The sequence below is a fragment of the Bradyrhizobium sp. 25ACV genome (assembly GCF_054863005.1).
The window spans coordinates 1-56,383 of record NZ_JAVAYO010000025.1 but is presented as its reverse complement, the minus strand read 5'-3'; the positions used below and the strand labels follow the sequence as shown (position 1 = coordinate 56,383).

The following is a 56,383-nucleotide window of genomic DNA, read 5'->3' as shown; positions in this document are numbered from 1 at the left end:
CATCGACGCCGATTTCGACGGCGCCGATCTCGCCTCGGCGAAGCTGATCGCACTGAACGGCCTTGACCGCGCCAAAAATTTCGACAAGGCAAAGAACCGCGAGCGCCTGATCAGGGAATGATGGCCCGCCTTTGGGAGGACTGGCTGATGCGTTGGGTTCTAGCTTTGATCGCGTCGTTGACGCTTACCGGCGATGCCGCCGCGCAGGCCAAGGGCAAGGGCATCCGGCTCTGGAATCTGACGACAGAGACGATCTCCGGCTTCCAGCTCTCGCCGGCCGGCAAGACCGATTGGGGCCAGAACCAGTGTCTCAACGACAAGGACAAGGAGGTCGACCACGACGAGCGGCTGCGCATCACCGGCGTCGAGCCCGGCCGCTACGATGCCAAGGTGAGCTATCCCAATGCGAGGCAATGCGTCGTTCGCGACATCGAGATCAGGGCAGACGCGGTGTTCTCGATCGCCGACAAGGATCTGAAAGACTGCACCAAGTAGCGAGACGCCTTACGCCTTGTCGTTCGGGTGCGGATATTCGCAGCGCCACCGCACCGCCTGCCACTTCGGATGATCGCCGACCCATTGCGCGATATAGGGGGGCGCGGCCATCGCGCATTGCCGCGGCGACCCACCATAGTTGAACATCAGATGCTGTTCCTCGCAGGTCGCAGGCGAGAGCACCGCACACACAGTCACCACCAGGTCAATCGGGTTCATGCCGGGATCCTCTCGCAAGGGGCGGTCAAGATTAGCACGAAAGGTTACGTACCACGGAAGCGGAAGTTTCAAATCCGGGCGAGAAATGGGGCGGGAACTGGCTCGTCCCGTGCTCCCAGGCAAGGCAAAGCCCGGGGCATGACGACGCTCTCTGCTAAAAATTAACGCCGAACACCATCCGGGCCTGGTGGCGCTCGAAATTGACGAGGTCGAGATTGCCGCCCGCTCCGGCCGGCCGGCCCCAGGCCTGCATGCTCCAGCTCAAGGTCAGCCGCGAGCGCTCGGAGAGCTGGAAATAGGCGGTCGGGCCGACGAACAGGGCCTGGCCTGAAAACTCGCCGAGGCCGATGCCTTCGTATTGCCGGAAATAGCGCAGCTCGCCGCCGAGCAGCATGTTGGGCCGCACGCGCACCATGCCGGCGAACGCCGCACCGATCGTCGAACTCTTCTCGGACTGCCCCGCCACCTCGAAGCGCGCCCATTCCGGCTGATAGATCAGGTTGAGGGCGCCGATGGCAAAGTTCGGGATGAGCTCGCGGTCGATGGCGAGGGTGAATTCCGTGCCGTACATCCGCCCCTTCGCGCCGCTGGTCTCGTCGATGCGGTCGCCGTGGAGCTCGGCGGCGATGGTGAGGCCGAACGGCGCGTGCTCGCGGTCGAGCAGGCGGTAACGCAGATCGAGCGAAGCGCCCTGGAAGTTGAGCTGGCGGCGGTCGTCGATGTCGGGGACGCCGGTGATGTCGTGCAAGCTGGCGACGGCGCCGACCTCGATGCGGAAGTTCGGCAGCGGCACGATCTCGATCTCGACCTCTTTCTCAAGAGCGCGATAGGTGCCGCCGCCCTTGCCGAAGCGCCCCGTCGTCTGGCTCTGGAATTCGCGCTCGCCGGGATTGCCGACATCGGTGCCGATCATGAAGCCGAAGATGTGCTCGGTATCGAAGCCCTCTTCGGCGTGCCCATGCGTCGGTGTCAGCGCGACCGCGCAGGCAATCACCATCAGAAATCTGCGAGCTCCGCCGCGCATCCCCGTGCCCCGAAGGCGCGCGCCGCCTTGATGCGGCAGCAGCGCTGACCGGCCATCAGCGTAACACACTGGAGCAAGAGCGTGGTCTAGATTTTGAAGGAAGATAATTGAAGCCTGCGCAGGTGCTTCATCGCGTCGATGGCAAAAGCACGAAGCAAGCGATACCCGGCTCGGGATCCGACACTGCCACGGCTTCGACGGCGTTCACCGTCAAAGCCGCGGCAGGTCGTCAGTCTTACTTGCGCGCAGCGCAGGCGTACATGTTGATTTCCATGCCGACCGGCACTTCCACGATCTTCGGAGCTTTCCAAGCCATTCGGGGTCTCCCCAAGGTATTGAGCGCGACATCGCGCGGCGCAAAACCTAGGGCTGCGTCAGTTGCAGTTCAAGCCTCGATTCGCCTGTCGAGCGCGTCCGTGTCGATTCTTCGCGGCTACATTTCTCTCTCGGACAAAGCCAGTTCCCTCTTGGTCAAACACGACCTGCGAGACACCGTCTTGTGCGACGCACCGCACGTCGAATCGACACGAATGGCACCGTCGCCGTCAGCAGCCCTTGTCGGCCATTGCGGCGTCCGGCTTGGCACCTTCGGCGCGCTGAGCCGCCGTCGGCTGGCTCTGCATCTGCCGCTGCGCATCTTCGGATGAAGCCGGCGTTTCGCCACTTGCACGATTCATCGTGCTGGTCGGCGGATGCTGGCTGGTGTCGCCCGCTGAACTGGACGAGTGCGACTGCGCTGCGCCCACCGTCACGGGACCAGAACCAGCATCCTTGTCAGTGCTGGCGCTGCCCGTGTTGCACGGGCCGGCGACCGCGACGCCGGCGCTCAACGCCAGGATCGCGCAGGCAGCAAGAACGGAACGTTTCGTGTTCATCTGAATCTCCTCTTCTCCCGCGGCGCTGCCCCGGCGCCGAGCAGGACATCGCGAAGAGAACAGGCCGAACAGCCTGATGTTCCGAGTGTTCGGAGCGGAACTGCTCGCAAACGCCATCGTCACGTCTGTTCCGATCGCACCGCTCACCGCAACAATCGCAGCAGCGACCGGCCGGCGCGGGAGTTCAGCTCCTTCGCATCCAGCGTTCCGTCCTTGTCGGGATTGGCCGCGTTGAAGCGCTGCTCGACCACGGAGAGATATTCGTCGAGCGTAAGAGTCCCGTCGCGATCGGGATCGGCCGCGGCGAGCTCTTTCGCCGTCAACCGTCCGCGCAATTCGCGCGCATCGAGCGTGCCGTCATGATCGGGATCGAGCTTTGCGAATAATGCCGCGGCCGCCTTCTTCACCTCGGCAAGATCGAGCGTGCCGTCATTGTCGGTGTCGAACAACTTGACCGCGTTGCCGGAGGCCGACCACGCCGGACCGGACAACAATGCAATGGTGAGCGCAAGCGCAACTGAGCGACGCGAAATCATTAAGACCTCCCAGATGAAGAGCCCCGGTTCGGGCGGGACACAACCACATAAATCCACAAGCGGTCCCAGGTTCAAGTCCGGAATTGCAACTTGCGCGCGCGACAACCCCGGGGACCCCCGCTTGTGCCCCCGAACGACCGACGCCCGGAGCTGCTTCGCGTTGCGCAATTTTTTTCAGCGTCTCCACGCAAGTGGGAGTCTGCGGCCGTCAGGTTTCCGTAAGGTGACCGGCGCCTGTTCAACGATATCGACACGACACTTGCGACTTTCGTATTGACGCGTTTTGGTTTCCGACGGAGTGTTGCTCCCGCGGCGTCAAAAGGCGCGCATATTGGGAGGAACGGATGAAACGCTTTGCGATGGCCGCGAGCCTCGTCATGCTTGCATCGACTTGTGCAAGCGCACAGACCACCGAGCAACTGGTCAAGGGCGCGACTGATACATCGAACGTTCTCAATTACGGGATGGGCTACAATCTGCAGCGCTTCTCGACGCTGAACCAGATCAACAAGGACAGCGTCAAGAACCTCGTCCCAGTCTGGAATTACTCTTTCAACGACGATCGCAGCGAGGAATCGCAGCCGCTGGTGTACCAGGGCGTGATCTACGTGACCTCGCACAACGCGACCATGGCCGTCGACGCCAAGACCGGCAAGCAGATCTGGAAGAGCAAGGTCGAATATCCCGCCGAGACGCCGCGCATCGTCTGCTGCGGTATCATCAATCGCGGCGCCGCAATCCACGAAGGCAAATTGTTTCGTACGACGCTCGATGCCAACGTGATTGCTATTGACGCCAAGAACGGCAAGGAGCTGTGGCGTCAGAAGGCCGCCGACATCAAGGAAGGCTATTCGATGACGGTGGCCCCGCTGGTCGCCGACGGCGTCGTCATCACCGGTATCTCCGGCGCCGAGTTCGGCACGCGCGGCTTCATCGACGGCTGGGATCCGGCGACGGGCAAGCATCTGTGGCGCACCCATTCGATCCCCTCGCCGGACGAGCCCGGCGGCGACACCTGGAAGGGCGACACCTGGAAGCTCGGCGGCGGCTCGACCTGGATCACCGGGTCTTATGACCCCGAGCTGAACACGGTGTACTGGGGCATCGGCAATCCCGGACCGTTCAATTCGGCGGTGCGCCCTGGCGACAATCTCTACACCTGCTCCGTGCTGGCGATGGATCCCAAGACCGGCAAGATCAAGTGGCACTACCAGTTCTCGCCGAACAACCCGTTCGACTACGACGCCGTCGCCGAGATGGTGCTCGCGGATGTGAACGTCGAGGGCAAGCCGACCAAGGCGCTGATGAATGCCAACCGCAACGGCTTCTTCTACGTGCTCGACCGCACCAACGGAAAGTTGCTCGCGGCCAATCCTTACGTGAAGGTCAATTGGGCAACCGGCGTCGACATGAAGTCCGGCAAGCCGATCGAGACCGACGTCGCCAAGGATGCGCGCGAAGGCAAGAAGGTCACGGTCTATCCGTCGATCCTCGGCGGCAAGAACTGGGAGCCGATGTCGTTCAACCCGCAGACCGGCCTTGCCTACGCCAACACGCTGAACTTCGGCGGCAAGTACAAGGCGGAGCCCGTCACTTTCAAGCAGGGTGAATGGTATCTCGGCATGGACCTGACCGATCCCTGGGAGTTCGGGGACGGGCCGCGCGGTCATCTCAAGGCGATCGATCCCATGACCGGCAAGTCGAAGTGGGAAGCGCCGAGCGACATTCCACGCTTCTCGGGCGTGCTGTCGACCGCGGGCGGCGTCGTGTTCTCGGGTGCCCTCACCGGCGAGTTCGAGGCCTTCGATGCCGACACCGGCAAGAAGCTCTGGCAGTTCCAGACCGGGTCCGGCATCGAGGGCCAGCCGGTCACCTGGCAGCAGGATGGCGTGCAGTATGTCGCGGTGACCAGCGGCTATGGCGGCGTCTACTCGCTGTTCTCGGGCGACGAGCGGCTTGCCAAGGTGCCGCCCGGTGGCTCGCTGTGGGTCTTTGCGGTCAAGCAGTAATCCACGGCATGATGCTGAGAAGGCTATCTCACAAGACGGCGGCGATCCTTGCCGCCGTCGCGGGGCTGACGGTCGCGCTTGCGGCGACCGTTCGCGCCGCGGACGACGCAACCGGCAATCCCATGCAGGCACAGATCGACCACGGCAAGTCGACCTATGCTTCGAAATGCTCGCACTGCCATGGCCCCAATCTGATGAACTCCGGCACCATCACGCCGGACCTGCGTGCCTTCCCCGACGACAAGACCCGCTTCATCACCACGGTGAAGAACGGCAAGAACAACAAGATGCCGCCCTGGGGCGATATCCTCAACGACGAGGAGATCGGCTCCCTCTGGGCCTTCGTCTCCAGCCGGAGGAAGCCATGAAGGGCCGGCGTGCTGCATGGAGCGTTGCGGCCTTTCTTTCGACGATGGCGTCGGTCGCTCTTGCGGCCGACGATCCCCTTAAAATTTGTCTCGACGAGGACCGGCCGCCGTTCTCGATACACCACCGCGGCAAGCCGGATGCCGGCTTCGATGTGCTGCTTGCGCAGGCAATGGCGGAGCGGCTCGGACGGAAGCTGACGATCCAGTGGTTCGAAAGCAAGCTGGACGAGGATTCGAGCCCCCAGCTCGAGGCCAACGCGCTGCTCTCGGATGGCCGCTGCTCGCTCGTCGGCGGTTACGCGTTGACGCAGGATTCGCTCGTTGCCCCCGGAATGAAGACGGCGCGCTTGCCTGACTTCGCCGGGGCCACACGCGACGATCGGCGGCGCCGCGTCGCACTCGGCGTGCTCGCGCCGAGCCGGCCTTACGTCTATTCGCCGATGACCGTCGTGCTCGGGCCGAAGGCAAGCGGGCGCGAGATCGGCGACATCGGCGATCTCGCAGGCCTTCGTCTCGTCATCGAAAGCGGCTCGCTCGGCGACGCCATCCTGATGAGCTTCGACAAGGGGCAGCTGATCAACAACATCACCCATCTCGTCCCCGGCCGCGACGATCTGCTGGGCGCGCTCCAGCGCGGCGACTACGACGCGACACTGATCGACCTCGGCCGCTTCGACGCCCATCGCGCCGCGCATCCGGACACGGCGATCACGGCGTCCGGCTACTATTATCCGATCGGCGCCAATCGCGGCTATGTCGGACTGGCCAGCGATGACGCGCTGATCGACGCCGTCAACAAGGCGCTGACGGAGCTCGCGGCCGAAGGCAGGATCGCAGAATTCGGCAAGCAGGCCGGGCTCACCTACCTGCCGTCGCGCGAGCCTGCGATCCTGGGCGATGTCTGGATGAAGATCATTCAGCGGTGATGTGCCTTTTGCGGCGAGCGGCGGCGCGACCACATCACCGCTGTCATGCCCCGGCTTGACCGGGACATCCAGTACGCCGCGGCCTATCCATTGAACCACAGACGTCGCGGCGTACTGGATCGCCTGGTCAAGCCGGGCGATGACACCGAGGGTGTGGCAACGCCGACGTGCCTTACGCGAAAACGCCGACGCCATTTGTGATATGCTCGCATTTTCTTCGCCCTTTGGTGCCCCGTGAATCCCCCCACGATCACCGCCACCAGCCTGCGTGACGTCCTCTCCCACGAGGTCAAGACCCCCGAGCTGCTGCGCGCGCTGATCGTCGTCGGCCCGATGGTGGCCGCCTATTTCATCGCGCGCGAAACGGCGCTGCTCAATCTAGGGCTGGTCGCGGTCTCGTTGCTCATTCCCGCGCTCAGGCAGCACTTTCCGCCGAAAGTCATCGTCTGGCACTACCTTGCCATCCTCGTGACCTTTTCCGCACTCTTCCTGGCAGCCCCGATCAAGCCGCTATTCGCAGTGCTGACGGCGCTTGCCGGATTCCTTGCAGTGGCCGGGACCCGCTATGGCGAGCATTTCCGCACGCTGGGCAATTGGGTGTTCATCCCAGCCGTCTATCTCGCCTGCGAGGTGCGGGAGGGCGTGAGCGCCGCCGAAGCGCTGCGCCATGCCGGCGTGATCATCGCCTCCTCGCCGATCGCGCTGGCGCTGGTCTGCGCCATCCGGATTTACGACCAGCGAGGGCAAGGCGATACCGCGACCTCGTTCGGACCGCCCGCGGCCGAATGGTTCCTGCCCGCGCTGGCAACCGCCATGGCGGTGTTCGCCGCGGCGGCGCTGGTCGAAATCCTGAACCTTGCGCAGGGGCAATGGGTGATGTGGTCGGCCGCCAGCGTCGTGGTCGGCGATCTCTCGGCGTCCACCGACAAGCTGAAGCAGCGTACGATCGGCGCCTTCGTCGGCGTGCCGCTGGGCTTCCTCGCCGGCATCGTATTGCCGCAGAGCCGTGTCGGCTACGCGCTCGCGGTGCTGGCGGCCACCCTCACGCTGATCTCGTTTTCCCGCTACATCCTCGGCTTCGGCCTGCGCTGCTTTTTCATCGCCCTGGCGGCCTCCTTTGCCGGCGGCGCCAGCGGCATCGCCGAGGAGCGCATCGTCAACGTGCTGATCGGCGGGAGCTTTGGCCTGATTGCCGTGGCCCTGACCGAGATCGTCTGGCTGCGCGTCATGCGCAAGGCGCGCTCGCCCGGCTGAGGCGCAAATGGGCACCTCGCCGCTGTGTCGAATGCGCCAATCTGTCTCGCTTGCCGGCCATGGCGGCGCCAGCCTGATGCAGTAGGTTCGGCCAAAATCAGGAGGGAATCATGACCGCCAAATTCGATCGCCGCCACTTCATCGCCGCCGGTACCACCGCACTTGCGATGCCCTTCGTCCTGCGCAGCGCCTCGGCCCAAGCCGCGTGGCCGTCGCGGCAGATTCGCATGATTTGCAGCTATCCCGCCGGCGGGCAGACCGACCTGCTCGCGCGCGCCTACGGTGAGTTCATCTCCAAGCAGGTCGGCAAGACCGTCGTCGTCGAGAACAAGCCCGGCGCCTCCGGCGCGATCGGCACGGCCGAAGTCGCCCGCGCCGAGCCCGACGGCCACACCATGCTGTGCTCGATCTCAACCACCTACATCATGAACCGGGTGGTGATGAAGAATCCCGGCTACGACATGGACAAGGATTTGGCGCTCGTCAGCGTCATTCCGGGCGCCGGCCTGTTGCTGGTCGCGAACCCCAAGACCGGGGTCAAGACGCTGGAGGATTTCGTCGCGTTCGCGCGCAAGAGCGGCAAGGTGAACTTCGGCACCTATAGCGCGGGCTCGGCCCCGCACATGACGATCAACGAGCTCAACAAGCAGTATGGCCTGTCCATCGAGCCGGTCCATTACCGCGGCGAGGCCCCGATGTGGACGGGGATGCTCGAGGGCACGCTGGATGCCGCGATGGGCAGCTACACCGCGGCGCAGTCGGTCCTGCAAAGCGACCGCGGCACCGTGTTCGCGGTGCATTCGAAGAAGGTCGACGCGATCCCTGCTATCAAGACCCTCCCGGAGCAGGGCGCGACCTCGAAATTCTTCACCGTGAGCGGCTTCTCCGGTTGGGCCGTGCCGAAGGCGACGCCGCAAGCGGTCGTCGACCGCCTGGCGGAGCTATGCGTTGCCGCCAACAACGATCCGAAAGTGAAGGAAGTTCTCACGACCTTCGTGCTCGAACCCGCAATCGGCTTCAAGGAGAGCAACGCCTTGTATCAACGCGAACTGCCGATCTGGATCGAGAGCGCGAAGTCACTCGGCCTCGAACCGGCTTGAGGCTCGAGGCGCGGCGCAGCGCGCCCGCCGTCCTTCCCAGCCCGGCTTCCGACCAAAGCCTAGTGTCGGAAACGCAATTTCACGCTATGATTGTGCGCCACCGCCGAGAGCCTTCATCCGGGCGGGCTAGAAAGGCCGATTGCATGACACCGGATGGAGTCGCTGTCGCCGTCATGGTCATCCTGCTCTTTCCGATGGGCTATTTCACGCTGGCATCGCCCGCCTTCCTGCTGGTGAAGCTCGATATCCAGCCCGTCGCCCAGCTGCTGCGCGGAATGTTCAACGCCCATTTTCTGGTGATGCGCGTCGCCGCCGTGATCGGAACGGTGGCCTTCCTCCTCGACGGCCGCCTGGCGGCTGCGATGGGCGTCGGCATGATCGCTGCCCTGGCAATCTGGGGGCGCAGCTGGTTCATGCGGCGGATGGACGACCAACTCAGCGCGAGGGACGCCGGCGATGCCGAAGCCCCGCGTCGATTGCGCAGGCTACATTGGAGCGGAATGCTGGGTAACGCGGTGCTGCTCGTCGCTCTCGTGGTCAGCATTCCCTACATTGCGACGTCGGCGTGAGCGCAATCGCTGGAAGCCCCTTGCGCCCGGCCTAGTGCTCGCCCGAACTCGCGGCGCCCTGCTGCGCCTTGTGGATCGAGGACGGCACCACGCCGAAATATTTCCGGAACACCCGGCTGAAGTGCGATGAGCTGGAGAAGCCCCAGGAGAACGCGACGTCGGTGATGGTCTTGCCGGCGTGGGCCTCGAGTTCCTGGCGGCAGTTCTGCAGGCGCGCCTGCCAGATGTAGTCGCTCACCGTGGTGCCGCGCTCCGAGAACAGCATGTGCAGATAGCGCTTGGAGCAGCCGAGCTCGGTCGAGATCTGGTCGATGCACAGATCCGGATCGCGCAGGTGCTCGCGGATGAAGAACTGCGCGCGCACATACATCGCTTCCGGTCCGACACGGTCGAACATCGTGTCGGCTTCGCGCAGCGGCAGCAGCAACAGGTCGATCAGCGAATCGGCGACGCCGACCGCACTGTTTGCCGACAGCTTTGCCGCCTCGTCGAAGGTCGCATGAACGAAATCGTGGGCGATCCGCCCCGTCCCTGTCTTCGACGACAGCTTGCAGGCGGGCATCCGCTGCGACGGGAATCCGCGGTCGCGCAGCAGCGCCTTTGGCACGATCACGACGTCGTGACGGGTGAAGGCCGGGCTGATGATCGAATGCGGGCAGGAGACGTCATAGGCGATGATGTCGCCCGGGTTGATCTCGATGTGGCGGCCTTCTTGCTCGAAATAGGACACGCCGTAAGTCTGGAAGTGAATCTTGATGTACGGATGCTCGTTGGCCTTGGCGCGCGCCAGCGTGTGGGCAATGCGATGCTGACTCACTTCGATCTGGCAGAGCTTCAGGCGCGAGACGCTGGTGTAGTCGATGCGGCCCTCGAGCGAGGACGCTTCCAGCGGATCAACGTCGAAATGCCCACACAGGCTCGTCAGCCCGTCGATCCAGCTCTGGATCTGGCGCTTCGGCGTCATGCCGGTCGTCGAGAGCGTGTGAATGGTGTCGGACATTAATCCAGCCACTGGTTTGATCCGGAGAGACGCGAATCGCGACCAGCGCTGCCGGAGCCCTCAGCCGTGATTGCGTGACGTTTACCTCGAATTTGAGCGGTCTTTTGGACGAGCGCCATCGTTCCATTGCCACCCTTGAAACTTAATCCTCCGCCTTAGTTGCAGCGCCGTCAAGGGGAACCTGAGCGTTGAAGGCACCGTCAAAGCGATGCGGAAGCCGCTGAATTCGCTACTGCAAAATCAAAATCTTCGCGTCCGTGCGCTATCAAGCAAACCGGCTTCTCTCTTGGGCAAGTTTCCCGATGACGAAGTCGTTAGGAATTGCGGCAGGAACAACAAGAACGGGCCGCTCCTGCACGTGGACCCGTGGCTCTCATCAGGAGGAGGAAACAGCACAGCATCGTTTCTGGTCCCAATCGTGACCGCCCTGCACGAGCAGACGCCGGACGAGAAGCCCGGTGAATCAGTATTGCTTCGGAAACAATAAACGAGACCAACGGAGGAATAACTATGCGCAAGGTGCTACTGGCGACCTTTCTTGGCTCCGCGGCGGCGCTCGCCGTCGGGGGCGCCTCAGCCAATGACGAGCTGGTCAAGATGTCGCAGAACCCGAAAGACTGGGTGATGCCGACCGGCGACTACGCCAATACCCGCTATTCCAAGCTCAACCAGATCAACGCACAGAACGTAGGCAAGCTCCAGGTGGCCTGGACCTTCTCGACCGGCGTGCTGCGCGGCCATGAAGGCGGCCCGCTGATCATCGGCAACATGATGTACGTCCACACGCCGTTCCCGAACAAGGTCTATGCCATTGACCTTTCGCAGGAGAACAAGATTGTCTGGAAGTACGAGCCGAAGCAGGATCCGAACGTCATCCCGGTGATGTGCTGCGACACGGTCAACCGCGGTCTGGCCTTCGGCGACGGCAAGATCTTCCTGCATCAAGCCGACACCACCCTCGTCGCGCTCGATGTCAAGACCGGTCAAGTTGCATGGACCGTCAAGAATGGCGATCCGAGCAAGGGCGAGACCGGCACGTCGGCCCCCATGGTCGTCAAGGACAAGGTGCTGATCGGCATCTCCGGCGGCGAGTTCGGCGTCCAGGCCCATATGTCGGCTTACGATATCAAGACCGGCAAGCTGGCATGGCGCGGATATTCGGAAGGACCGGACAACCAGCTCCTGGTCGACGACAAGACCACCGCGCTCGGCAAGCCGATCGGCAAGGATTCCAGCCTGAAGACCTGGCAAGGCGATCAGTGGAAGATCGGCGGCGGTGCCACCTGGGGCTGGATCTCCTACGACCCCGAACTGAACCTCGTCTACTACGGATCGGGCAACCCCTCGACCTGGAATCCGAAGCAGCGTCCCGGCGACAACAAATGGTCGATGACGATCTGGGCGCGTAACCCGGATACCGGCGTCGCCAAGTGGGTCTATCAGATGACGCCCCACGACGAATGGGACTATGACGGCGTCAACGAGATGATCCTCTCGGACCAGTCGATCAACGGCCAGCCGCGCAAGCTGCTGACGCACTTCGACCGTAACGGCCTCGCCTACACCATGGACCGCACCAACGGCGAACTGCTGGTCGCCGAAAAGTACGATCCGAAGGTGAACTGGACCTCCGGCGTCGACATGGACAAGAACTCGCCGACCTACGGCCGTCCGAAGGTGCTCGACGCAGCTTCGACCGACAAGGCGGGCGAGGACGTCAACGTGAAGGGCATCTGCCCGGCCGCGCTCGGCACCAAGGACGAGCAGCCGGCAGCCTACTCGCCGGACACGCAGTTGTTCTACGTTCCGACCAACCACGTCTGCATGGACTACGAGCCGTTCAAGGTGAGCTACACCGCGGGCCAGCCCTATGTGGGTGCGACGCTCTCGATGTATCCGCCGGCGGGTGAAACCCACATGGGCAATTTCATCGCCTGGGACGGCAAGACCGGCAAGATCGTCTGGTCGAACAAGGAGCAGTTCTCGGTCTGGTCGGGTGCGCTCGCAACCGCCGGCGGCGTGGTGTTCTACGGCACGCTCGAAGGCTACCTGAAGGCGGTCGACGCCAAGTCCGGCAAGGAGCTCTACAAGTTCAAGACTCCCTCCGGCATCATCGGCAACGTCACCACCTATGAGAACGGCGGCAAGCAGTATGTCGCAGTGCTCTCCGGCGTCGGCGGCTGGGCCGGCATCGGTCTGGCGGCAGGCCTGACCGATCCGACCGCAGGTCTCGGCGCGGTCGGTGGCTATGCGGCCCTCAGCAACTACACGGCACTCGGCGGTACGCTGACCGTGTTCGCGCTGCCGAACTAGGCCCAACAGCATCGCTCCGGCGCGTGGAATAAACTCCACGCGCCGGCTCGTCTCCCCCGGGCTCCTTCGAGGATGAATCTCTTGCGTAAAATCTGCTCTGTCATTGCTGCGATGATCTTGGTTGCGTCCGGAGGAATTGCGGTCGCGGACGGTCCGGGCGATCCGACCGCCGTGAAGAAGGAAGACGACGGAAAGTGGCTCGATAAGGAAGGCACTCCGACCTACAAGATTTCCGACGGCACCGTGGACTGGTTCACCTATTCCGGATACCGCCGCTATCACTCCGACTGCCACGTCTGCCATGGGCCTGACGGCATGGGCTCCACCTACGCGCCGGCGCTCAAGGATTCCGTCAAGTCCATGAGCTATGGCGACTTCCTCGGCGTGGTCGCCTCCGGTCGCAAGAACATCTCGACCGCGCAGGAGAACGTCATGCCCGCCTTCGGCGATAATCCGAACGTCGCCTGCTACATGGACGATCTGTACGTCTATCTGCGCGCCCGCTCCACCGAAGCATGGGGCCGGCAGCGTCCCTCCAAGAAGGAGGAGAAAACGGAGGCCTACACCAAGGCGGAAGACGCCTGCATGGGCCATAAATGAACGTTGCTGAGGCTGCCGAGACCACCTCTTGGCATCTTGCGAGAATTTGAGGAGCTACCAATGAAGACACGTGCCGCCGTCGCTTTCGAAGCCAAGAAGCCGCTCGAGATCGTCGAGCTCGATCTGGAAGGACCGAAGGCCGGCGAGGTCCTGGTCGAGATCAAGGCGACGGGCATCTGCCACACCGACGCCTATACGCTCGACGGCTTCGACAGCGAGGGAATTTTCCCGTCGGTCCTGGGGCATGAGGGCGCGGGCATCATCCGCGAGATCGGTCCTGGCGTGACCTCGGTGAAGCCGGGTGATCACGTCATCCCGCTCTACACGCCGGAATGCCGGCAGTGCAAAAGCTGCCTGAGCCAGAAGACCAATCTCTGCACCGCGATCCGCGCGACGCAAGGCAAGGGCGTGATGCCCGACGGCACCAGCCGCTTTTCGTACAAGGGCAAGCCGGTCTATCACTACATGGGCTGCTCGACCTTCTCGAACTTCACCGTGCTGCCGGAGATCGCGGTCGCCAAGATCCGCGAGGACGCCCCCTTCGACAAGAGCTGCTACATCGGCTGCGGCGTCACCACCGGCGTCGGCGCCGTTGTCAACACCGCGAAGGTCACGCCGGGCTCCAACGTGGTCGTGTTCGGCCTCGGCGGCATCGGCCTCAACGTGATCCAGGGCGCCAAGATGGCCGGCGCCGACAAGATCATTGGCGTCGACATCAACGACGCCAAGGAGGATTGGGGCCGCCGGTTCGGCATGACCGAGTTCGTCAACCCCAAGAAGATCACCGGCGACATCGTCCAGCACCTCGTCGGCCTCACCGATGGCGGCGCCGACTACACTTTCGATTGCACCGGCAACACCACGGTGATGCGCCAGGCGCTGGAAGCCTGCCATCGCGGCTGGGGCACCTCGATCATCATCGGCGTTGCCGAATCCGGCAAGGAGATCGCCACCCGCCCGTTCCAGCTCGTCACCGGGCGCAACTGGCGGGGCACGGCCTTCGGCGGCGCCCGCGGCCGCACCGACGTGCCGAAGATCGTCGACTGGTACATGAACGGAAAGATCCAGATCGATCCGATGATCACCCACGTGCTCAAGCTCGAAGAGATCAACAAGGGCTTCGACCTCATGCACGAGGGCAAATCCATCCGTTCAGTCGTCGTCTACTAGCTCGAAAGCGTCACCCCAAGGAGGATCGACCCATGACTGTTGCACTCCATCCATCGATCGACAACGGCCTCAAGCAGGGCAGCGGCAGCTTCGCCGGCGGTACGCTGGCCTGCAAATGCAAGGACCACCAGGTCAAGGTCGGCATCAAGGGCGACGTCGCCCACAATCACGCCTGCGGCTGCACCAAATGCTGGAAGCCGCAGGGCGCGACGTTCTCCGTCGTCGCCGTGGTGCCGCGCCAGAACGTCACCGTGCTCGAGAACGGCGACAAGCTTCAGATCGTCGACCCCTCCGCGGTGATCCAGCGCTACGCCTGCAAGGCGTGCGGTACCCACATGTACGGCCGCATCGAGAACAAGGGCCACCCGTTCTACGGTCTCGACTTCATTCATCCCGAGCTTTTCCAGGAGCAGGGCTCGCAGGCGCCGCAATTCGCCGCCTTCGTCTCCTCGGTGATCGAAGCGGGCGTGAAGCCGGAGCAGATGGCGGGCATCCGTTCGCGGCTGAAGGAAATCGGGCTCGAGCCCTATGATTGCCTGTCACCGGCGCTGATGGACGCGATCGCGACCCACGTCGCCAAAGCCAAGGCCGCCTAACAAGGCCGCCTGAGCAAAGGCCGCCTGAGCAAGGCGGTCGGACGTTCGCCGTGCCCTATCCGCTCGCTGGCCTCGATCAGTGCCAGCGAGCCGGACGGGCCCGGCCCCGGGACAGTCGCGGCGATGCCGCCGCCTCTGCAAGCTACGCGTATGCGAGCGTGATTGTCTCCCTCAGTCCTGGTCTCTGAATGACTGCGCAGCGCCGCCAACTTCCGTCTTGAAGTTCCCGGCCCCTGCGTTTCTCCCTCCCTCGACTGAGGCACCTTGCTTCGTCCGCGCAGTCTTTTCTGGCGGACGAAGCTTTTTTCATCACAACTCCCGTTTGCGAACGCGCGGTCCACGCGGCGCGATGACGCGCCCTGCTTTTGACAAACCATCGATGCAATCTTTTCCCGGTGAGAACACCCGGCTGTGAACGCCGGGCCGGCGCGATCTCTGCTACGATCGCGCCGTCACGATGCCGCACGACGTTCAATCAATTAAGAACAAAAACGGGAGGTATCGAGCACATCCAGACATCGCCATCGGCGTTCCTGCCTCCCTCCGGGATTTGCCCGCGCGGGACGAGGGCGGGATGTGGCGCGACCAGGCACGAACCGTCGCCGACCGGCGTCGGCAAGTTTTGAATTTGGCATGCTTATGAAGAGCGAGGGACGATCATGATCAAGGTGAAGATCAACGGCCAGGAACAGAGCTGGGACGGCGACCCGGATCTCCCGCTACTCTGGTTCCTGCGTGACGAGGCCGGCCTGACCGGCACCAAATATGGCTGCGGCCAGGCCCTGTGCGGTGCCTGCACCGTCATCGTGGACAAGCAGGCCGTGCGCGCCTGCATCACGTCGGTCAATGACGTCGCCGGCCGCGAGGTCACCACGATCGAAGGGCTGCATCCGAACGGCGATCATCCGGTGCAAAAGGCCTGGCGCCAGGTCAACGTGCCGCAATGCGGCTTCTGCCAGGCCGGCCAGATCATGCAGGCTGCGGCCCTGCTGATGGACAACCCGAAACCCTCGCACGACCAGATCCGCGAAGGGATGGCGGGCAACATCTGCCGCTGCGGCTGCTACCAGCGCATCGAGAACGCCGTCCATCTCGCATCGACGGGAGTGTGACATGAATTTCATCGACAATCCCGGCAAGCTCCATGAATTCGAAAAACATGGCTTCGAAAAGAACATCAAGGTCGAGAAGGTCTCACGCCGCAGCATCCTGAAAGGGCTCGGCATCACCGGCGGCTTCGTGCTCGCCGCACCCGTGATGTCGCGCCAGGCATTGGCCTACGAGACCGGTGCCGGCAAGATGCCGCACGGTGTCGTGGTCGATCCGCGCGTGTTCGTTTCGGTGGGCTCGGACGGCATCGTGACCATCGTGGGTCACCGTTCGGAAATGGGCACCGGCGTCCGCACCAGCCTGCCGCTGATCGTGGCCGAGGAGATGGAGGCCGACTGGTCCAGGGTCAAGGTGCAGCAAGCTCATGGCGACGAGGTCAAGTTCGGCAACCAGGACACCGACGGCTCGCGCAGCACGCGGCATTATCTGATCCCGATGCGCCAGATCGGCGCCTCGGCCCGCACCATGCTGGAGCAGGCCGCGGCGAAGCGCTGGGGCGTACCGGCGACCGAGGTCAAGGCCGTCAACCACGAGGTCGTCCACAGCGCCAGCGGCCGCAAGCTCGGCTTCGGCGAGCTCGCCGCTGATGCTGCCAAGGAATCGGTGCCTGCCATCGAAGGCCTCAAGCTGAAGGACCCCCGGGATTTCCGGTATCTCGGCAAGGGTCAGGTCGGCATCGTCGATCTTCACGACATCACCACCGGCAAGGCGCGTTACGGCGCCGATGTGCGGCTGCCGGGGATGAAATATGCCGTGATCGCGCGCCCGCCGGTAACAGGCGGCAAGCTGGTCTCGTTCGATCCCGATGCGGCGCTGAAGGTCCCGGGCGTCGAGAAGGTGCTGAAGGTTCAAGGTTGGCCGTGGCCGTCAAAATTCCAGCCGCTCGGCGGCGTCGCCGTGATCGCGCGCAACACCGGCGCGGCGATCAAGGGCCGGGATGCGTTGAAGCTGGTCTGGGACGATGGTCCCAACGGCAAATACGACTCCGTCGCCTACCGCAAGGAGCTCGAGGAGGCCTCGCGCAAGCCCGGCCTCGTCCTGCGCAAGGAGGGCGATGCGGACGCTGCCCTGAAGGGCGCCGACAAGGTGATCGTCGGCGAGTACTACGTCCCGCATCTTGCTCATGTCAGCATGGAGACGCCGGTGGCGGTCGCCGACGTCAAGGGCGACAAGGCGGAGATCTGGGCGCCGGTGCAGAGCCCCGGCGGCACCCGCGAGGACGTCGCCAAGACGCTCGGCATTCCCGAGGGAAACGTCACCGTCAACGTCACGCTTCTCGGCGGCGGTTTCGGACGCAAGTCGAAATGCGACTTTGCGCTCGAGGCCGCGCTGCTCTCGAAAGAGCTCGGCGCACCGGTGAAGGTGCAGTGGACGCGCGAGGACGACATCCACAACGGCTTCCTGCATACCGTCTCGGTCGAGCGGATCGAGGCTGGCCTCGACAAGAGCGGCAAGGTGGTTGCCTGGCGCCATCGCAGCGTGGCCCCCAGCATCGCCTCGACGTTCGCTGCAGGGACCGTGCACCAGGCCCCGTTCGAGATCGGCATGGGCCTCGTCGACATGCCGTTCGAGATCGCCAACATCTCGTGCGAGAACCCGGAAGCCGCGGCGTTCACCCGCATCGGCTGGTTCCGCTCGGTCTCGAACATCCCGCGCGCCTTCGCGGTGCAATCAATGGTCGGCGAGATCGCGCAAGCGACCGGCCGCGACCAGAAGGAGACGCTGCTCGCGCTGATCGGAAGCCCGCGCATCGTCAAACCGGAGGTGAAAGACCTCTGGAACTACGGCGAGCCGCAGGACAGCTACCCGATCGACACCGCGCGCCTGCGCAAGGTGGTCGAACTGGTTGCCGAGAAGGGTGAGTGGGGACGCAAGGTACCGAAGGGCCACGGTCTTGGCATCGCAGTGCACCGCAGCTTCGTCAGCTACATCGCGACCATCGTCGAGGTCGCCGTCGACGACAAGGGCAAGCTGACGGTGCCACGGGTCGACACGGCGATCAATTGCGGCACCTATGTCAACCCCGAGCGCATCGCCTCGCAGATCGAAGGCGCGGCGATCATGGGGCTGAGCCTCGCCAAATACGGCGAGATCACCTTCAAGGACGGCAAGGTGCAGCAGAAGAACTTTGACGACTTCCAAGTCGTCAGGATGGATGACTCTCCTGTGGTGACCAACGTCTACATCGTGCCGCCCGGACCCGACACGCCGCCGAGCGGCGTCGGCGAGCCCGGTGTTCCGCCGTTCGCACCGGCGCTGATCAATGCGATCTTCGCGGCGACCGGAAAACGCATCCGCTCGCTTCCGATCGGCAAGCAATTGGAGGCGTGAGACGGAACAGAGGCGCGAGACGGAACACAAGCCGTCTCGCGCCGTTTCCATCGATCTGACAGGAGCAGATCGATGACAAATATCTCAAAGGCGCTCGCAGTCTCGTTGCTGTCGGGCGCTTTTCTTTTGACGGCCTCCGGCGCATTCGCCCAGAGCAACACGACGCCGCCGGCTACCGCGACACGCCCCACCGCGCCGGACCAGAACTCGCTGCCCAACGCCAACGCCCCGCCTGCCTCGACCACCCAGACCACCGGACAGCACAATCCGGATCCCAAGGTTCGCGAGATGAACCAGAAGGAAAAGGACAAGGTCGAGCGTCAGGGGAAGTAGCCTTCGCGTCTGCGCATTGATGCGCCCTCTCCCCTTGTGGGAGAGGGCAGCGACGCTGGCTGACACGAGCTCACTTGGGTGAGGGGTTGTCTCGGCGAGTCCACCTCGCGATGAGAGCGCGGATAGAACCCCTCATCCGGCGCTTCGCGCCACCTTCTCCCACAAGGGGAGAAGGGAAGTAAGCCCGTTCGACGCCTTCCATCGCAAAAATGCGGCGGACGTTGCCGTCCGCCGCATTCGCCACCCCCCTGCTGCTCCGCTTCCTTCGATCCGCCGCGGAGCTACTTCTTCAGCGCGAACACCCAGATGACGCCGCCTTGCGGCACATTGGCTTCGATGCCGATGTTGTTGGTCACCAGCGCGTCCTGGATGCGCTGCGCGTCGACACCCCATCCCGATTGGATCGCGATGTATTGGGTGCCGTCGATCTCATAGGACACCGGCATGCCCATGATGCCGGAGTTGGTCTTCTGCTCCCACAGGAGCTCGCCGGTCTTGGCGTTGAAAGCGCGGAAGTTGCGGTCATTGGTGCCACCGACGAAGATGAGATCGCCCGCGGTCGCGGTCACCGAGCCGAACAGCTGCGACTTCGGGAAGTTGTGTTGCCACACCTTCTTGCCCGTGGTGGGATCCCAGGCCTGCAGCTCGCCGAAATGATCCGCGCCCGGCTTCGTCTTCAGGCCGATGTCTTCCGGCTTGGTGCCGAGCCAGAGCTCGCCCGGCTTGAGGGCGACTTTCTCGCCAGTGAACCCGCCGCAGAAGTTCTCGTTGGCGGGCACGTAGACGAGGCCGGTCTTCTGGCTGTAGGCCGCCGACGGCCAGTCCTTGCCGCCCCACAGCGACGGACAGAACTCGACGCGCTTGCCGATCACCGGCTTGTGCGCGGGGTCGACGATCGGCTTGCCGCTCTCGGGCTCGATGCCCTTCCAGACGTCGGTCGAGACGAACGGCCAGCCGGCGACGTAGTTGATCTTGGTCGGCGTGCGCTCGAGCACCCAGAAGATCGCGTCGCGGCCCGGATGGACCAGGCTCTTGATGTTGCGGCCATCGCGTTGCAGGTCGATCAGCATCGGCGCATCGACCTCGTCCCAGTCCCAGGAATCGTTCTGGTGATACTGGTGATAGGTCTTGATCTTGCCCGTGCTCGGATCGAGCGCAAGTACCGAGGAGGTGTAGAGATTGTCGCCGGGATGGGTCTCGCCGGGCCATGGCGCGGCGTTGCCGACGCCCCAATAGATCGTCTTGGTCTCCTTGTCGTAATTGCCGGTCATCCAGGCCGAGCCGCCGCCGTTCTTCCAATCGTCGCCCTGCCAGGTGTCATGGCCCGGCTCGCCTTCGCCTGGAATGGTGAAGGTCCGCCACAGCTCCTTGCCGTCCTTGGCATCATAGGCCGCGATATAGCCGCGCACGCCGAACTCGCCGCCGGAGCCGCCGACAATGACCTTGCCGTCGACGATCAGCGGCATCAGGGTCATGTACTGGCCCTTCTTGTAGTCCTGCACCTTGGTGTCCCACACCACCTTGCCGGTCTTGGCATCGAGCGCGACAACATGGTCGTCCGTGGTGGCGAGGTAGAGCTTGTCCTCCCAGAGGCCGACGCCGCGGCTGGTCGGATGCAGCTGGAACAGATCGTCGGGGAGCTGCCGCTTGTAGCGCCAGTATTCATCGCCGGTCTTGGCGTTGAGCGCGATCACTTGCCCCATCGGGGTCGCCACGAACATCACGCCGTTGTTGACGATCGGCGGCGCCTCGTGGCCTTCGACGACGCCGGTGGCAAAGGTCCAGACCGGCGTGAGGTTCTTCACGTTGGAGGTGTTGATCTGATCGAGCGGGCTATAACCGTGCCCGTCATAGGTGCGCCGATAGAGCATCCAGTTGTTTGGCTCCGGATTCTCCAGCCGCTGCGCTGTGACCGGCGAATAACTCTCGATCGGGCCAGCCACGGCGGCAGTCGAGGCAAGACAAGTGAAGGCGACGAAGCCGGACAGGTACCATTGCTTCCTGGTCATGGACGTTCCCCTTTTCATCCGTTTGAATTCTTGTGTTGAATTCTTGTCGTTCGTCCCGTCGTCCGCCCGTCGGCGGATACGGCCTCTCGTGACGCGGGCACGGGCCCGCACCTCCATCATCCTGGCTGCGCGCCACCTACCTTTCCGATGAAATTGCCGGCGACGCTGAGAGAGCCGTCAGCGAGCGCCACCGGTAGCGCCGCGAGCCGTCGCGGCGCCGGGCCGAACACGACCTGTGCGCCCGCACGAGGATCGTATTCGGAGTTGTGACACATGCACTTGAACACCTCCTTGTCGCCGACATCGCTCTTCACCCAGGCGGTGACGGGACAGCCGGCATGCGAGCAGATCGCCGAATAGGCGATGATGCCGTCGACGGCGCGCGCGGCCGTCTTCTCGTCGAGCTCGGCGGGATCGAGCTTGATGATCAGGATCTCGTTGAGCCGGGAGGCGCTGCGCACCACCGATGTCTTGGGATCCTTCGGCCAGGCATGCACCGGCGGTCCGCCGGCCGGCAGGTCGGCTGCGGTGATGAGCTTTCCCTCCTTGTCGCCTTCGGAGAAGACGAGCACATCGCCTTTCTGCGGCCGTTCGTCGGACCCGGGCGGATCCTCGCCCGCGCGCGCAGACGCGGAGCAACCGAGGCAGGCGGTGGTGGCGAGCGCGCCAAGCAGGATCGTTCGCCGCGTCTGCTCGGCACAGGCGTCGGCTTCGGATTCCCCAGGACTCTCGGACGGTGATGAATTGGTTGTGAACGATGCGCGGGACATGTTCACAAGCAGGCGCTGGAACTCTGCCGAAAACAAGGCGAAGAGTTGGCACCGCAGTGCATCAATATGGCTTTGCTCGCGTTGATTGAACGACGATGAACGTATTCAAGCGCGTTTTCACGATTTCAACGTCGCGCCGCGCGAGCGGCATGATGATTTTGCAGATCAGACCGATGATGTTGGAATTGGTGCAGCGCGCTATTCGTCGCGCTGCGCAACCGCAGCGCGACGTCCCTGCATGTTTTGCAGGCAGCCGGTCGTCGTCAGGACCTGAGCACGTGGCGCGGCGCGGCGATAGAACCGGCGACGGTGGCCGATGCCATCTCAAAACTGTCGGCGATGCGGCGCGCCTTGTCGATGAACAGGCTAGCTGCCGGCGGCGGGCAGATCTCGCGCGCGGTCTGCTCGAACAGATCGAGCCAGCGGTCGAAATGATCGCCCACCAGGCTCAGCGGTAGATGCGCCCGCATCGGCGAGCCGTGATAGCGGCCGCTCATCAACACGACCGAGGACCAGAAATCCCTGAGCTTGGCGAGATGCTCGTCCCAATTCTGCACGATCCCGAACACCGGCCCCAGCCGTGCATCTTCGCGCACGCGCCCATAGAAGCGGGTGACGAGTTCCCCGATCATCTCTTCGGTAATCCCGGTGCGCTCGATCGCATCCTGGGTCAACAGGTTCCGTCGCGCGGCCGCTGCCTCGCGCTCGGCCTTCAGTCGATCCGACATCTTTGCTTCGTCCGTTTCGTCTTTCCCTCTCCCCCTGTGGGAGAGGGTGGCTCGCCGCACAGCGGCGAGACGGGTGAGGGGTCTGCCTCCGCGTGCTCCTCAGCGAGTGAGTCTGCGGCAACAACCCCTCATCCGGCGCTTCGCGCCACCTTCTCCCACAAGGGGAGAAGGGAACGCCCGCATCCATGCTGGCGCAATTCGCGACGTCCGTCTTTGTCGCAGCGCAAATTGCGAGGATCAGGCGCTATAGCTGTAAAAGCCCTGCCCGGTCTTGCGGCCGAGATGGCCGGCATCGACCATCTCCTTGAGCAGCGGCGCTGGCCTGTATTTAGGATCGTTGAAGCCCTTGTAAAAGACCTCCATCACCGAAAGCATGGTGTCGAGCCCGACGAGATCGGCCAGAGCCAGCGGCCCGATCGGATGGTTGCAACCAAGCTTCATGCCGGCGTCGATCTCTTCCGCCGTCGCGATCCCCTCCTGGAGCGCGAAGATCGCCTCGTTGATCATCGGGCACAGGATGCGGTTGACGGCAAAGCCCGGGCTGTTCTTGGCGGTGATCGCCACCTTGCCGACGCGCTTGGCGAAATCGAGGGCCTTGGCGTGGGTGTCGTCGGAGGTCTGCAGGCCGCGGATCAGCTCCAGCAGCGCCATCACCGGCACCGGGTTGAAGAAGTGCATGCCGATGAAGCGGTCGGGACGATCGGTCGCCGCAGCGAGCTTCGTGATCGAGATCGACGAGGTGTTGGTCGCAAGCAGCGTGCGCGGCGACAACGTCGCGCAGAGATCCTTCAGGATCTTGACCTTGAGCTCCTCGTTCTCGGTTGCGGCCTCGATGACGAGATCGCAATCGGCAAGCTTGGCGCGGTCGGTGGTGCCGGTGATGCGCTTGAGCGCCGCCTCGCGATCTGCCGCCGACATCTTCTCCTTCTTGACTAGACGCTCGAGGCTGCCGCCGACGGTCGACAGCCCGCGGTTCACCGCCGCGTCGGAAATGTCGACCATCACGACCGAGAGCCCGGCCGCCGCGCAGATCTGCGCGATACCATTCCCCATGGTCCCTGCCCCGATGATGCCAACGGTCTGGATCATTGCTCCATATCCTTTATCCTTGCGGCCCCGCCGACACGGCACGGCCCATTATTCCCTGTATCAGGGTCTAGCACCGCCACGGGGCGACTGCGACCTGATCCGCCCTCTCCTTAAAGCATCCACGGCGGGAATAAAGCCGCCGGCGGGCGCGAAACGGCCCGATTTGGCCGCATGGCGCGCAATTTGCCCCAAATTGCGTCCCTGCCCGGCCGGGCCAGCGATCTCCCTCAATCGGACGACGCGGCGGAGCTGACGGCGTGGTGTATTCGGCGCGCAATGGCCACCGCGAATGCTTCGCGACCCATTGTGAGATCGACCACATCGGCTTCGTGCCCCACCTGTTAGCGTCGCGCAAATGAAGACATATATTGCACTTCCCATCATCCTCGCCGCTCTGCTCGTCGCCACACAAGGCATGGCAGCCGAAACCAAGGGCGCCGGCTCAACCTTCGTTGCGCCCGTGATGACGAAATGGACCGAGGCGTACAAAGCCAAGACCGGCAACATCGTCAGCTATCAAGCGGTCGGCTCCGGCATCGGCCTCGGCCTGATCAAAAAGGAAGCCGTGGATTTCGGCACCAGCGACATGCCGCTCGAGCCGAAGGAGCTCGACAGGCTCGGCCTGATGCAATTCCCGATCGTGATCGGAGGCGTCGTCCCCGTGGTCAATATCGACGGCGTCAAGCCCGGCCAGATCCGCTTTACCGGGCAGGTGCTCGCCGACATCTATCTCGGCAAGCTCAAATCCTGGAACGATCCCGCGATCGCCGCGATCAATCCCGACGTCAGATTGCCGAACGCTGCGATCACGGTGGTCCATCGCATCGACGGATCCGGCACGACATTCAACTGGTCGAACTACCTCGCGAAGGTCAGCCCGCAGTGGAAAGCCAGCGTGGGCGAAGGCACCTCCGTCGAGTGGCCGCTTGGCCTCGGCGGCCGGGGCAATGACGGTGTCGCCTCGCTCGTCGGTCTCATTCCCGGCGCGATCGGCTATCTCGAATACACTTACGCGCTGCAACGGCTCGAGCGGATTTCCTTCGGAATCGTGCAGAACAGCGCCGGCAATTACGTCGTGCCCGACGCCGCATCTTTCCAGGCGGCCGCATCAAGCGCGGACTGGAAGGCGGAGAAGGATTTCCATCTCGTGCTCACCAACGCGCCCGGCGAAGACGCCTACCCGATCACGGCGACGACCTTCGTGCTGATGCCGAAGGCGCCGAAATCACCGGACCGATCTGCAGCCGCCATCGACTTCGTCCGCTGGGCGCTGGAAAACGGAAAGTCCGAGGCCCAGACGCTCAACTACGTCCCGCTCCCGCCTGCCTTGATCGACCAGAGCAAGCGATATTGGGAGCAGAGCCTGGAAGCCCAGACGGCAACGGCGGCCGTGAAGCGCTGAACCTCAAAACGCCCGCCGTCGGATCGAGATTGAGACGGATTGCCCCCTATCTCGATTGACAGCTGCCTGTTATTTCCACAATCGTTTGGTTGCTGAGGCGGAGCGTCACGCGCTCCGAGGGCCGCGCGAAAGCGCAACAGGGTGCCAGCCTGAAAGGACAGACCATGAAGCGCCTGCACGTTCACGTGTCCGTCGAGGATCTCTCCCGGTCCATCGGGTTCTACTCCGCCTTGTTTGCGAGCGAGCCCTCGGTCGTGAAGTCCGACTATGCCAAATGGATGCTGGACGATCCCCGCGTGAATTTCGCGATCTCGACGCGCGGACGCGCGGCTGGGCTCGATCATCTCGGCATCCAGGTCGAGACCGGCGAGGAGCTCCAGGAGGTCTATGCCCGGCTGCGCAAGGCCGGCGGCAACGTCGTCGAGCAGGGCCAGACCACCTGCTGCTATGCCAAGTCGGAAAAGTCCTGGATCGATGATCCCGCCGGCATCGCCTGGGAAACCTTCCACACCACGGGCGAGAGCACCGATTACGGTGACGGCACCGGCGAGAACCAGGCCCGGGTCGCGCATGAGAAACAGGAGTCCCAGTCGGCCTGCTGCGCGCCGCAGGCGGCGCCGGCGGCCTCAAAGGCCTGCTGCTGAGCACAAGGGCATCTGCAATGGACGTGATCATCTACCACAATCCCGAATGCGGCACGTCGCGCACGACGCTCGCGACGATCCGGAACGCCGGCATCGAGCCGCATGTGGTCGAGTATCTGAAGACGCCGCCATCGCGAGCCCTGCTGCAGCAGCTCATCGCACGCATGGGAATTTCGGTGCGTGAGGCGGTCCGCGAAAAGGCTGCCCCCTATGCGGAGCTCGGGCTCGCCAACCCCGCGCTGACCGACGAACAGCTGCTCGATGCGATGATGGCGCACCCGATCCTGATCAACAGGCCGATCGTGGTGGCGCCGAAGGGCGTCAGGCTCTGCCGTCCCTCCGAACTGGTGCTCGATCTGCTGCCGGCGCAACAGCGTCAGGCCGGATGAACGACTTCGCACGATCCGTTGGCGCGGCGCTCTCGCTGATCGGCGAAGCCGACGCCGAGCTGCTCGGCATCGTCGCATTGTCGGTGCGCGTCAGCCTGACCGCGAGCGTCCTTGCCCTGCTGATCGGCGCACCGATCGGCGCCTTGCTTGCGATCACCCGTTTCCGCGGGCGGCAGGTCGTCATCGTGCTGACCAATGCGCTGCTCGGCCTTCCGCCGGTCGTGGTCGGGCTCGCGCTCTATCTTCTGCTGTCGCGCTCCGGCCCGCTCGGGGTGGCCGGACTGTTGTTCACGCCGGCCGCGATGGTGATCGCGCAGACGCTGCTCGCCACCCCGATCGTGGTGGCGCTGGTGCACCGGCCCGCGAGCCTGCTGTGGGCGGAATATGGCGATCTGGCACGGATCGACGGGCTGTCGATCCTCCGCTGCATGGCGCTGCTGTACGCGCTGGGCCGGACCTCGCTGCTGACGGCCTTTCTCGCCGCCTTCGGGCGCGCCATCGCCGAGGTCGGCGCCATCATCATCGTCGGCGGCAACATCCGCGGCTTCACGCGCACGATGACGACCGCGATCGCGCTGGAGACCAGCAAGGGCGATCTACCGCTGGCGCTCGGACTCGGACTGATCCTGCTCGCGCTCAGCGTCGCGGTCTCGACCGTCGCCTTCCTGCTAGTGGGACGCGTTGGGGAAAAATAGCTGCTCGCCGCCCACCTTGTAGCCGGCGATCGCGTCCTGCCCCTTCGGCGAGACCAGCCAGTCGATGAAGGCTTGCCCATCCTTCGCCTTCACGTTCGCATGCTTGGCCGGATCGACCAGCATGACGCCGTACTGGTTGAACAGCCGCTTGTCGCCCTCGGTCAGGATGGCAAGCTCGCCGCGATTCTTGAACGACAGCCAGGTGCCGCGGTCCGACAGGACATAGGCGTTCGACGACGACGCCATGTTCAGCGCCGGGCCCATGCCTTGACCGATCTCACGATACCAGCTGTCCTTGCCGGCACTGATGTCGACGCCCGCCTCCTTCCACAGCCGGAGCTCGGCCGCGTGCGTGCCGGACTTGTCGCCGCGCGAGATGAACGGCGCCTTCGCTGCCGCGATCTTACGCAGCGCATCCGTGACGTCCTTGCCGCCGGCGATCTTCGCCGGATCGCTCTTGGGCCCGACGACGACGAAGTCGTTGTACATGACGTCGAAGCGCTTCACGCCCTGCCCTTCGGACATGAACTTGTCTTCGGCAGCCCGGTCATGGACGAACACCACGTCGGCATCGCCGCGCCGCCCGATATCCAGTGCCTGTCCGGTACCGACGGCAACGACCTTCACACTGATGCCCTCGGCCTTCTCGAACAGCGGCAGCAGATGGCCGAACAGGCCCGACTGTTCCGTCGACGTAGTCGAGGCAACCGTGATGGTGCGATCCTGCGCGAATGCGATGGTGGACCAGAGCAGCACCGCTCCGATGGCGACAATCTTCCTCATGCGTCGTCCCCCACAAACAATGACGGTCCTGAATAGCCGATGGCGATGGAGACGGGAACCCCGACATTCGGCCGCAGAGAGTTGAAGCGGTGGCGTCAAATCGGCAGGAACGCCGATGGCGCAGGCGGATTGTCCGGACATGTCATGTCAAGGAGAATCCCATGAAAAAGATCATTCTGGCATCCGCATGCATCATGGCGCTGGCGAGCGGTAGCGCCTTCGCGCAGACACAACCGGCTCCCGGCGCCTCCGGTCAGGGTGACGTCGGCCCCTCCTCGCGCGGCCCCGCGACCAAGGGAATGACGACCGGCAAGTCGTCGAACATGCAGAACGAGGCCGCCGACAGCAAGGGCGCGCAGTCGCCATCGGCCGGTGGCACCAACACGAATAACATGGGCAGCCAGGCCGGAGGCAGCGCGGGTTCAGGATCCGGTTCAGGTTCAGGTTCCGGCGGGCGGTAGACAAAACGCAGAGCTCGGCGCGGGTCGTACTTGAAGCGTTCCGCCGAGTCTCGCGAATCAGTCGCGGCATCTGACGCAGCGAGTCTCGGCTCGCTCCGTCATGTTGCGCGCACAGGATGCCGGTCGTCGTCTTGCCGTGACGTCATCAATTTACGTTCGACACGCGTGGTGTAGTTACCGCGGCATTAACTTCGTCGACCTGACGTTGCATCGGAAACACACTGCACATCTTTCCCGATGCGCAGCAACGATCAGCATTGACCCGATCGCAGGCAGCAACATACCGTCGCAATCACGATCAGCTGTCGATGATGTTTGGCAATCCGCCATCCGGCGCAGCACCAAGAGCAAAAACAAGGGGCTGTGCGCCATGCGCGAATGCATCGGGGCTGCGACGTTTTCACGACAAGCGAACGACGGTCAGGGCAGGCATTCACGCCACCCTCGATGCTTCACAGGCCAGCGAGCCGGGCTCCGGCGCCTGTTGTTGATGAGCGTCTCGGCGGCGGCGCTCTCGGCACTTTTGCCGGGCGTGGCGTCGGCGCAGACATGGACCGGCGCTACCAGCAATGACTGGACGATTGGCTCGAACTGGTCCGGCGGAACGGCCCCAGCCGGCGGCGCGGTCACCATAAATGTTCCCGCCAACGTCGTTCTCGGCGTGACCGCCGGAGCGACCGGTACGACGGGGAATTTCAGCCTCGGCGGCAATGTCGCCGGCGTGACTATCAGTCTCACAATTCAAAATGGCAGCACACTGACGAGCACAGGCGGCAGCATTTCGATTGGCAACACCGTCGGTACGGCGTCCACCATGACCGTGACCGGAGCCGGATCGCAATGGATCGTCAATGGTACGCCGGGCATTGGTGCGTACGGGAGCACGCTCAATATCGAAAACGGTGGAACCGTTGTTACGACGGGCAGGACTATCGTTAGCTCCCCAGGCGGGACCTCCACAGCCACGCTCAACATCAAGGGCGGCACGCTCGAGACTAGCTTCATCACCATTGGCAACGCCAAGGGCCAGGCGAATTACGACAATGCCGTGATCCGCGCCAGGGGCAATAACGCCAACTTCTTTGGCGGCACCGCCGCCCAGAACAACATCGCTGCGGGCGGGCTGACCTTCGATACCAACGGCTTCACCGTCACCGCGTCAGCCGCGGGCGGCCTCAGCGGCGTCGGCGGATTGACCAAGACCGGCAACGGAACCTTGTTCCTCCGTGGCGGCAGCACCTACACCGGCGAGACCGTGATCCAGCAGGGCACGCTCGCCATCGGCGTCGTCGCCGGCGCCAGTGACGCCCTCGCCAATTCGAGGCGTGTGGTCGCAAATGCGACATTCGATATTTCCGGCATCGTCGACGCCACCTCCCACATCCAGAGCCTTGCCGGCACCGGCACCGTCGTGCTCGGCACCAAGACGCTGGCGATCACCAATGCCGGCGACACGTTCGCGGGGACGCTCGGCGGCAGCGGTGGCCTGCAGATCTCAGGCGGCACGCAGACGCTGTCCGGCGTCAACACCTATAGCGGCGCAACCACGATCACCGGCGGCACGCTGCGCGCCGGCGCGGCCGGCGCCTTCAGCGCCGCATCCGCCTATGTCGCGGCCGCAGGCACAACGCTCGACCTCAACGGCTTCAACCAGACCATCGCATCGCTGGACAATGCCGGCCTGGTGCGAACCGGCGGCGCGCCGGGGACCACGCTGACGGTGAGCGGCAATTACGTCGGCAGCGGCGGCACGGTTCTGCTCAACAGTGCCCTCGGCGGCGACAGTTCGATCACCGATCGCCTGGTGGTGCAGGGCGCGACCTCCGGCGCATCCACGCTGCGCATCGCCAATGTCGGCGGCGGCGGCGCGCAGACGGTCGAAGGCATCAAGGTGATCGACGTCGCCGGCGCCTCGAACGGCAGCTTCGCGCTGCAGGGCAATTACGTCATTGGCGGCCAGCAGGCCGTGGTCGGCGGCGCCTATGCCTATACGCTGCAGAAGAACGGAATCAGCACGCCCGCAGATGGCGACTGGTATCTGCGGTCCAGCCTGATCAATCCGCCGCCATCGGCGCCGGCCGGGCCGCTCTATCAGGCCGGCGTTCCCCTCTACGAGAACTACGCACAGGTGCTGCTCGGGATGAACCAGGCGGCGAGCCTGCAGCAACGCGCCGGCAACCGCTATTGGGGCGGCAGCGAAGCGATGGCCCGCGCCGGCATCGATACCGCGCAGACGTCTGATGGCTCGTGGACGCAATCGGCATTCTGGGGCCGGATCGAGGGTGGCCAGAGCGCGTTGCGGCCTTCCAACACCACCGGCTCCACCTATGATTCCGACGAGATGAAGGTGCAAGTCGGACTCGACGGCGCTGCGCTCGACAACGCGCGCGGCCGGCTGATCGTGAGCCTGACGGCGCAATACGGCCTGACCACGGCCTTCGTTAATTCGCTGTTCGGCAACGGCCGCATCCGCGCGCAAGGAACCGGCGTCGGCGCCACCGCGACCTGGTACGGCCATGACGGCTTCTATGTCGACGGCCAGGCGCAGACCATGTTCTATCGCAGCGACCTGTCATCTGCGCTGGCCGGCTCGTTGATCCACGGCAATGAGGGCCTTGGCTACGCGTTCAGCCTCGAGGGCGGCAGGCGCATCTCGATCGGCAACGGCTTCTGGCTGGCGCCGCAGGCGCAGCTTGCCTATTCGAAGGTCAACTTCGATGCCTTCACCGACCGCTTCGGCGCGCTGGTCTCGCTCGGCAACGCCGACAGCCTGCTCGGCCGCCTCGGTCTGTCGCTCAATCATCAGCGCACCTGGAACGACGGCACCGGCATCGTCCGCTCCGACCTCTATGCCATCGGCAATCTGCACTACGAATTTCTCGAAGGCACCAGGATCGATGTCGCCGGCACCGGATTCGCCAGCGGCCATGACCGGCTGTGGGGCAGCATCGGCGGCGGCGGCACCTATAGCTGGGCCAACGGTCGCTACGCCGTATTCGGCGAGCTCACCTATCGCGCGAGCCTCGATGCTCCCGCGGACAATCACAGCTATAGGGGCACCGGCGGCTTTCGTCTGGTGTGGTGAGCGCTGCCCGCGAAGGTAGCGGTCGATCGCGCTGCGGCGTCACGACGATCTCAGTCCCAGTGTGATGGCTGACTGACACTCGATCCGGTCACCGCCCGCACGCGACGAACGCGTGGATGTTCTGCAATTGGTCCCGCCCACATTGACAGGGGTGTGACGGCCGGGGCAGTTTTTCACATTGCTGGCGAATCAGCGATTGCCTCACGCCGAGGACCTCTTGGACAACTCCCAGTGCTTTCGAGACTGATATCGTTGCTGCGCCGCATCCCCGCGGTGAAATGGGCGTTCACCCGGCTACGGCCCTTGCCGCATGGCGGCAGCATCGACGGCGCGGCGGTCGTCGCGGAACAGCCTGTCATCGTCGCCGACAGCACTGAAGCTCTCCCGGCTCTCGACACCGGCATCAGCACTGATCCGCTGCGCAGCGACGCGGCGGTCGCCGAGGACGGCACCGCCCACCCTGTCATCGCGGAAGCAGCAGCCGATATTGCCGGCAGCGACGAGTCCCTGCAGCAGGCGCCGTCAGATGTCGAGCCGGTCTTCGTGGCGGAGGTTTTGGCCTCGGACGAAGTCACCAGCGAAACGGTCGATGGTCCCAAGCCAGTCGAAGTTCCTGAACCCGTCATCGACAATGATCCGCCTGTAGACGTCTCGACAAAGCTCGAGCCCGTCGCCACGGAAGCGGTCGCGGCCATCGACATCGAGGACGAGCCGGCCAAAGCCGCTGAGCCCGTCATCAGCAGCGATCCATCTCCCGAGCTCACGACCGACGTTGAGCCCGATGTCGTGGAGGAGACCTCGTCCAATCTCGAGGTCGCTTCGCTTGATGTTGTTTCGGTTGATGTCGCTTCGGTTGACGCTCCCGCTCTCGTCGTTGCCGACGATCCCTCCACTGTTGCGGTCGTGGATCTCGGGCCCGTTGTAGACGACACTCAGGTCACGCTTGCCGATCGCGACGTCCCGGCGGAGCCTGTCGCTGACGACGGCATCGACAGCGATCCCACCTGCGACACCGCGGTGGCGATCGAACCGATCGCTGCAAGCGACCCTGCCCCCGTCGCCGCGGAGGACTCTTCCACCGACGCCATCGTTGTCATCCATGAGGAGCCGGCTCCGGCCCTCGCGGCTCCCGCTGAGGAGATTCGCAGTGCGCCGAAACCTCGCGCGAAACCCACGGAACCTGCCGATCGCACCGCGCTGATCCGGCAGCGCTGGGCGGAAAGCGGAATCAGGATGTGGAATCCCCGCCTTCACGGCACCGGCGAAGCCACGCTGAACATCCAGGGCAGCGTCGGGCTGCTGCCGCCTGCGCCCGGCGAAACGATGCCGCGCTACGACAAGCTGGAGTTCAAGATGCTCGGCGGACAGATCGTCTGCGAGGGCGTCATCGTCGAGGCCCCCGCGCAAGCGAGCCATCGCAGCTTCACCCGGCTCGCCGAGCCAGGGAAGCTCGACCGGGTTCGCGAACCGGTGCGGGAACGCCGGGCCGCTCTGGCCTGATCCTTTCCGCTGCAAGCGCCGTCACGTTTGTGCTAGGCTGAGCTTTCCCGAACATGGGAGATCGCATGCCTGCAAAGCTGTTGCGACTGATCGTGATCGCCGTCCTCTGCGTCTCGCAAGGCGCCTTTGCGGCGTCCAGCAAACGGCCACACCACAGGCCCGCCACCGATCCAGCCGCGCCCTACAAGGTGGACCGGCTCTCCTCCTCGCGCGGCGAGACCATCCTCAACACGCCCGGCCAGACCACCGTCCTGACGCGAGAAGTCCTCGACGACATGAACGCGAGGAGCCTCCGCGATGCCATGCGCTCGACCGCCGGCGTCACGATCGGACGCTGAGCTCCCGCAGATAGATTTTCCTCATACGAAGCAGTTGCCCGCAACGCCGGCTGCAACGTAACCTGCGCGCGGTCGAGCCGCGACGTCCGCCCGATCAAAACGACAAGAACACTTCGGGAGCAAACTATGAGAAAACTCACGGCCGCGCTGTGTGCGTTGGCATTCCTCGCAACCGGTGCGCAAGCGCAAACCCTCAAGGATTTTCTGGCAACGGTCATGCAGAAATGGACCGCGCCGTTCGAGCCGTTCCAGCTCATCGGCAACATCTATTATGTCGGGACCGAGGGTATCGCCGTCTACGTCATCAAGACATCGCAGGGCCTGATCCTGATGGACACGGCGATGCCCCAGTCCACCGGCACGATCAAGGACAGCATCACAAAGCTCGGCTTCAAGGTTGCCGACATCAAGATCGTCCTGAACTCGCACGCGCATATCGATCACACCGGCGGTTTCGCCGAGATCAAGAAGGAAACCGGTGCGCAGCTCGTGGCCGGCGAGCGCGACAAGCCGCTGCTCGAAGGCGGCTATTATCCCGGCGACGAGAAGAACGAGGACCTCGCTTTCCCGCCGGTGAAGGTCGACCGTGTCGTGAAGGAAGGCGACAAGGTTACACTCGGCGACACCACGCTGACAGCGCATGCAACGCCCGGCCACTCGCCGGGTTGCACGAGCTGGGAGATGACCGTCAAGGACGGCGATCAGAGCCGCGAGGTGCTGTTCTTCTGCAGCGGCACCGTGGCGCTGAACCGGCTGGTGGGACAGCCGACCTATCCCGGCATCCTCGACGACTACCGCGCGACCTACGCCAAGGTGAAGGCGATGAAGGTCGACGTGCTGCTCGGGCCGCATCCGGAGGTCTATGGCATGCAGGCCAAGCGTGCGCAGATGAAGGACGGCGTGCCGAATCCGTTCGTCAAACCGGGTGAGCTTGCGACCTACGCGACCGGCCTGTCGGAGGATTTCGACAAGCAGCTCGCCAAGCAGACCGCGGCGCTGGAAAAAAAGTAGCGGCCGTCGCACGCTGCCTTTGACCTCTCCCCCGCTGGGGCCCGCCGGGGAGAGGTGCGGCAAGACGTTGCGCCGAAACGCATGGTTAGCCGAACGTAACGGCGGCTTTTGCAGGACATCGCCGCGATAGGCCTGCTGCCGCGGCCCCGTATCGTTAACACAGTCTTACCCTGGCACGCGGCGGGAAACTCCTGCGGTAGCGTGCAACCTGTGCTGGTCTTTCGCGCAAGGCCCGATCTAACGCGCCCTTTACCCACGCTATGCAAGATCGCCGGCGTTTTCAGGATCCGGGGCTCGTATTTCAATGCCTGTTGCCGATTTGAAGTCTTACTTCGCCGCCGCCATACGGCTGTTTCGCGTGCCGGCCGACAATCCCGAGCTGACGCGCGCGCAATTCGATGCCTTCTCCAAGCAGATCCCGCTGCTCTACTTCATCCTGATCACCAACACGATCGCGGTCGCATATACCTATGTGCCGTTGGCGCCGGCCTCTCTCAGCATGATCGTGCCCGGCGTATTGATCGCGGTAGCGGGCTATCGGACCTTCTGGTGGCTGCGGCAGCGCCACGTCGTCCGCAGCGACGCCGACATCCTGCGCAATCTGCGTCTCACCAACTGGATCGCGGCGCCGATCGCGGCGGGCTTCACCGTCTGGTCGTTCGCCCTCTATCCCTACGGCGATCCCTTTGCCAAGAGTCAGGTCGCTTTCTACATGGCGGTGACCGTGATCGGCTGCATCTTCTCGCTGATGCATCTGCGTTCGGCCGCACTGATCGTGACTCTCGTCGTCGACGTGCCCTACGTTGTGTTCTACTTCGCCACGGGCGAGCCGACGCTGGAGGCGATGGCCGTCAACAATCTGCTGGTCACCGGCGCGATGGTGACGGTGCTGACCATCTACTACCGCGACTTCGCCGACCTCGTCGCCAGCCGCAAGTCGCTGCTGGCACAGCAGGCGGCGACCCAGGCGCTCTCGGACGAGAACTTCCGCCTCGCCAATCTGGATTCCCTCACCGAGCTGCCGAACCGCCGCCGCTTCTTCGCCGAGCTGTCGAGCGCCTTTGCCGACGCCGAGCGCAGAAACGTTCGCGTCGCGGTCGGCATCATCGACCTCGACGGCTTCAAGCCGATCAACGACAATTACGGCCACAGCGTCGGCGACCGCGTCCTGATCGAGGCGGGCCGCCGCATCCGCGAGGTCTGCGAGGGCTTTGGCCCGCAACGCGTGGAATTCGCCCGGCTCGGCGGCGACGAGTTTGGCCTCGTCGTGTGTGGTGATCCCGACGATGCCGATCTGGCACGGCTCGGCGAACGCATCGGCGGGCAGGTCAAGCTGCCTTACCAGCTCGACACCGCCCACACCGGCCTGTCCTGCTCGATCGGGTTTGCGCTGTTTCCGGACTCCGCGACGACGTCGGAAGCTCTCTATGAATGCGCCGACTATTCGCTCTATCACGCCAAGCGCCAACTGCGCGGACGCACCGTGATCTTTTCGGGCGAGCTCGAGGCCGAGATCCGCAGCCGCGGCGTGATCGAGAACCTGTTGCGCACCTCCGATTTCGGCGCCGAGATGGAGCTGGTGTTCCAGCCGATCGTCGATGCCATGAGCGAGCACACTGCGGGCTTCGAGACGCTGGCGCGCTGGCACAGCCCCCGTCTCGGCTGGGTTTCCCCTGCCGACTTCATTCCTGCCGCCGAGCGCATCGGCCTGATCCGGCCACTGACGCAGACGCTGCTGGCGCGCGCGCTCGCGACCGCCAAAACCTGGCCCGACGACATCCGCCTGTCGTTCAACCTGTCCGCGCACGACGTCTGCGCCGCCGAAGGCATCCTGCCGCTGATCTCCATCATCGAGAAGAGCGGCCTGTCGCCACGCCGGATCGACTTCGAGATCACCGAGACTGCCGTCACCTTCGATTTCGTGCGCGCGCAGCAGTCGGTCGCGACGCTGAAGGCGATGGGCTGCGGCATTTCGCTGGACGATTTCGGCACCGGCTATTCGTCGCTGAGCCATGTGCACCGGCTGCCGCTCGACAAGATCAAGGTCGACCGCAGCTTCGTCGCCGACATCAACGAAAATCCGGTCAGTCACAAGATCATCAAGTCGCTGACGGGCCTCTGCGACGACATGGAGATCGCCTGCGTCGTCGAGGGCGTCGAGACCCGCGCCCAGCTCGACACCTTGCGCCGGCTCGGCTGCGACTTCATCCAGGGCTATTATTTCGCAAAACCGATGTCGGCCGATGCGATCGGCGACTATCTGGCGAACGAACGCCGGCGCCTCGACGGCGCCAAGGTCGTCGCCTAGCGGGCCCAGACATCAGACCGCGCAATAGCGCTCCTGGATGTCCTTGTCCGCGAGCAGCGCCGCCGCGCTGCTTTGATGCACGACCTCGCCCTGGTCGATGATCACGGCGCGGTCGGCCAATCGAAGAGCCCATTCGACGTTCTGCTCGACCAGCAGCAGTGTCTTGCCCTCGTCGCGCAGGCGGCGGAACAGCACGCCCATCTCCTCGACGAGGACGGGCATGATGCCCTCCGAGGGTTCATCCAGCAGGATCATCTTGGGCTTGCCGATCAGCGCGCGCGCGATCGCTAGCATCTGCTGCTCGCCGCCGGAGAGCGTCACGCCCTCCTGGTCGAGGCGCTCTTTCAGGCGCGGAAAGGTCTCGGCGATTTCGTCGATCGCGGCCCGCTCCTCGATGCCGCTGCCGGCCGCGACGAGACCGAGCCGGAGGTTCTCGCGCACCGACAGCCCGGGAACGATGCGCCGCTCCTCGGGCACGTAAGCGAGACCGAGGTGGAAGCGCTGATGGGCGCGCAACGGCAGGAGCTCCCTGCCCGCAAAGCGCACGCGACCGGTCGCCTTCGGCATCAGGCCCATCATGGTTCGCAAGGTCGTGGTCTTGCCGGCGCCGTTGCGTCCGACGAGGGCAACCACCTCGCCCTCCTTCACGTGCAGCGAGATGCCGTGGAGGATGTGGCTCGCGCCATACCAGGCGTGGAGGTCTTCGATTTCGAGCAGCGCGGTCTCAGCCATAACCTTCACTCTGTCCGAGATAGACCCGGCGGACTTCCGGATTGCTCCTGATCTCGTCGGGCGCGCCGTCCGCGAGCAGGCGGCCGTGGTGCAGCACCACGACGCGCTTGGACAGGCCCAGCACCATCTTCATCTTATGCTCCACCAGCAGCACGGTGCGCTTGTCGGCGAGCCGCTCCAGCAGCGCGACCATGTCCTTGGTCTCTTCCGGCCCCATGCCGGCGGTCGGCTCGTCGAGCAGCAGCAGCTTCGGCTCGGAGACCAGCGCGATCGCAATTTCCAGCGCGCGCTGCTGGCCATGCGACAGGAATTTTGCAAATTCGCTTCGCTTGCCGAGAAGCCCCACCGCGTCGAGTGCCGCATCAGCACGCGCATGCAATTCGGTCAAACGAGCACGATTCCGCCAGATGTCGTAGCTCACGGCCAGCGCCTGGGCCGCGACGCGGACGTTCTCATGCACCGACAGGTCCGGAAAGATGTTGGTGATCTGGTAGGACCGCGAAATGCCCTGATGCACGAAGCGGTGCTGCGGCAGGCCGTTCAGCTCGCGTCCCCGGAAGTGCAGCTTGCCTGACGTCGGCGTCAATACACCGGACAGGATATTGAAGAACGTGCTCTTGCCGGCACCGTTCGGCCCGATGATCGAGGTGAGCTGCCCCGCCGCAAAGGACAAGGTAATATCCTCGAGCGCGACGAAGCCGCCGAAGCGCTTGCCGATTCCCTCGGCGCGAAGCAGCTCGCCGCTCATCGCCGCGCCCTTCCGATGCCGAGCACGTCCAGCAGCGTTCCCCAGATGCCCTTGGGCAGGAACAGCACGAACAGCACGAAGATCGCGCCGACGAAGATCTGCCAATGCGGCGTCCACAGCGAGATGACGTCCTCCAGGATCAGGAAGCTCGCCGCGCCGACGAAGGGGCCGAAGAAGCTGCGGGCACCGCCGAGCAGCACCATCATCACGATCATGCCCGAGGTCTGGTAGTGCAGCATGTCGAGCGGCACGATCGACAAATGCAGCGCCAGCATGCAGCCGCCGAGCGAGGAGATCGCGCCCGACAGCATGAACACGACCAGCTTGCTGCGCTCGACGTCATAGCCGCAGGCCCGCGCCCGCTGCTCGTTCTCGCGGATCGCCTCGATGACGGCCCCGAACGGCGAGTTCAGGATGCGCGACTGGAACCACATCGCCAGCGCTGCGGACGCCATCAGCACGTAGTATTTGTTGACGGGGTCGAGAAAATTGACCTGGAGGCCGAACAGGCTGATGCGGTCGACGGTGAAGCCGCGCAGGCCGTTCTCGCCGCCGGTGAAGGACGAGGCCTGGAGCGCGACGTAATAGACGAGCTGCGCCAGCGCAAGCGTCACCATGGAGAAATAGATGCCGCGGGTGCGCGTCGAGACAATGCCGATCAGCGCCGCCAGGCAAGTGCTGAGACCCACGGCGAGCGCAACCGCGGCAAACCACGGCACGCCGTAACGCCCGATCGCAATGCCGGTGAAGTAGGCGCCCGCACCGAAGAACGCGGCTTGGCCGAACGACAACAGACCGGTGTAGCCGAACAGCAGATTATAGCCCATCACCACGACGCCGTAGATCAGGACGTTGACGGCCAGCGCCTTGGACGGCAGCAGCCAGGGCAATATGGCCAGCACGGCGATGGAGAGCAACACGCGGTGGTCGAGAAGCCGGCCGAGCCCGCCCGGCGCAGGCTTGGCGAGAGCCTCGCCGCTCGAAGGGTGCGTCACGCCGTCCTCCCTCTCACACCGAACAGGCCTTGCGGGCGGATCAGCAGCACCACCGCCATCAGCGCGAACATCACGATGGTCGCCATTTCAGGCGCGAACAGCGCCACCAGGCTGATGGAAATGCCGACCATGAGGCCGGCCACGACCGCGCCGACGATCGAGCCGAGACCGCCGATCACGGTGACGACGAATGCTTCCGCAAGCACCAGCGAGCCCATCTCCGGATTGACGCTGCGCATCGGACCCGCGAGCACGCCGCCAAGCGCGGCAAGTCCGACGCCAAGACCGAAGATCGCGAGCCACACCCGGCCGATGTCGACGCCGAGCACCTGCATGATGGTGGGATCGCGCGCACCCGCGCGCACGATCAACCCGACCCGGGTCTTCTCCAGCGTCAGCCAGAGTGCCAGCAGCACCACCGCCACCAGCACGATGACGAACAGGCGGTAGCGCGGGAAGAAGCCGATGCCGAGATCGAGCACGCCGATCAGCTGCGGCGGGGTCGGAAACGGAATGCCGTCGCTCCCGAACACGATGCGCACGCCCTCGACCAGGACGTAGCTGAGGCCGAAGGTGAGCAGCAGCGGATCGTCGATCGAGCGTCCATACAGCCTGCGGATCAGCACGAACTCGATCAGCATGCCGAAGGCACCGATCAGGATGGGCGCCAGCAGCAGCCCCCACCAGAAGCTTCCGGTGAGCGAGGCCAGATACAGCCCCGCATAGGCCCCGATCATGAACAGCGCGCCATGGGCGAAATTGACCACCCCGAGCATGCCGAACACGATCGTCAGTCCAAGCGCAGTGATCACCAGGACCGCCCCAAGGGCGATCCCGGAGAGAAGCTGCATGATGATCAGCGACAGGTCCATCGTCACAAGTCTTAGGTCGCGTGGCCGAGCTCGCTGCAGCTGCGCAGCATGTCGTCCGAGCCGGTGTCGTTGGCGAGAATGGCGAACAGATCGTTGTCGCCCGCCATGGCGGACTTCTTCTTGGACTCCAGCACCAGCACTGACTGCACCGACTGATGGTCGCATTTGCGGTAGTGCTGCGGCCCCTTGGTCAGATCATATTGCAGCTTCTCCAGCGCATCGACCACCTTGTCGGTGTCGGTGCCGCCGGCGGCCTGCATGGCGGCCAGCAACGATCCGACGCCGGAATAGCCGTAGGCGCCGTAATCGGTCGGGATCGCGCCGCCATTGGCGGCCTTGAACGCCGTGTTGAAAGCGGCTGCCGATTTGCTCTGCGCCTCCAGGCCCCAATAATAATTGGCGCCGCCGACCACGCCCTCGAACACGTCGGGGCCGACCGCGAGACGCTGGTTGTGCAGGATGACGGGGACCACGATCTTCATCTGCTGCTTGACGCCGAAATCCACCGCCTGCTTGATCGCGTTGGCCTGGTCGCGGCCGAAATTGGAGATGCAGAGCACATCAGGCCGCATCGACATCAGGCGCGGCATGAAGGTCGAATAGTCGGCCGCACCGAACGGATGCAGGATCTCGCCGACATTGTCCGCACCGATCGCCGCCTGCGCGCGCTTGAAGCCGCGCAGCATCTCGTGACCATAGGCGTAATCAGCAACAAGATGCGCGACCTTCATGCCCTTCTTCAGGGTCTGCCGCGCCACCGCTGAGGTCGTCATGTGCGGATTGAGCGCTTCGTGGAAGGTGTATTTGCTGAAATCCTTGGCTTCGTTGATGGTGTCGGACTGGCTGATCGAGACGTAAATCACGCCGCGGGCGCGGGTGACCTCGTTGACCGCGAGCTGCACGGCGCTGGAGAGCGCGCCTACCACGGCATGAACCTTGTCTTTCTCGATCAGTTCGAGCGTCCGCGTCGCGGCCTCACCGGCATTGAGCTTGTCATCGCGCACCAGCAGCTCGACCTTGCGGCCGCCGATGCCGCCCTTATCGTTGACGAGCTTCACCGCGAGCTCGGCGCATTTGACTTGATCGCGCGCTTCCGCGGCGAACGGCCCTGTCAGCGGCGTCGGAAAGCCGATGCGGATCGTCTCGTCGGCCGCGCGGCCGATCCGCGGCATGGCGAGCAGCGCCGCGCTGGCCGAAAGGCCGGCGAGCGCGGTGCGGCGGGATATCTTCGGGGTCGAACCGGATTTGGGCATGATTTCCTCCAATTGTCTTTTTTCTAGAAACGCTTCAGGGCTTTCAGGACTTTGGCAGGCGTGATCGGGATCGAATTGATCGTCGCATCGAACGGCGTGAGCGCATCGTTGACCGCATTGAGCACGCATGCCGAGGCCGCCGCCGTGCCGGCCTCGCCAACTCCCTTGGCACCCAGCACGGTATCGGCGGTCGGCGTCTCGACATGGCCGATGACGATGTCGGGCATCTCCATCGGCATCGGCACGAGGTAATCGGCGAGCGAGCCGTTCATGAGCTGACCGGTCTCGCTGTAGCGGCATTCCTCGAACAGCGCAGCACCCAGCCCCTGCACGATGCCGCCCCGGAGCTGTTCGTCGACCAGCATCGGATTGATGACGCGGCCGCAATCCTCGACGATGAAGTGCTTCAGGAGCTTGATGAAGCCGGTCTCGACATCGACCTCCAGCGAGCAGCCCTGGATGCCGTTGGTGAAGGCAAAGGGATAGCCCTGCGGTGCGAAATGATGGCTCACGGTGAGCTGCGCCTGCGTGCCCGGCGGCAGCGTGTCGGAACGGAAATAGGCGATGCGCGCGATCTCGGAGATCGGAATCCGCGGGTTCCGCGTGCTTGCATCGACGATCTCGCCGTCGACGATATCGAGCGCCGACGGCTGCTCCTGCAGAATGAGCGCCGCGATCTCCAGGATGTTGCGCTTGAGTGCGCGCGTGGCCTGCAGCGCGGTCTCGCCGCCGATGCCGGCGCCGCGGCAGGCCCAGGTCGCACCACCATGCGGCGTCACCTCGGTATCCCCGGTGATGACCTTGACGTGCTCCTGCGCAAGGCCGAGCTGGTCGGCGACGATCTGGCTGATGATCGCCTCGGTGCCCTGCCCCTGTTCGGTGACCGAGATCAGGCAGCGCACCTCCCCAGACGGCGTCAGGCTCAGAATCGCGCCGTCCTGTGACGAGATGCGCGCGCCGCCGACGCCATAGAACGCCGGACTTGGATTGGTGATCTCGACAAAGGCGGCGATGCCGATGCCGCGATAGACGCCGCGCTTGCGCATATCCGCCTGCTCGGCCCGCAAGCCGTCATAGTCCATGATCTCGTGCAGGCGCTTCAGGCAGGCCTGGTGGGACAGCGCCTCGAACCGGTAGCCGGTCGGCGAGGTCTGCGGATAGGCATCGTCGGCGATGACGTTCTGCGCGCGGATGGCGAAGGGATCGAGGCCGAGCTTGCTTGCTGCCATGTCGACGAGACGCTCGGTCACCGCGCAGGCGATGGGATGGCCGACAGCGCGATACTGGCTGGTCTGTACCTTGTTCTGGAAAATCACCTCCAGCGTGGCGCGGTAGTTTTTGAAGCGGTATGGCGCGCCGATCAGGCGAATGACCTGGTTGCCCTCGACCACGCTGGTGCGCGGATAGGTCGAGAACGCGCCGATCGCGGTCAGGTCCAGAACATCCATCGCCAGGATCTCGCCCTTTGCATCGAGCGCCATCCGGGCGCGGACACGGTGGTCGCGGGCGTGGATGTCGGAGACGAAGGATTCCATGCGATCGGCGACGTATTTCACGGGCCGGCCGAGCAGGATCGAGAGACCGACCACCGCCATGTCCTCGTGATAGACATGCAGCTTCATCCCGAAGGAGCCGCCGATGTCGGTCGCGATCACGCGGACGCGTGCCTCCGGGATGCCGTAGTGGCGTGAATAGAGGTCCTGGAACTGATAGGGCGTCTGCGTGCCGTGATGCACGGTGAGCGTCCTCGCGGACGGATCGTAATCGGCGACGATGGCGCGCGGCTCCAGCGTCACTGCGGTATGGCGGCCGAAGGTGAATTCCTCCTCCACCACATGGGCCGCATGCGCAAAGGCGTCATCGACGGTGCCGCTGTCGAGCTGGCTGCGGAAGCAGGTGTTGTTGGCGCTGCCGGAATTGACCAGCGGACCGCCGGCCTCACGTGCGCTGTCGATGTCGACGACGACGGGAAGGTCCTCGTAGTCGACCTCGATCAGCTCCAGCGCATCTTCGGCGATCGCCCGGCTCTCGGCAACGACCGCAACCACCGCCTGTCCGGCCCAGACCACGCGATCAAGCGGCAGCGGCAATTGCGGCGCTGAGGTCATGCCCTTGAAATGATCGAGCGTACCGGTCCAGGGCGTGCAGATTCTTGCGAGATCAGCGCCCGTCGCCACGAGATGCACGCCTTCGATCGCGCAGGCCTCGTCGGTCTTGATCGAGACGATCTTCGCGTGCGCATGCGGGCTACGCAGGAACGCGGCGTAGAGCATACGCGGCAGCTTGAGATCGCTGACATAACGTCCGCGCCCGGCCAACAGCCGCTTGGCGTTCGGCCGCGGCACAGAGCGACCGATATAGGAGTTGGGCCGATCGAGCGAAGTCAGCGGCGCGCTCATGCTGCGCCTCCGCCCGTATTGCGTGCCTTGGCCACCGCATCGATGGCATCGACGATCGCTTCATAGCCGGTGCAGCGGCAGTAATTGCCCGACAGCGCGTCGCGGATGTCCTCGCGGCTCGGCTGCGCCGTCTGCGAGAGCAGCTCGTTGGCGTTGATCAGCATGCCCGGCGTGCAGAAGCCGCATTGCAGCGCATTGCGACGATGAAATTCGGCCTGGAGATCGGCAATCGCGCCGCGTTCCGACAGACCCTCGATGGTATCGATGGTCGCGCCGTCGGCCTGCACCGCAAACATCAGGCAGGAATGCACGGCGCGGCCGTCGAGCCGCACCAGGCAGGCACCGCAGGCGCCCATCTCGCAGCCGGCATGCGTGCCCGTCAGCTCGAGCTTGTCGCGCAGGCAATCGACCAGCGTGTCGCGCGGCGCGACCTCGCAGGCGACCTTGCGGCCGTTGACGACGAAGCGAACCCGCACCGTCTCGTCCGCCTCGTTCAGCAGGCTATCGTCGAAGCCGCTCATGCGCCCTCACCGAGACGTCCGAGCAGGCGGCCAAGCAATACGCGGGCGAGATGCAGCCGCATCGCGGGCGGCACTTCGTCGCTCTCGGGCGGCGCGAGATCGCCTTCGAGTGCACCTTGCGCGGCGGCGATACGGTCAGCATCCAGGCGCGCGCCGATCAAGGTGGCCTCAACGCCCTTCACCCGTGTCGGCGTGTTACCGACGGAGAAGAAGGAGATGCGGATGTCGTCAATGCGCTCCCCGGTGCAGGTCGCGAGCATGCCGCAGCCGACCAGCGCATAATCTCCGCGCCGCCGCGCCAATTCGTCGAACGCAAAGCGCTGATCCGCCCTGAACAGCGGAACGTAGATTGCGGTGATTAGCTCGCCGGGCTGCAAGGCAGTCTCGAACAGGTCGATGAAGAAGTCGTCGGCCTTGACGCGCCGGCGGCCTGAGGGCCCGGCGATCTCGATCTCGGCATCCAGCGCCAAGGTCATCGCGGGAAATTCGGAAGCCGGGTCGGCCAGCGCGACGTTGCCGCCGAGCGTGCCGCGGTTGCGAATCGCGGGATGGGCGACGAACGGCGCCGCCGCATGCAGCAGCGGCGCGAACTCGGCAATCAACGGCTCGCTCAGCATCTCGCAATGGCGCGTCAACGCACCGATGCGCAAGCTATCGCCTTCGCGCCTGATGCCGCGCAGCTCGTCGATGTGGGTAATGTCGATCAAGAGCCGCGGCGCCTGCAGCCGCAGCGACAGCGCTGGCACCAGGCTCTGGCCGCCGGCGATGAAACGCGCATCGTCTCCGACGCGTGCGTGAGCACTCAGCGCCTGGTCGATCGTCGCAGCCCGAAAATAGCTGAAAGCCCTCGCCTTCACTGCCGTTTCCTCGAGATCCATCGGCTCATCAGCCGGGATGCCAGATTTGTAACCATCTGGTCTCAAAATCCTGACACGGCTCCCGAGGCCGGTCAACAGGAAATGACCATTTGGTCACAAAAGCACCTTGGGTTATGAAGACAGCGGTACGTTGATTCAGCGACGAGATGGCCCGAAAAGCGCAGAAAACTTTGAGGCGACCGGTCCGCAAGCGGACCGAGACAGGCAGCAAGTCCGCGCCAAAGCGTCGCAACTTGCGCGCGGCCGACCGCGAGCGCGCGATCGTGGACGAGGCCATCCGCTTCTTCGCTGAGCGCGGCTTCGAGGGCCAAACCCGCGAGCTTGCCAAGCGCATGGGCATCACGCATTCGGCGATCTACCGCCACTTCCCGAGCAAGGAAGCGCTGATCGAGCGGGTCTACCAGGAGGTCTATCTCAGCCGCTGGTCGCCCGATTGGGGTCCGATGATCCGCGACCGTTCGTTGTCACTGGAAGCGAGGCTCACGCGCTTCTATCTCGACTATGTCGAACGCGTGTTCGAATATAATTGGGTGCGGATCTTCGTGTTCTCCGGCATGAAGTCATTCGGCATCACCAGCCGCTATCTCGACATCGTCCGCCGCGAGATCATCGAACCGGCGGCAGCCGAACTGCGCTTTGAGCTCAAACTGCCCGACGCAAAGGCTCACTCATTGGGTGAGCGCGAGACCGAGCTGTTCTGGGGCCTGCACGGCCGCATCTTCTATCTCGCCATCCGCAAGTTCATCTACGAGACGCCGATCCCGCCCGATCTCGACGCCATCGTCCGCGACGCCGTCCAGACCTTCATGGACGGCGCGAAAACGACGATGCCGAAGCTCTTGGTGAGCGGCTAGCTACTTCGAAAGGCTGGGCAGATCGAGCCCCTTGTCGCGGGCGCAGTCGATCGCGGTCTCGTAGCCCGCATCGGCATGACGCATGACGCCGGTCGCCGGGTCGTTCCAGAGCACGCGCTCGATCCGCTTGGCCGCTTCCGGCGTGCCGTCGGCGACGATCACCATGCCGGCGTGCTGGGAATAGCCGATGCCGACACCGCCGCCATGGTGCAGCGACACCCAGGTTGCGCCGCTGGCGCAATTGAGCAGCGCGTTCAGCAGTGGCCAGTCGGACACCGCGTCCGAGCCGTCCTTCATCGCTTCAGTCTCGCGGTTCGGGCTTGCCACCGAGCCGCTGTCGAGATGATCGCGGCCGATCACGATCGGCGCTTTCAATTCACCGCGCGCCACCATCTCGTTGAAGGCAAGGCCGAGTCGATCGCGATCGCCGAGGCCGACCCAGCAGATCCGCGCCGGCAGACCCTGGAATTTGATGCGCTCCTTCGCCATGTCGAGCCAGTTGTGCAGATGCTTGTCATCCGGCATCAGCTCCTTGACCTTCGCATCGGTCTTGAAGATGTCCTCGGGATCGCCCGAGAGCGCGGCCCAGCGGAACGGTCCGACGCCGCGGCAGAACAAGGGACGGATATAAGCGGGAACGAAGCCCGGGAAATCGAACGCGTTCTTCAGGCCCATGTCCTGCGCCATCTGGCGGATGTTGTTACCGTAGTCGAGCGTTGGAATGCCCTGGGCATGGAAATCCAGCATGGCCTGGACGTGCTCGACCATCGACGTCTTCGACGCGCGCTCCACCCCCTTCGGATCGGAGCCGCGCTTGGCTTCCCAATCGGCGAGCGTCCAGCCCTTCGGCAAGTAGCCGTTGACTGGATCGTGCGCGCTGGTCTGGTCGGTGACGATGTCGGGCTTGACGCCACGGCGCACGAGCTCCGGGAAAATCTCCGCGGCATTGCCGAGCAGGCCGACCGAGATCGCCTTCTTCGTCTTGGCGGCATCTTCCATGATCGCCAGCGCTTCGTCGAGCGTTGCGGCCTGGCGATCGAGATAGCCGGTACGCAGGCGCATCTCGATGCGGCTCGGCTGGCATTCGACCGCGAGCATCGAAGCGCCGGCCATGGTCGCGGCCAGCGGCTGCGCACCGCCCATGCCACCCAGGCCGGCGGTGAGAATCCATTTGCCGACAAGGCTGCCGCCATAATGGCGGCGCCCGACCTCGACGAAGGTCTCGTACGTGCCCTGCACGATGCCCTGGCTGCCGATATAGATCCAGGAGCCGGCCGTCATCTGGCCGTACATCATCAGGCCCTGGCGATCGAGCTCGTTGAAATGGTCGAGCGTCGCCCAGTGCGGCACGATGTTGGAGTTCGCGATCAGCACGCGCGGGGCGTCAGCATGGGTGCGGAACACGCCGACCGGCTTGCCGGACTGGACCAGCAGCGTCTGATCGCCTTCGAGCTTGCGCAAGGCCGCAACGATCCGGTCAAAGCTCTCCCAGTCGCGCGCGGCGCGGCCGATGCCGCCATAGACCACGAGCTCGCTCGGGCGTTCCGCGACGTCAGGATCGAGGTTGTTCATCAGCATGCGCAGCGGCGCTTCCGTCAGCCAGCTCTTGGCGCTGATGTCGCTGCCGCGGGGCGCGCGGATGGTGCGGTCGTTGTCCAGTCGGCGGTTCATGCGGACCTCTTAATCAAGTCTCGGAAACGGATCGGATGGAAGCGCAGTGATCGCGATGGCCGGCAACGCATCCGCATCGATCAGTGCAGCGGCCTTGGCCAGATCGCCGGCCATGTAGCGGTCCGCACCGAGCGCCGGCACCTGCTCGCGGAATGCGGCGATGACGGCAGCCAGCGACGCACTGGTCGCATGCGGTGCGCGCAGCGTGATGCCTTGGGCCGCGACCAGGAGCTCGATGCCGAGGATGGCGGCGAGGTTGTCGGCCATATCGGACAGGCGGCGCGCGGCGTGCGCAGCCATCGAGACGTGATCTTCCTGGTTGGCACTGGTCGGCGTCGAATCGATCGAGCAGGCCGCTGCGCGCTGCTTGTTCTCGGCATAGAGCGCGGCGGCCGTCACCTCGGCGATCATGAAGCCGGAATTGATGCCGGGATCGGGCGTCAGGAACGGCGGCAGGCCGAAATTCAGCGCGGGGTCGACCAGCGTCGCAATGCGCCGCTCGCTGATCGCACCGATCTCCGACAGTGCCAGCGCGAGCGCGTCGGCGGCAAAAGCCACGGGCTCGGCGTGGAAGTTGCCGCCCGAGACGATCTCGCCGGTCTCGACCAGGACGAGCGGATTGTCGGTGACCGCGTTGGCCTCGACAATCAGCGTACGTGCGGCCTGCGTGATCAGGTCGAGCGCCGCGCCTGCGACCTGCGGCTGGCAGCGCAGACAATATGGGTCCTGCACGCGCTCGTCGCCTTCGAGATGGGACAGGCGGATGTCGCTGCCATCCAGCAATGCGGTCAGCGTCGCGGCCGCGGCGATCTGCCCGGCGTGCCCCCGCAGCGCCTGGATTTCGGGACGGAACGGCGCCGTCGAGGCCATCGCGGCGTCGACCGACAGCGCCCCGGTCACGAGTGCCGCACGCGCCAGGCGAAACGCGCGCAACACGCCGGCAATGGCGTAGGCGGTCGAGAATTGCGTACCGTTGATCAGCGCAAGCCCCTCCTTGGGGCCGAGCGTCAGCGGCGCAAGTCCGGCAGCCGTCAACGCCTCGCTACCGGACACGGTTTTCCCGTCAACGATCGCCTGCCCTTCGCCGATCATCACCGCTGTCATATGCGCGAGCGGCGCAAGATCGCCGGAGGCGCCGACCGAGCCCTGCTGCGGCACCAGCGGCGTGACGCCCCGCGCCAGCATGGCCTGCAACTGCTCGATCACCGCGCGGCGCACGCCGGAAGCGCCGCGCCCGAGCGAGACGATCTTCAACGCCATCATCAGCCGCACGATCGGCTCGGGCGTGGCCGGGCCGACGCCGCAGCAATGCGACACGATCAGATTGCGCTGCAGCAGCGCGGTCTGATCCGGCGGAATGCGCTTCGAGGCGAGCTTCCCGAAGCCGGTGTTGATGCCGTAGACGGGGGCATCGGCCTGCGCGGCCTTCGCGACGATCGCCGCGGCAGCCTCCACGCGCGGCCAGAACGAGGGATCGAGCACGACGGATGCGCCTTCCAGCACGCGCGCGAGATCGTCGAGGCTGACCGCTCCCGGCTTGACGACGATCGCTATGCCCTGCTCCGTCACTGGCCCCTCCACACCCGGCGATGCAGCGGATTGAAGCCGATGCGGTAGACAAGCTCGGCGGGACGCTCGATGTCCCAGATCGCGAGGTCGCACCATTTCCCGGCTTCCAGCGTGCCGGTTTCATCGAGCACCCCCAGCGCCCGCGCGCCCTCGCGGGTGATTCCGGCGAGGCATTCGGCGACGGTCATCCGGAACAGGGTCGCGCCCATGTTCATCGTGAGCAGAAGCGAGGTCAGCGGCGAGCTGCCGGGATTGCAATCGGTCGCGAGCGCCATGGAAACGCCGTGGGTGCGGAACGCCTCGACCGGCGGCTTCTGCGTCTCGCGAATGAAATAGAACGCGCCGGGCAGCAGCACCGCCACCGTTCCCGCCTTTGCCATCGCGGCGGCGCCGGCTTCATCCGTGTGCTCGAGATGATCGGCCGACAGCGCCGAGAATCTTGCAGCGAGCGCAGCACCGCCGAGGTTCGACAGCTGATCGGCATGCAGCTTGACCGGCAGCCCGAGCCCTCTCGCCGTCTCGAACACCCGCGCCGTCTGCTCCGCCGAGAACGCGATGCCCTCCATGAAGGCATCGACGGCGTCGGCGAGGCCGGCCTTTGCAACAGCCGGCAGCATCTGCCTGCAGACGAAATCGATGTAGCGATCCTTGTCACCCTCCGCCTCCACAGGCAGCGCGTGCGCCCCAAGGAACGAGGTGCGGATCGCAACCGGCCGCTGGCGACTGATGCTGCGCGCGGCCGCGAGCTGTCGCATCTCCGTCTCGGTGTCGAGACCGTAGCCGGACTTGATCTCGACCGTGGTTGCGCCCTCGCCGATCAGCGCATCGAGCCGCGGCAGCGCGCTTGCCACAAGCTCGGCCTCGCTCGCCTTGCGCGTCGCCGCCACCGTAGAGACGATGCCGCCGCCGGCGCGCGCGATCTCCTCGTAGCTCGCGCCTTTCAGGCGCAGCTCGAATTCGTGGGCGCGGTTGCCGCCATAGACGAGATGGGTGTGACAGTCGACGAGACCCGGCGTGATCCAGCGTCCGCCGCAGTCGATCCGTTCGGCCGTATCGGCATCTGCCGGAAAATCGGCCTGCGCAGCGGCATAGACGATACGGCCGCCGCGCGCGGCGATCAGGCCACGTTCGATCTCGCCAAGATCGGGCCGGTCGGCCCGCATCGTGGCGAGCCGGGCATTGTGCCAGATCCGGTCGAAGCGCTCTGCCATGCAACGGTCCCTTCGCCTGGGATGCTTGACTTATATGTCTAGACATATAATCGTGGGACCGTTCTGTCCAGCCGGCGTGTAATCATGACCCGACTGCATTTCGCCTCCGCGCTCCTGCCCTCGGGCTGGGCCAATGACGTGCAGGTGGTGATCACCGCCGGCGCGATCGCGGCGGTGTCCGCGGGTGTGCAGCCGGCCGCCGGCGACGAGCGCCACGCCATCGCGCTTCCGGGACTTGCGAGCCTGCACAGCCACGCGTTCCAGCGCGGCATGGCGGGCCTTGCCGAGCTGCGCGGCAATTCCACCGACACGTTCTGGACCTGGCGCGAGACGATGTATCGCTTCGCCCTCGCAATGACGCCAGATGACGTCGCCGCCGTCGCGACACTTCTCTATGTCGAGATGCTCGAGCAGGGATTTACCCGCGTCGGCGAATTCCATTATCTGCATCATGATCGCGACGGTTCGCCCTATGCCGATCCCGCCGAGATGGCCGCGCGCATCGCGCAGGCTGCCGAAGCCTCCGGCATTGCCCTGACCCTGCTGCCGAGTTTCTATGCGCACGGTTCCTTCGGCGGCGCAGCGCCTCATGACGGCCAACGCCGCTTCATCTGCTCGGTCGATCAGTTCGCGGCATTGATGGCAGCGTCGCGGAAGGCGATCAGCGCATTGCCCGGCGCCAACATCGGCATCGCGCCGCACAGCCTGCGCGCGGTGACGCCTGACGAGCTCGCGGCGATCGTTCCGCTTGCCGACGACGGGCCGGTTCATATCCACGCCGCCGAGCAGGTGAAGGAAGTCGACGACTGCCTCGCCTGGTCGGGACGGCGCCCGGTGCAATGGTTGCTGGAGCACGCGCCCGTCGACCGGCGCTGGTGTCTCATTCACGCAACCCACATGACGGATGCGGAAATCACGGCATTCGCGAGCGCTGGCGCGGTCGCTGGCCTCTGCCCCATCACCGAAGCAAGCCTTGGCGACGGCATCTTTCCCGCCCGTGAATTTGTCGCTGCCGGTGGCGCTTTTGGCGTCGGCACGGATTCCAACGTGCTGGTCGGCGTCGCCGACGAATTGCGCCAACTCGAATACGGGCAACGCCTCAAGCACCGCGAGCGCAACGTGCTCTCCGCCGGCGCAGGCCGCTCGACCGGACGGACGCTGTTCGATCATGCGCTCGCAGGCGGCGCACAGGTGCTGGCGCAGCCGACCGTCGGCCTCGCGCCCGGCGCGCGCGCCGATATCGTCACGCTTGACGGCGCACATCCCTCGCTGGCAGGGCGTCACGGCGATGCCACGATCGACGGCTGGATCTTTGCCGCGGGCAGCGGCGCGATCGACTGCGTCTGGGCCGGCGGTCACAAGGTGGTCGAAGGCGGACGTCATGCGTTGCGACAAGCTGCACGCGAGCGCTTCAACGCGGCGGTTCGGAGGCTTGTCGCATGAGCCTTGCCACCGACGCGACCGACAAGCCGACGCTGTACAAGCGGATTCGCGCCGACATCGAGAAGCGCATCCTGACCGGCGAATGGCCGCCGGGGCATCGCATTCCGTTCGAGCATGAACTGGTGGCCCGCTACGGCTGTTCGCGCATGACGGTGAACAAAGCACTGTCGGAGCTCGCGCAGGCCGATTTGATCGAGCGGCGGCGGCGGGCCGGCTCTTTCGTGCGCCGGCCGCAGCATCAGTCGGCGGTTCTCAAGATCGCCGACATCCGCGCCGAGATCACCGCCCTGGGGCGCGGCTACGGCTACGAGTTGATCGGTCGCAAGCTGCGGGCTGCGACTGCCGCCGACCGTGACCGTCTCGGCGTGAAAAAGGCCGGCAAGGTGGTCGCGATCACCTGCCGGCACAGCGCCGACAAGGTGCCGTTCGCCATCGAGGACCGACTGATCGACCTGTCGTCCGTGCCTGACGCCGCCACCGCGGATTTCGCGCGCGAACCGCCCGGGTCGTGGCTGCTTCACCATGTCCCGTGGACAGAGGCCGAGCACACCATCAGCGCCATCGTCGCCGACGATCGCACGGCGGATGCGCTCGCGATCGCCGTCGGCGCGCCCTGTCTTGTGATCGATCGCTACACCTGGCGCAGCGCACGCACCATCACCGCCGTGCGCCTGCTCTATCCCGGTGACTCTCACCGCCTTGTCGCGCGATTCAAGGGAGGCTGAGAGGATATGTCGGCACAAATCGTGCAACGCTTCGGGCAACGGTCCATCTGGACCGACAATGATCAACAGGACGTCAATCCATCGATCGGCAAGAGGACGACAATCATGCGTAGTTCGACGATATTTGCGACAATCATTGCTCTTTCGGCCGCCACTCCCGTGCTCGCCGACGAGGTCAAGGTCGGCGTGGGCATCTCCGGCTGGACCGGCTTCGCGCCGCTGACGTTGGCGAAGGAGGCTGGCATCTTCAAGAAGAACGGTCTCGACGTCACCATCAAGAAGATCCCGCAGAAGGACCGCCACCTTGCGATCGCGTCCGGCGACATCCAGTGCGCGGCAACCACGGTCGAGACCTGGATCTCCTGGAACGCGAACGGCGTTGCGACCAAGCAGATCTTCCAGCTCGACAAGAGCTTTGGCGCCGACGGCATGGCTGTGCGCAACGATGTCGCCGCGATCAAGGACCTGAAGGGCAAGACCGTCGCCGCCTCCGCGCCCGGCACCTCGCCTTATTTCGCGCTGGCCTGGATGCTTAAGAAGAACGGCCTCACGGTGAAGGACGTCACCGTCGTCAACCTCGAGCCGGCCGCGGCCGCGCAGGCCTTCGTCTCCGGCCAGAACGATGCGGCGATGACCTATGAGCCTTACCTGTCGACGGTGCGCGCCGCGCCCGACAAGGGCAAGATCATCGCCACCACGCTGGATTATCCGATGGTCATGGACACGTTCGGCTGCACGCCGAAATTCCTCTCCGACAATCCCAAGGCCGCCAAGGGGCTCGCCGACAGCTATTTCGAGGCGCTCGACATGATCGCCAAGGACCAGGCCAAGGCCTACGAGATCATGGGCGCGGACGTGAAGCAGAGCGGCGAGCAGTTCGGCAACTCGGCGAAATATCTGCGCTGGCAAGACAAGGCCGCCAACCAGAAGTTCTTCGCCGGCGACTTCCTGACCTTCAACAAGGAGGCTGCCGAGCTGCTGCTCGAGATCGGCATCATCAAGGCCGCGCCGAAGGTCGAGGATCTCTTCGACGCCAGCTTCATCAAGTAAGTTTTCAACGACTTGCTGGTCCCGCCGCAAGGGCGGGACCAGTGCAGATCGACTATTCGGATAGACAGTTTGATGCGTCCCCTGGACCCTGTTACATCGAAGCAGCGCGTGGCCTACGGCCTTGCGTTCTTCGTGGTGTTCGTTGCCCTCTGGTCGTGGGCGACTTTTGGCGGCTATGTGTCGAAGACCTTTCTCGCCAACCCCCTGACCATGGTGCAGGAAGGCTATGACCTCCTCGCCAAGCAGGGTTTCGTCTACGACATCGGCATGACGATCTGGCGCGTCGTCGGCGGCTTTGCGCTCGCCGCGATCATCGCAGTGCCGCTCGGCGTGCTCATGGGCGCCTACAAGCCGGTCGAGGCGTTCCTCGAGCCGTTCGTCTCCTTCGCGCGCTATCTGCCGGCGTCCGCCTTCATTCCGCTCCTGATCCTGTGGGCCGGCATCGGCGAACTGCAAAAGCTGCTCGTCATCTTCATCGGCTCGGTGTTCCAGGTCATCCTGATGGTCGCCGTGACCGTCGGCGCTACGCGGCGCGATCTGGTCGAGGCAGCCTATACACTCGGCGCCAAGGACCGCGGCATCATCCGCCGCGTGCTGCTGCCCTCCTCCGCACCCGAGATCGCGGAAATCCTGCGGCTGGTGCTGGGCTGGGCCTGGACCTACGTCATCGTCGCCGAGCTGATCGGCTCGTCCTCGGGCATCGGTCACATGATCACCGACAGCCAGGCGCTGCTCAACACCGGACAGATCATCTTCGGCATCATCGTGATCGGGCTGATCGGCCTGCTCTCGGACTTCATGTTCAAGGCGTTCAACGCCTGGCTGTTTCCGTGGAGGCTCGCATGACGATCCTCAAGGTCGAACAGGTCTCGCGCACCTTCCCCGCCCGCCACGGCAACGCGCCGACCAGGGCGCTGGAGCCGACCGACCTCGTGATCGGCAACAACGATTTCGTCACCATCCTCGGCCCCTCCGGCTGCGGCAAGTCCACGCTGCTCCGCATCGTTGCGGGGCTCGACCGCCCGACCAGCGGACGCGTCACGCTCGACGGGCGCGAGGTCACTGGCCCCGGCGCCGATCGCGGCATGGTGTTTCAGTCCTACACCCTGTTTCCCTGGCTCACCGTGCGCGAGAACATCGCCTTCGGCCTGCGCGAGCGCGGCGTGTCCGAGGCGGAGCGCCACAAGATCGCCGACGCCTTCATCCGCCAGGTCGGCCTGTCCGGCTTCGAGAATCATTGGCCGAAGCAACTCTCCGGCGGCATGCAGCAGCGCACCGCGATTGCGCGTGCGCTTGCCAACGACCCGAAAATCCTGCTGCTCGACGAGCCCTTCGGCGCGCTGGACAACCAGACCCGCGCATTGATGCAGGAGATGCTGCTCGGAATCTGGGAGCGCGACCAGAAGACCGTGCTGTTCGTGACCCACGACATCGAGGAAGCCATCTTCCTCGGCAGCCGCGTCATCGTCATGAGCGCACGCCCCGGCCGCATCAAGGCCGAGATCACAGTGGACCTGCCGCATCCGCGCTCCTACAAGATCAAGACCACGCCGGAATTCGTCCAGCTCAAGGAACGGCTGGTCGAGGAGATCCGCACCGAGGCGCTGAAGGTTACTGAGCATGCCTGACACCAAGCCGCGCGCCGATGGCCAGCGCGTCCTCGCCGACCTCAACGCACTCCGTGCCATCGGCACCTACAAGACCGGCGTGCACAAGCCAACCTTCTCCGAGCCGCACAAGCTTTCGCTGGACTGGCTCGTGCGCAAGCTGCCTGATGCAGGTCTCTCCGCCTCGATCGACGGCATCGGCAACGTCTTCGGCACCAGCGCCAAATCCGGGCCGAAGCTTCTGGCGGGCTCGCATCTGGAGAGCCAGAACTACGCCGGCTGGCTCGATGGCCCGCTCGGTGTCGTCTATGCGCTCGAAGCGGCGCGCGTGCTCAATATTGATCCGACTGTCAAAGGCGCCGTCGAAGTCGCCGCCTGGTGCGACGAGGAAGGGCATTTCGGCAGCTTCCTCGGCTCGCGTTCCTATGTCGGCCAGGTGACCGAAGCCGAGATCGACGCTGCGCGCGATCGCACCAGCGGCCGCACCATGCGCGATGCGCTCGCCGAGATGGGGCTCGCCGGTCGCGCGCGCGTCGGCGTCGAGCCGGACCGCCACGTCGGATATCTCGAGGCGCATATCGAACAGGGCGACACGCTCGAAAGCGGCAAGCTCGCGATCGGCGTCGTCACCTCCATTGTCGGCATCTGGCAGTACCGTATCAATTTCACCGGTGAACAGAATCACGCCGGCACCACGCGCATGGCCGTGCGCAAGGATGCGGGGCTGGCGCTGGCCAAATTCTGCGTCGCGATCGACCAGCGTTTTCCTGATACCTGCGGTCCGCGCACGGTCTGGACCACCGGGCGCATCACGCTCGATCCCGGCGCGCCGAGCATCATTCCGGGTGGAGCGGAGATGCTGTTCCAGATTCGAGACGACGATCCGGCCGTCATTGCGCGGTTGGAGCAGTTGCTGCGAACAATGGCGGACGAGACAAGCGCAAACGGCCCCTGCACAGTTACCGTCGAGAAGATTCGCACCGGTGCGCCCGCCATGATGAACACAGACTTTCAGGACGCAATCGAAGCCGCGAGCAAGACGCTGGCCGGTGGACGATCCATCCGCATGCCCAGCGGCGCCGGCCACGACGCGCAGATGCTGGCAACCGTCATGCCCGCGGCCATGCTGTTCGTGCCGTCGATCGGCGGCATCAGCCATCACTGGACCGAAAACACCGCCGACGCCGATATCGTCACCGGCGCGGAGGTGTATGTCGACGCCTGCCGGCGGATTCTTGGAAGCTGACGCCGATCTGCTCAAGTACGATCTTTCGGGGACGATCCAAAGCGCCATAGCATCCTCATGCGATGGTCCGCGGCTCCGAGAGTGGACGCACGCTCTGTCCACGTCATCGTTGCGAGCGCTGCGGCTTGTCCGCCGAAGCCTGGGCGAAGGCGGAAGCAATCCGGAGTCTTTCCGCGTAGGGATTCTGGATTGCTTCGTCGCAAGGGCTCCTCGCAATGACGGAGCAGAAGGCACCATCGCGATGCTCCAATGCATATCCCAGCGGCGCTGCCGTAGGGTGGGCAAAGGCGCATAGCGCCGTGCCCACGATCTTCGTCCATAAGCAACAAGGCGTGGGCACGCTGCGCTTTGCCCACCCTACGAGATCGAGTTTGTGGCACGCAGCTCAGCTCGCAGACATGCCTCTTCGGCCTCGCGGCGCATTCGCCCGAGCTTTGCTTCGTCTCGCTACCCTCTCATCCAAGAGGGCGCAGGGAAGGCCGGGTGCTGGCTCGCACCCGCGGTCCGCTGCGCGAAAAGCACACGCAGGAAGAACCGCACAGCAGCATACAGGTGGTGCCGATCACTCG

54 protein-coding genes (1 of these 54 cut by a window edge) are annotated in these 56,383 nt (G+C 64.6%); 32 read left to right on the top strand and 22 right to left on the bottom strand.

All coding sequences use genetic code 11. The features are described 5' to 3' along the window. Window positions 1–121: the final stretch of a pentapeptide repeat-containing protein gene (locus RAD04_RS36605; protein WP_461627665.1), read on the top strand. The gene continues 683 nt to the left of window position 1, outside the view; the window shows 121 of its 804 coding nt (coding positions 684–804); its start codon lies off the left edge, out of view; it ends in the stop codon at window positions 119–121. 26 nt (window positions 122–147) lie between these two features. Then, window positions 148–495 (top strand): hypothetical protein, encoded by a 348-nt coding sequence (locus RAD04_RS36600; protein ID WP_461627693.1) that lies wholly within the window; start codon window positions 148–150, stop codon window positions 493–495. Between the two features lie 9 nt (window positions 496–504). Here RAD04_RS36600 and RAD04_RS36595 read toward each other — a convergent pair whose 3' ends face one another. From RAD04_RS36595 to RAD04_RS36575, 5 genes are all read right to left on the bottom strand, one after another. After that, complete coding sequence (locus RAD04_RS36595) at window positions 505–714, bottom strand: hypothetical protein (RefSeq protein WP_018320724.1); 210 nt, start codon at window positions 712–714, stop codon at window positions 505–507. 154 nt (window positions 715–868) lie between these two features. After that, the gene (locus tag RAD04_RS36590; RefSeq protein WP_461621385.1) at window positions 869–1,711 is read right to left on the bottom strand and encodes a hypothetical protein; all 843 of its coding nucleotides are present in this window, start codon (window positions 1,709–1,711) and stop codon (window positions 869–871) included. A 262-nt stretch (window positions 1,712–1,973) separates the two neighbouring features. Next, entirely contained in the window at window positions 1,974–2,054 is an 81-nt protein-coding gene (gene pqqA / locus RAD04_RS36585) for a pyrroloquinoline quinone precursor peptide PqqA (protein WP_012029362.1), read from the bottom strand. A gap of 229 nt (window positions 2,055–2,283) precedes the next feature. Further along, complete coding sequence (locus tag RAD04_RS36580; protein ID WP_338309823.1) at window positions 2,284–2,613, bottom strand: hypothetical protein; 330 nt, start codon at window positions 2,611–2,613, stop codon at window positions 2,284–2,286. Between the two features lie 143 nt (window positions 2,614–2,756). After that, window positions 2,757–3,149: an EF-hand domain-containing protein gene (locus tag RAD04_RS36575; RefSeq protein ID WP_461627664.1), complete on the bottom strand. Its 393-nt coding sequence runs from the start codon at window positions 3,147–3,149 to the stop codon at window positions 2,757–2,759. Between the two features lie 344 nt (window positions 3,150–3,493). Here RAD04_RS36575 and RAD04_RS36570 point away from each other — a divergent pair, with 344 nt between their 5' ends. The 6 genes from RAD04_RS36570 to RAD04_RS36545 all read left to right on the top strand — a co-directional run bounded on the left by RAD04_RS36570 (window position 3,494) and on the right by RAD04_RS36545 (window position 9,375). After that, window positions 3,494–5,158, top strand: coding sequence for a methanol/ethanol family PQQ-dependent dehydrogenase (locus tag RAD04_RS36570; protein ID WP_461627663.1), 1,665 nt, complete (start codon window positions 3,494–3,496; stop codon window positions 5,156–5,158). An 11-nt stretch (window positions 5,159–5,169) separates the two neighbouring features. Then, complete coding sequence (locus tag RAD04_RS36565) at window positions 5,170–5,526, top strand: c-type cytochrome (protein ID WP_461627692.1); 357 nt, start codon at window positions 5,170–5,172, stop codon at window positions 5,524–5,526. Then, window positions 5,523–6,452, top strand: a complete 930-nt coding sequence (locus RAD04_RS36560) for a substrate-binding periplasmic protein (RefSeq protein WP_461627662.1) — start codon at window positions 5,523–5,525, stop codon at window positions 6,450–6,452. Before RAD04_RS36565 ends, RAD04_RS36560 begins: the two co-directional genes overlap by 4 nt. Before the next feature lie 234 nt (window positions 6,453–6,686). After that, window positions 6,687–7,706 carry an FUSC family protein gene (locus RAD04_RS36555; RefSeq protein WP_461627661.1) on the top strand — a complete coding sequence of 340 codons (1,020 nt, stop codon included), beginning with the start codon at window positions 6,687–6,689 and terminating at the stop codon, window positions 7,704–7,706. A gap of 110 nt (window positions 7,707–7,816) precedes the next feature. Further along, window positions 7,817–8,806 (top strand): Bug family tripartite tricarboxylate transporter substrate binding protein, encoded by a 990-nt coding sequence (locus RAD04_RS36550; protein WP_461627660.1) that lies wholly within the window; start codon window positions 7,817–7,819, stop codon window positions 8,804–8,806. A gap of 143 nt (window positions 8,807–8,949) precedes the next feature. Next, window positions 8,950–9,375 carry a hypothetical protein gene (locus RAD04_RS36545; protein ID WP_461627659.1) on the top strand — a complete coding sequence of 142 codons (426 nt, stop codon included), beginning with the start codon at window positions 8,950–8,952 and terminating at the stop codon, window positions 9,373–9,375. Window positions 9,376–9,406: 31 nt separating this feature from the next. Here the strand turns inward: RAD04_RS36545 and RAD04_RS36540 are convergent, their stop codons facing one another. Then, on the bottom strand, window positions 9,407–10,375 hold the full coding sequence (locus tag RAD04_RS36540) for a helix-turn-helix domain-containing protein (RefSeq protein ID WP_091966610.1): 969 nt from the start codon (window positions 10,373–10,375) through the stop codon (window positions 9,407–9,409). 510 nt (window positions 10,376–10,885) lie between these two features. Between RAD04_RS36540 and xoxF5 the strand changes: the two genes are divergently transcribed. The 7 genes from xoxF5 to RAD04_RS36505 all read left to right on the top strand — a co-directional run bounded on the left by xoxF5 (window position 10,886) and on the right by RAD04_RS36505 (window position 18,828). Next, window positions 10,886–12,688, top strand: coding sequence for a lanthanide-dependent methanol dehydrogenase XoxF5 (gene xoxF5, locus RAD04_RS36535; protein WP_461627658.1), 1,803 nt, complete (start codon window positions 10,886–10,888; stop codon window positions 12,686–12,688). Window positions 12,689–12,799: 111 nt separating this feature from the next. Beyond that, window positions 12,800–13,288, top strand: a complete 489-nt coding sequence (locus tag RAD04_RS36530) for a c-type cytochrome, methanol metabolism-related (RefSeq protein WP_018320735.1) — start codon at window positions 12,800–12,802, stop codon at window positions 13,286–13,288. Between the two features lie 60 nt (window positions 13,289–13,348). Further along, entirely contained in the window at window positions 13,349–14,458 is a 1,110-nt protein-coding gene (locus tag RAD04_RS36525; RefSeq protein WP_461627657.1) for an S-(hydroxymethyl)glutathione dehydrogenase/class III alcohol dehydrogenase, read from the top strand. 32 nt (window positions 14,459–14,490) lie between these two features. Next, on the top strand, window positions 14,491–15,054 hold the full coding sequence (gene gfa / locus RAD04_RS36520; RefSeq protein ID WP_018320737.1) for an S-(hydroxymethyl)glutathione synthase: 564 nt from the start codon (window positions 14,491–14,493) through the stop codon (window positions 15,052–15,054). A gap of 659 nt (window positions 15,055–15,713) precedes the next feature. After that, on the top strand, window positions 15,714–16,166 hold the full coding sequence (locus RAD04_RS36515) for a (2Fe-2S)-binding protein (protein ID WP_461621378.1): 453 nt from the start codon (window positions 15,714–15,716) through the stop codon (window positions 16,164–16,166). 1 nt (window position 16,167) lies between these two features. After that, window positions 16,168–18,495, top strand: a complete 2,328-nt coding sequence (locus RAD04_RS36510) for a xanthine dehydrogenase family protein molybdopterin-binding subunit (protein WP_461627656.1) — start codon at window positions 16,168–16,170, stop codon at window positions 18,493–18,495. 72 nt (window positions 18,496–18,567) lie between these two features. Beyond that, a complete protein-coding gene (locus RAD04_RS36505; protein WP_461627655.1) occupies window positions 18,568–18,828 on the top strand; it encodes a hypothetical protein in 261 nt (86 codons plus the stop codon). A gap of 281 nt (window positions 18,829–19,109) precedes the next feature. Here the strand turns inward: RAD04_RS36505 and RAD04_RS36500 are convergent, their stop codons facing one another. The 4 genes from RAD04_RS36500 to RAD04_RS36485 form a co-directional block, all read right to left on the bottom strand. Beyond that, window positions 19,110–20,837, bottom strand: a complete 1,728-nt coding sequence (locus RAD04_RS36500; protein ID WP_461627654.1) for a methanol/ethanol family PQQ-dependent dehydrogenase — start codon at window positions 20,835–20,837, stop codon at window positions 19,110–19,112. Window positions 20,838–20,953: 116 nt separating this feature from the next. Next, window positions 20,954–21,607 (bottom strand): QcrA and Rieske domain-containing protein, encoded by a 654-nt coding sequence (locus tag RAD04_RS36495; protein WP_461627653.1) that lies wholly within the window; start codon window positions 21,605–21,607, stop codon window positions 20,954–20,956. A gap of 263 nt (window positions 21,608–21,870) precedes the next feature. Then, complete coding sequence (locus RAD04_RS36490; protein WP_461627652.1) at window positions 21,871–22,335, bottom strand: group III truncated hemoglobin; 465 nt, start codon at window positions 22,333–22,335, stop codon at window positions 21,871–21,873. Between the two features lie 237 nt (window positions 22,336–22,572). Then, window positions 22,573–23,424, bottom strand: coding sequence for a 3-hydroxybutyryl-CoA dehydrogenase (locus RAD04_RS36485; protein WP_461627651.1), 852 nt, complete (start codon window positions 23,422–23,424; stop codon window positions 22,573–22,575). A 355-nt stretch (window positions 23,425–23,779) separates the two neighbouring features. Here RAD04_RS36485 and pstS point away from each other — a divergent pair, with 355 nt between their 5' ends. The 4 genes from pstS (at window position 23,780) to RAD04_RS36465 (ending at window position 26,554) form a co-directional block, all read left to right on the top strand. Beyond that, window positions 23,780–24,826: a phosphate ABC transporter substrate-binding protein PstS gene (gene pstS, locus RAD04_RS36480; protein ID WP_461627650.1), complete on the top strand. Its 1,047-nt coding sequence runs from the start codon at window positions 23,780–23,782 to the stop codon at window positions 24,824–24,826. Between the two features lie 164 nt (window positions 24,827–24,990). Further along, window positions 24,991–25,470, top strand: a complete 480-nt coding sequence (locus RAD04_RS36475) for an ArsI/CadI family heavy metal resistance metalloenzyme (RefSeq protein WP_461627649.1) — start codon at window positions 24,991–24,993, stop codon at window positions 25,468–25,470. 17 nt (window positions 25,471–25,487) lie between these two features. After that, the gene (arsC, locus tag RAD04_RS36470) at window positions 25,488–25,859 is read left to right on the top strand and encodes an arsenate reductase (glutaredoxin) (RefSeq protein WP_461627648.1); all 372 of its coding nucleotides are present in this window, start codon (window positions 25,488–25,490) and stop codon (window positions 25,857–25,859) included. Continuing rightward, window positions 25,856–26,554, top strand: coding sequence for an ABC transporter permease (locus tag RAD04_RS36465; protein WP_461627647.1), 699 nt, complete (start codon window positions 25,856–25,858; stop codon window positions 26,552–26,554). The genes arsC and RAD04_RS36465 overlap by 4 nt, the downstream gene beginning before the upstream one ends. Here the strand turns inward: RAD04_RS36465 and RAD04_RS36460 are convergent. Then, complete coding sequence (locus RAD04_RS36460; RefSeq protein WP_461627646.1) at window positions 26,528–27,337, bottom strand: ABC transporter substrate-binding protein; 810 nt, start codon at window positions 27,335–27,337, stop codon at window positions 26,528–26,530. The two genes, RAD04_RS36465 and RAD04_RS36460, sit on opposite strands and share 27 nt — an antisense overlap. A gap of 161 nt (window positions 27,338–27,498) precedes the next feature. Here RAD04_RS36460 and RAD04_RS36455 point away from each other — a divergent pair, with 161 nt between their 5' ends. The 6 genes from RAD04_RS36455 (at window position 27,499) to RAD04_RS36430 (ending at window position 36,040) form a co-directional block, all read left to right on the top strand. Further along, window positions 27,499–27,798, top strand: coding sequence for a hypothetical protein (locus tag RAD04_RS36455; protein WP_461627645.1), 300 nt, complete (start codon window positions 27,499–27,501; stop codon window positions 27,796–27,798). A gap of 490 nt (window positions 27,799–28,288) precedes the next feature. Further along, the gene (locus tag RAD04_RS36450) at window positions 28,289–30,883 is read left to right on the top strand and encodes an autotransporter family protein (protein WP_461627644.1); all 2,595 of its coding nucleotides are present in this window, start codon (window positions 28,289–28,291) and stop codon (window positions 30,881–30,883) included. Window positions 30,884–31,135: 252 nt separating this feature from the next. Beyond that, window positions 31,136–32,383: a hypothetical protein gene (locus RAD04_RS36445; protein ID WP_461627691.1), complete on the top strand. Its 1,248-nt coding sequence runs from the start codon at window positions 31,136–31,138 to the stop codon at window positions 32,381–32,383. Window positions 32,384–32,448: 65 nt separating this feature from the next. Continuing rightward, window positions 32,449–32,721 (top strand): TonB-dependent receptor plug domain-containing protein, encoded by a 273-nt coding sequence (locus RAD04_RS36440; protein WP_461627643.1) that lies wholly within the window; start codon window positions 32,449–32,451, stop codon window positions 32,719–32,721. A 126-nt stretch (window positions 32,722–32,847) separates the two neighbouring features. Further along, window positions 32,848–33,732 carry a BJP family subclass B3 metallo-beta-lactamase gene (gene blaBJP / locus RAD04_RS36435; RefSeq protein WP_461627642.1) on the top strand — a complete coding sequence of 295 codons (885 nt, stop codon included), beginning with the start codon at window positions 32,848–32,850 and terminating at the stop codon, window positions 33,730–33,732. 304 nt (window positions 33,733–34,036) lie between these two features. Further along, entirely contained in the window at window positions 34,037–36,040 is a 2,004-nt protein-coding gene (locus RAD04_RS36430; RefSeq protein ID WP_461627641.1) for a putative bifunctional diguanylate cyclase/phosphodiesterase, read from the top strand. Window positions 36,041–36,052: 12 nt separating this feature from the next. Here RAD04_RS36430 and RAD04_RS36425 read toward each other — a convergent pair whose 3' ends face one another. The 8 genes from RAD04_RS36425 to RAD04_RS36390 are packed head-to-tail and all read right to left on the bottom strand — an operon-like array spanning window position 36,053 to window position 44,417. Continuing rightward, window positions 36,053–36,772, bottom strand: coding sequence for an ABC transporter ATP-binding protein (locus RAD04_RS36425; RefSeq protein ID WP_461621363.1), 720 nt, complete (start codon window positions 36,770–36,772; stop codon window positions 36,053–36,055). Then, window positions 36,765–37,520 carry an ABC transporter ATP-binding protein gene (locus RAD04_RS36420; protein ID WP_461627640.1) on the bottom strand — a complete coding sequence of 252 codons (756 nt, stop codon included), beginning with the start codon at window positions 37,518–37,520 and terminating at the stop codon, window positions 36,765–36,767. The genes RAD04_RS36425 and RAD04_RS36420 overlap by 8 nt, the downstream gene beginning before the upstream one ends. Further along, window positions 37,517–38,515, bottom strand: a complete 999-nt coding sequence (locus RAD04_RS36415) for a branched-chain amino acid ABC transporter permease (RefSeq protein ID WP_461627639.1) — start codon at window positions 38,513–38,515, stop codon at window positions 37,517–37,519. The genes RAD04_RS36420 and RAD04_RS36415 overlap by 4 nt, the downstream gene beginning before the upstream one ends. Beyond that, the gene (locus tag RAD04_RS36410) at window positions 38,512–39,387 is read right to left on the bottom strand and encodes a branched-chain amino acid ABC transporter permease (protein ID WP_018320760.1); all 876 of its coding nucleotides are present in this window, start codon (window positions 39,385–39,387) and stop codon (window positions 38,512–38,514) included. The genes RAD04_RS36415 and RAD04_RS36410 overlap by 4 nt, the downstream gene beginning before the upstream one ends. Window positions 39,388–39,398: 11 nt before the next feature. Continuing rightward, window positions 39,399–40,640, bottom strand: a complete 1,242-nt coding sequence (locus tag RAD04_RS36405; RefSeq protein ID WP_461627638.1) for an ABC transporter substrate-binding protein — start codon at window positions 40,638–40,640, stop codon at window positions 39,399–39,401. Between the two features lie 23 nt (window positions 40,641–40,663). Further along, window positions 40,664–43,039, bottom strand: coding sequence for a xanthine dehydrogenase family protein molybdopterin-binding subunit (locus tag RAD04_RS36400; protein WP_461627637.1), 2,376 nt, complete (start codon window positions 43,037–43,039; stop codon window positions 40,664–40,666). Then, window positions 43,036–43,560 carry a (2Fe-2S)-binding protein gene (locus RAD04_RS36395; protein WP_461627636.1) on the bottom strand — a complete coding sequence of 175 codons (525 nt, stop codon included), beginning with the start codon at window positions 43,558–43,560 and terminating at the stop codon, window positions 43,036–43,038. Before RAD04_RS36395 ends, RAD04_RS36400 begins: the two co-directional genes overlap by 4 nt. After that, the gene (locus RAD04_RS36390) at window positions 43,557–44,417 is read right to left on the bottom strand and encodes an FAD binding domain-containing protein (RefSeq protein WP_461627690.1); all 861 of its coding nucleotides are present in this window, start codon (window positions 44,415–44,417) and stop codon (window positions 43,557–43,559) included. The genes RAD04_RS36395 and RAD04_RS36390 overlap by 4 nt, the downstream gene beginning before the upstream one ends. Window positions 44,418–44,671: 254 nt before the next feature. Here RAD04_RS36390 and RAD04_RS36385 point away from each other — a divergent pair, with 254 nt between their 5' ends. After that, entirely contained in the window at window positions 44,672–45,292 is a 621-nt protein-coding gene (locus RAD04_RS36385) for a TetR/AcrR family transcriptional regulator (RefSeq protein ID WP_461627635.1), read from the top strand. Here the strand turns inward: RAD04_RS36385 and hutU are convergent, their stop codons facing one another. Genes hutU through hutI form a run of 3 tightly spaced genes read right to left on the bottom strand, consistent with a single transcriptional unit; the run spans window position 45,293 to window position 49,743 of the window. Next, window positions 45,293–46,963: a urocanate hydratase gene (gene hutU / locus RAD04_RS36380; RefSeq protein ID WP_461627634.1), complete on the bottom strand. Its 1,671-nt coding sequence runs from the start codon at window positions 46,961–46,963 to the stop codon at window positions 45,293–45,295. Between the two features lie 9 nt (window positions 46,964–46,972). Beyond that, window positions 46,973–48,532: a histidine ammonia-lyase gene (gene hutH / locus RAD04_RS36375; protein WP_461627633.1), complete on the bottom strand. Its 1,560-nt coding sequence runs from the start codon at window positions 48,530–48,532 to the stop codon at window positions 46,973–46,975. Then, window positions 48,529–49,743, bottom strand: coding sequence for an imidazolonepropionase (gene hutI / locus RAD04_RS36370; RefSeq protein ID WP_461627632.1), 1,215 nt, complete (start codon window positions 49,741–49,743; stop codon window positions 48,529–48,531). The genes hutH and hutI overlap by 4 nt, the downstream gene beginning before the upstream one ends. An 84-nt stretch (window positions 49,744–49,827) precedes the next feature. Here hutI and RAD04_RS36365 point away from each other — a divergent pair, with 84 nt between their 5' ends. From RAD04_RS36365 to RAD04_RS36340, 6 genes are all read left to right on the top strand, one after another. Next, window positions 49,828–51,186, top strand: a complete 1,359-nt coding sequence (locus RAD04_RS36365) for a formimidoylglutamate deiminase (RefSeq protein ID WP_461627631.1) — start codon at window positions 49,828–49,830, stop codon at window positions 51,184–51,186. Then, window positions 51,183–51,911, top strand: a complete 729-nt coding sequence (hutC, locus tag RAD04_RS36360) for a histidine utilization repressor (protein WP_461627630.1) — start codon at window positions 51,183–51,185, stop codon at window positions 51,909–51,911. Before RAD04_RS36365 ends, hutC begins: the two co-directional genes overlap by 4 nt. A 105-nt stretch (window positions 51,912–52,016) precedes the next feature. Next, a complete protein-coding gene (locus RAD04_RS36355; RefSeq protein ID WP_461627629.1) occupies window positions 52,017–52,961 on the top strand; it encodes an ABC transporter substrate-binding protein in 945 nt (314 codons plus the stop codon). Between the two features lie 72 nt (window positions 52,962–53,033). Then, window positions 53,034–53,807, top strand: a complete 774-nt coding sequence (locus tag RAD04_RS36350) for an ABC transporter permease (protein ID WP_461627628.1) — start codon at window positions 53,034–53,036, stop codon at window positions 53,805–53,807. After that, entirely contained in the window at window positions 53,804–54,589 is a 786-nt protein-coding gene (locus RAD04_RS36345; RefSeq protein WP_461627627.1) for an ABC transporter ATP-binding protein, read from the top strand. The genes RAD04_RS36350 and RAD04_RS36345 overlap by 4 nt, the downstream gene beginning before the upstream one ends. Beyond that, the gene (locus tag RAD04_RS36340) at window positions 54,582–55,814 is read left to right on the top strand and encodes a hydantoinase/carbamoylase family amidase (protein WP_461627626.1); all 1,233 of its coding nucleotides are present in this window, start codon (window positions 54,582–54,584) and stop codon (window positions 55,812–55,814) included. The genes RAD04_RS36345 and RAD04_RS36340 overlap by 8 nt, the downstream gene beginning before the upstream one ends. Window positions 55,815–56,383 lie beyond the last annotated feature (569 nt).

Coding starts and splice junctions, on each gene's coding strand:
- RAD04_RS36600 (WP_461627693.1), top strand. CDS start 148: ATGCGTTGGGTTCTAGCTTTGATCGCGTCGTTGACGCTTACCGGCGAT.
- RAD04_RS36595 (WP_018320724.1), bottom strand. CDS start 714: ATGAACCCGATTGACCTGGTGGTGACTGTGTGTGCGGTGCTCTCGCCT.
- RAD04_RS36590 (WP_461621385.1), bottom strand. CDS start 1,711: ATGGTGATTGCCTGCGCGGTCGCGCTGACACCGACGCATGGGCACGCC.
- pqqA (WP_012029362.1), bottom strand. CDS start 2,054: ATGGCTTGGAAAGCTCCGAAGATCGTGGAAGTGCCGGTCGGCATGGAA.
- RAD04_RS36580 (WP_338309823.1), bottom strand. CDS start 2,613: ATGAACACGAAACGTTCCGTTCTTGCTGCCTGCGCGATCCTGGCGTTG.
- RAD04_RS36575 (WP_461627664.1), bottom strand. CDS start 3,149: ATGATTTCGCGTCGCTCAGTTGCGCTTGCGCTCACCATTGCATTGTTG.
- RAD04_RS36570 (WP_461627663.1), top strand. CDS start 3,494: ATGAAACGCTTTGCGATGGCCGCGAGCCTCGTCATGCTTGCATCGACT.
- RAD04_RS36565 (WP_461627692.1), top strand. CDS start 5,170: ATGCTGAGAAGGCTATCTCACAAGACGGCGGCGATCCTTGCCGCCGTC.
- RAD04_RS36560 (WP_461627662.1), top strand. CDS start 5,523: ATGAAGGGCCGGCGTGCTGCATGGAGCGTTGCGGCCTTTCTTTCGACG.
- RAD04_RS36550 (WP_461627660.1), top strand. CDS start 7,817: ATGACCGCCAAATTCGATCGCCGCCACTTCATCGCCGCCGGTACCACC.
- RAD04_RS36545 (WP_461627659.1), top strand. CDS start 8,950: ATGACACCGGATGGAGTCGCTGTCGCCGTCATGGTCATCCTGCTCTTT.
- RAD04_RS36540 (WP_091966610.1), bottom strand. CDS start 10,375: ATGTCCGACACCATTCACACGCTCTCGACGACCGGCATGACGCCGAAG.
- xoxF5 (WP_461627658.1), top strand. CDS start 10,886: ATGCGCAAGGTGCTACTGGCGACCTTTCTTGGCTCCGCGGCGGCGCTC.
- RAD04_RS36530 (WP_018320735.1), top strand. CDS start 12,800: ATGATCTTGGTTGCGTCCGGAGGAATTGCGGTCGCGGACGGTCCGGGC.
- RAD04_RS36525 (WP_461627657.1), top strand. CDS start 13,349: ATGAAGACACGTGCCGCCGTCGCTTTCGAAGCCAAGAAGCCGCTCGAG.
- gfa (WP_018320737.1), top strand. CDS start 14,491: ATGACTGTTGCACTCCATCCATCGATCGACAACGGCCTCAAGCAGGGC.
- RAD04_RS36515 (WP_461621378.1), top strand. CDS start 15,714: ATGATCAAGGTGAAGATCAACGGCCAGGAACAGAGCTGGGACGGCGAC.
- RAD04_RS36510 (WP_461627656.1), top strand. CDS start 16,168: ATGAATTTCATCGACAATCCCGGCAAGCTCCATGAATTCGAAAAACAT.
- RAD04_RS36505 (WP_461627655.1), top strand. CDS start 18,568: ATGACAAATATCTCAAAGGCGCTCGCAGTCTCGTTGCTGTCGGGCGCT.
- RAD04_RS36500 (WP_461627654.1), bottom strand. CDS start 20,837: ATGACCAGGAAGCAATGGTACCTGTCCGGCTTCGTCGCCTTCACTTGT.
- RAD04_RS36495 (WP_461627653.1), bottom strand. CDS start 21,607: ATGTCCCGCGCATCGTTCACAACCAATTCATCACCGTCCGAGAGTCCT.
- RAD04_RS36490 (WP_461627652.1), bottom strand. CDS start 22,335: ATGTCGGATCGACTGAAGGCCGAGCGCGAGGCAGCGGCCGCGCGACGG.
- RAD04_RS36485 (WP_461627651.1), bottom strand. CDS start 23,424: ATGATCCAGACCGTTGGCATCATCGGGGCAGGGACCATGGGGAATGGT.
- pstS (WP_461627650.1), top strand. CDS start 23,780: ATGAAGACATATATTGCACTTCCCATCATCCTCGCCGCTCTGCTCGTC.
- RAD04_RS36475 (WP_461627649.1), top strand. CDS start 24,991: ATGAAGCGCCTGCACGTTCACGTGTCCGTCGAGGATCTCTCCCGGTCC.
- arsC (WP_461627648.1), top strand. CDS start 25,488: ATGGACGTGATCATCTACCACAATCCCGAATGCGGCACGTCGCGCACG.
- RAD04_RS36465 (WP_461627647.1), top strand. CDS start 25,856: ATGAACGACTTCGCACGATCCGTTGGCGCGGCGCTCTCGCTGATCGGC.
- RAD04_RS36460 (WP_461627646.1), bottom strand. CDS start 27,337: ATGAGGAAGATTGTCGCCATCGGAGCGGTGCTGCTCTGGTCCACCATC.
- RAD04_RS36455 (WP_461627645.1), top strand. CDS start 27,499: ATGAAAAAGATCATTCTGGCATCCGCATGCATCATGGCGCTGGCGAGC.
- RAD04_RS36450 (WP_461627644.1), top strand. CDS start 28,289: ATGAGCGTCTCGGCGGCGGCGCTCTCGGCACTTTTGCCGGGCGTGGCG.
- RAD04_RS36440 (WP_461627643.1), top strand. CDS start 32,449: ATGCCTGCAAAGCTGTTGCGACTGATCGTGATCGCCGTCCTCTGCGTC.
- blaBJP (WP_461627642.1), top strand. CDS start 32,848: ATGAGAAAACTCACGGCCGCGCTGTGTGCGTTGGCATTCCTCGCAACC.
- RAD04_RS36430 (WP_461627641.1), top strand. CDS start 34,037: ATGCCTGTTGCCGATTTGAAGTCTTACTTCGCCGCCGCCATACGGCTG.
- RAD04_RS36425 (WP_461621363.1), bottom strand. CDS start 36,772: ATGGCTGAGACCGCGCTGCTCGAAATCGAAGACCTCCACGCCTGGTAT.
- RAD04_RS36420 (WP_461627640.1), bottom strand. CDS start 37,520: ATGAGCGGCGAGCTGCTTCGCGCCGAGGGAATCGGCAAGCGCTTCGGC.
- RAD04_RS36410 (WP_018320760.1), bottom strand. CDS start 39,387: ATGGACCTGTCGCTGATCATCATGCAGCTTCTCTCCGGGATCGCCCTT.
- RAD04_RS36405 (WP_461627638.1), bottom strand. CDS start 40,640: ATGCCCAAATCCGGTTCGACCCCGAAGATATCCCGCCGCACCGCGCTC.
- RAD04_RS36400 (WP_461627637.1), bottom strand. CDS start 43,039: ATGAGCGCGCCGCTGACTTCGCTCGATCGGCCCAACTCCTATATCGGT.
- RAD04_RS36395 (WP_461627636.1), bottom strand. CDS start 43,560: ATGAGCGGCTTCGACGATAGCCTGCTGAACGAGGCGGACGAGACGGTG.
- hutU (WP_461627634.1), bottom strand. CDS start 46,963: ATGAACCGCCGACTGGACAACGACCGCACCATCCGCGCGCCCCGCGGC.
- hutI (WP_461627632.1), bottom strand. CDS start 49,743: ATGGCAGAGCGCTTCGACCGGATCTGGCACAATGCCCGGCTCGCCACG.
- RAD04_RS36365 (WP_461627631.1), top strand. CDS start 49,828: ATGACCCGACTGCATTTCGCCTCCGCGCTCCTGCCCTCGGGCTGGGCC.
- hutC (WP_461627630.1), top strand. CDS start 51,183: ATGAGCCTTGCCACCGACGCGACCGACAAGCCGACGCTGTACAAGCGG.
- RAD04_RS36355 (WP_461627629.1), top strand. CDS start 52,017: ATGCGTAGTTCGACGATATTTGCGACAATCATTGCTCTTTCGGCCGCC.
- RAD04_RS36350 (WP_461627628.1), top strand. CDS start 53,034: ATGCGTCCCCTGGACCCTGTTACATCGAAGCAGCGCGTGGCCTACGGC.
- RAD04_RS36345 (WP_461627627.1), top strand. CDS start 53,804: ATGACGATCCTCAAGGTCGAACAGGTCTCGCGCACCTTCCCCGCCCGC.
- RAD04_RS36340 (WP_461627626.1), top strand. CDS start 54,582: ATGCCTGACACCAAGCCGCGCGCCGATGGCCAGCGCGTCCTCGCCGAC.